Consider the following 56,955-nt stretch of genomic DNA (forward strand, 5'->3'; position numbering starts at 1 on the left):
CAGAATATCGCGCACCACTTCCGCCTGTAGCGGGCGTTGTTTCTCGATATTGAAATGACCGACTTCCTTCACGCCCGAGAAATCGCGATTGTCCAGTTTGCCCTTGAAACGGGGGCCGGGCACCAGCGGAAGCCCCCAACCGTTCTGGGAGAAATAGAAATTCACGACGCGGCGGATATTTCCGGGCAGGGGATCGGGCGCCGTTGCGGCAAACGACGCCATGTAATCCACGCGAATCCCTTTTTTCTCAAGGATTTCCGCGATGGAAATAATGGCATTGGCGCCCAGCGAATGGCCGACGAGAATGACCGGCTGCGGGCCGTATTTCTGCCGGTCGGCAATGATCCGGTTGGCGACGAGCCGCCACGCGGCATTGCCTTCAACATGGGCATCGACACCTGCGGCCTGCAAGTCTGCACCGATTTCATCGATGCCTGCTGAAAAGATGTTGGCGAAACCGCGCAGAAGATAGACATCCGGTCGTCCGGGCTGGGCAGCATTCCCCGGCTTGCTATTTGTATCGGGAGCGTTGGCAGATGGCGCGGCAGGTTTGGCTGGTTTGGCAAACGCCGCGAGCGGCATTCCAGCCAGCATAAGGCCCGTGGCTAGCCCCGAGGCCAGCAGAGAACGGCGGCTCACGAAATAATTGGCCGAAGTAACTGATTTGTTCGTCATGTAAATATACCAAGGTTATGGCCAAGGTTTCGGAATAATACGTCCGGTGCGCTTGGCATATTCATCATATGAAGCGCCGAATGCCTTGCGCATCATCGCTTCTTCATGACCCACGCGATAAAAATAGAGAATGCCGACACCCACGATGCCCGCCAGACCGGCGAACCAGTTGGGGAGCAGGCAAAACTGCGCTATCGCCCAAAGCCAGAACGATAAATACATCGGATGGCGGACATATTTATAGAGGCCGTCCGTCACGAGTTTGTGTTCCTTGCGGATTTCCAGCGAGACCGACCAGTTCTTGCCGAGCTGGCGGTGGCTCGCATGGAACAGCCAAAGAAAGGCGAGTTCGACCACAAGGCCGATCCAGCCAAGCCATGGCTGAAAGGTATAATCCGCAACGGCTGGAAAGCCCGTGGCGACATAGATGATCGGGATTAGCGACAGGCCGACGCTTGCTGCGCCCAGCGCAAGGCGGTCGGGTAGCGTCTTGGCATTGGTCGTGACCTTGATCTTGCGGGCACGACGCTGGTGCGGCACCCGAATGACTACCCAGGCGACAAGCCCGATTGCCCAAACGATCATTGCGAAGGTGGGCGTCATTCGGAAGCTACCTTTTCTGGCGATAAGCCGCCGACAATATGGTCATTCACGCGGTCTGACAGGAAGGTCGGACCGCAGCAGACCTGAAAGAAATCATACCAATAGGGCTTGGTATTGCCGAACACATATTGATAATGCACGCGAAAGAGATTGCGCTTAATCCGCTTATAAGTCTCGGCTTGCAGCATATCTCGAATGCGTACCCGACGCACGAAAGGGAAATTTCTGCTCTCTGCACGCTTGAGCTTCATTTCCGCCACCGGGTCGGTCTTGTAAAAATTGATGGCGTCGGTGAGGCACTGGATTTCAACCCATTCAAGCGTACCATCATCGGTAAGTCTTTGCACACCTTCACGAAATTTCGTGGCGGCGGGGTGATAGCCGGCCTTGAGCGCGGTGGAGCCAAGCGTCAGAATGGCGACTTTTGACGCACGCTTAGAAAACGCGGTGTCGATGGCCAGACAGCGGGCCGCGACGTCCAGCATCAGCATGCCGCCGGTACTGTGGCCGATCAGGATAACCTCGTCATATTTGCCTGCTGCAACGCGCTCCACGATGCCTTCTGCGAAACGCTGCATCAGCGTTTCGGCATCCGGTCGTCTGCCGCGAAAGAAGTTCAACGAGAAGGACCAAAGGTCCATCAGGTGGTTCGTGGACCAGCGTTTGCCCAGCACCGTCAGCGTGACGGAGAATACGGCAAGTCCGATGATCCAGCTCAGTGCGCCCAGCCAATGCGCCGTGAGACGAGCGGCGGCATAACCCAACAGAGCAAACAGGACGATTGCGAGAAAAGGATAGAGAAAATAAAGCCCGAAGCGCCACGCTTTGGCAAAAAAATGGAGCGCCGTGCCGGAAAAGACGAAGTCGGCAAAGGCACGCAGATATTTGCCAAGCCGCACGGGCAGGGGGCGGGCGAAATCCGTGAGCACGATCGAATCGAGGGCGAGGAAATTAAAGTCGGTTGTCGTCGACCAGTCTTCGCGCGCAGCGCGGGTTTCAATCGTCGCAAGCCCGATCTCGTGGTCAGGCGTGACATCGACGGTAGATACCGTCGATTGGTAACTCCAGAGTGTATCGAAACGGACAATTTCCTTACGCAGCCGCTTGAAAAAAGCGTCCGGCGTTTTTGGATCATACCCGCCAATGAAGAATACGGCACGCCGCTGGACCGACTGATTCATGAGAAAAAGCGTAATTTGCATCTCGGGCATTGTCGAGATCAAACCGCGCTGTATTTTAGCGAAATTCTTTGATGCCTTTTTTGTGAAGCGCGACTTTTTGGGAAGAAAAGGTTGCGGAGCCATTTCAGTAAATCTGCATAACAGCTTTGTCTCAGAAGTTTTTTGGAACAATTGGTTAAACGGTTTTCTTAAGTTGCAATATTGAAGCGTAGAGGTCATGCGACCCTAAATCGGTCGCTTTGCAACGAACGAAAACGTGATATGGCGAAGGCAGGGCGATCCGGGGAGGACGCTGTCAGTTACGCATGTCGTTGCAAGTTCTGGATCGCATAGTATGAGCCGCACAATTCTCTGCCTGGGCGCTTTGACGCTCGACACAATCCTTCGACTTGACGCATTGCCGGAAAAAGCCGGGAAATATCTCCCCAGCGAAGCGGTGCAGATCGCAGCCGGTATGGCCTCGAGTGCCGCGGCCGCCATCGCGCGCCTCGGCGGCGATGTGGCGCTTTGGGCCTCCACGGGCGACGACGCCACCGGTGAGCGTGTGATTGCGGAACTGCGCGCAGAAGGAATCGATTGCAGCCATATTCGCAGGCTGGCGGGTGCCCGCACCGCCTTTTCGTCCATTCTGGTCGATCCATCGGGTGAGCGCGTTATTATGCCGTTTTACGATCCGCAGCTGGGCAGCCCGGCTTCCGTCGTGCCGCCTGTCGAGGCGGGTGCGTTTGCGGCAGTGATGGCGGATGTCCGCTGGGCATGGGCTGCCGAAACTGGTCTTAAGGCCGCGCGTCGCGCTGGTATTCCGGCGATTCTCGACGCCGATACGGCCCCGGTCGAACTCCTCGAAAGATTGCTGCCGCTTGCAACGCATATCGTCGCGTCTGAGCCCGCTGCAATCAGTCTGACGGGTACGGCGAATTTGAGCGAATGCGTCGAGATACTGGCGAGCCGGTACGATGTTTTCACAGCGGTGACCGCCGGTGCGCACGGATGTTTCTGGACCGAACGGGCTGGGCGTTCGGTGCAGCATGTCGCCGGGTTTCCGGTAAAAGCGGTCGATACGCTCGCTGCTGGCGATGTGTTCCATGGCGCTTTCACACTCGGTCTCGTCGAAGGTTGGCCGATGCACGACATCATTCATTTTGCCCACGCCGCCGCTGCCATCAAATGCGCGCGCTTTGGTGGGCGCTCGGGTTCGCCAAGCCGGGCAGAAGTGCAGGCATTTATCGATAGCGGACAGCTTCCGGTTTAAATCCCCAATCCCAAATCTGCATAAATGCACAGTGATCCCGAATTGACTATTTACTAACATGTTAGTATGTGCCAGCTTATAGTTCAATTTGGGAGGACACGGCTTTGCCAATAGATTCTGGGCCGCAACATAATTCTGCGCGGAAGCGCTTCGGGCTTTCAGCAGCGCTCACCACGCCATTCGATGCGGATGGCAAAATCGATGTCAGCCGTGCGCTCAAGCACGCCCATGCCCGCCTCGATCATGGCTGTTCCAGCGTCACTTTGTTCGGCACCACGGGCGAAGGATCTTCGATTGGCGATGCGGAGCGTGCCGCGCTTCTCGATGCATTCATCGCGCAGGGCTTTCCGGCAGCCAACATCGTTGTCGGCGTCATGGAAAATTCGGTTGCCGATGCGGTGCTTCAGGCTGGCGACGCGCTGCGTCGCGGCTGCAAGGCCATTCTTCTGGCGCCGCCGTCCTATTTCAAGAACCTCTCCGACGATGGCCTTTTCAACTGGTTCTCCGCCGTGTTGAAGGGTCTTGGTTCGGATGCGCGCGATATTATTCTCTACAACATCCCATCGGTGACGGCGGTTGAGCTTTCAGTCGATTTGATCGGTCGTCTGCGTGCAGCTTTTGGCGCGGTCATTTCCGGTGTGAAGGATTCATCGGGCAACTGGGCTTATACCGAGAAGCTTCTCGCCGCGCATAAGGACATTGCCATCCTGATCGGTGACGAGCGCGATCTCGCAGCCGGTGTTCGCCTCGGCGGGCAGGGCGCGATTTCAGGCATGGCCAATCTGTTCCCGGATCGTCTCCTACGCATGATCAATGACGGGCAGGACGATGCCGAACTGGTCGATGCCGTGCGCAAGCTTCTCAACTATCCGGTAACGCCTGCGGTGAAGGCGCTGGTGGCGCGTCATACCGGCGATATGGAATGGCGCCGTGTCCGAGCACCTCTGGTTGCGCTGAATGATGCGGATTTCGATGCAATTGGCAGTGTATTTGACGGATTGCATATGGCAAAGGCCGCCTGAGCCGGGCATAAGCCTGGAAGGATAGAGGGGGAACGGATTTGGCGGAAGATCACAACGAGCCGGTGAAATTGCGGGACAAGGCCTATCAGAGCTTTACCCAGCATTTGCTGGCGCGTGATTTCCATCCGGGCCAGTTTGTCTCGCAGCGCCAGCTGGTGACCATGACGGGTCTGCCGCTTGGTGCTATCCGTGAATTGATCCCTCGCCTTGAGGCGGAAGGCCTGATCAAGACCGTGCCGCAGCGCGGGCTTCAGATCGCCCATATCGATCTCAATCTCATCCGCGAGGCATTCCAGTTTCGCCTGTTCATCGAGAAGGAGTCGGTCGCGATTTTCTGCCAGTCGGCTTCCGATGAACTGCTTCGTTCGCTGCGGGCCGAGCATGAAGACACGCTGAACCGGGCCATGAGCGAAGGCGAGACGCCGGAGCTTGAGCAACAGGCGCAGAATATCGACTGGAGCCTGCATGATACCATTGTCGCCTCGCTCGACAACGAAATCATCTGGCGCGCTTACCAGACGAATACGATCAAGATGCGCCTGATCAATCAGGAGCGTTTCCGGATCACCGGGCGCGTCATTCCGGTCATGCAGGAACATCTCGCGGTTCTTTCGGCGATTGAAACCCGCAACCCGCAAATTGCCATGGATGCGATTGCCGTTCACATCAACAATGCGCGGGCGCTGGCATTGCAAATTTAGATAAATGGAATCAGGAGCTTGGCGAGAGGAGTTGCCAGGTTTGGAACATAGGGGAGGAGAAGCATGAAACTATTTCATCCAACACGCCGCCAGTTTCTGGCGGGTTCTGCGGCAATCGCCGCATCAGGCGTGACAGGTATCAGCCCGTCTTTCGCCGCGTCCACGGTTGACTGGAAGAAATATGCGGGCACCACGCTTGAGGTGAACCTCATCAAGAGCCCGCGCGGCGAAATCCTTCAGAAACATCAGAAGGAATTCGAAGAGCTGACGGGCATCAAGGTTCATTCCGAACAGATGCCGGAGCAGCAGCAGCGCCAGAAGGCGGTCATCGAGCTGACCTCGGGTCGCCCGAGCTTCGACGTCATTCACATCAGCTATCATGTTCAGAAGCGTCAGTTCGAAAAGGGCGGCTGGCTTGCCGATCTCAACCCGTTCCTGAAAAACCCGACGCTGACCGACGCCTCGCTGACGGAAAACGATTTCGCAAGCGCTGGTCTGACCTTTGCCAAGGATGCCAATGGCCGTTTCGGCGCGCTGCCGTTCTCGGTCGATTACTGGATCATCTACTGGAACAAGGACCTGTTCGCTGCCAAGGGTATCGAATATCCGAAGACCTTCGAAGAGTTGGTCAAGGCTGCGGAAGCGCTGACCGATCCGTCTTCGAACACCTACGGCTTCGTGGCCCGCGGCATGAAGAACGCCAATGTTCCGGTCTGGACGAGCCTGATGCTCGGCTATGGCCAGAGCGCGGTCGATGCCGACGGCAATCTGAAGACGGATTCGGCAGAAGCCATCGAAGCCGCCAAGCTCTATCAGCGCCTGATGACCAAAGCCGCACCTCCCGGTGTTGCCGGTTTCAACTGGGCGGAATGCCAGTCGAGCTTCCTTCAGGGCAAGGTCGGCATGTGGCTCGACGGTATCGGCTTTGCGCCGCCGCTCGAAGATCCGAACAAGTCGCGCGTTGTCGGCAAGGTCGGCTATGGCGTCATCCCGGCTGGACCAAAGGCCCAGGCCGCACCGACGACCGGCGATGGTATTGGCGTAACCGAAGCCTCGACCAAGAAGGAAGCCGCTTATCTTTACTGCCAGTGGGCTATTTCGAAGGAAATGGGCGCACGTCTGCTGCAGACGGGTTCGGGCGTTCCATTCCGCAAGTCGGTCATCGATGACGCGGACGTACGGAAGGGCGTGACCATGCCGGAAGGCTGGGTCGAAGCTCTGTCAAAATCCGCACCGATCAGCCAGCTCTGCCTGCCGGTTATCGTCCCGGTCACGGAGTTCCGCGACATCATGGGCGTTGGCCTCACCAATCTTCTGAATGGTGCCGAAGCGGAAGCTGAAATGAAGCGCGCGACGGAAGAATTCCGTCCGGTCCTCGCACGGAGCGAAGGAAAATGACATCTGCCGCCCCGACAGGAGCAAGAAAGAGCATGAATGGGGAGGCCGCCACAAAGGCGGCTTCCGCTACCAGCACCGGTGGCAAGTCTGGCAAAAGTCGCCTGAAACCGAGTTACTGGCCGTTTGTGCTTCCCGCCTTGATCACCGTCGGGGCGGTGATCGTCTTCCCTTGGCTTTTCACCCTCTGGATGAGCGCCAATCAATGGCAGCTCGGCGGAGGTATCAGCTTTGTCGGCTTCGACAATTACATTCGTCTGGCAGGCGACGCCCGCTTCTGGGATTCCATGTGGCACACGGCCGTCTATACGGTTCTGTCCGTGGTGGCACCCATGGTGCTCGGCACCATTGCCGCTCTCATTTTCGACAGCAAGCTGCCGATGCGGGGCCTGCTGCGCGGTATCTTCGTCATGCCGATGATGGCGACGCCGGTGGCGGTCGCGCTGGTCTGGACGATGATGTATCACCCGCAGCTCGGCGTGCTGAATTATCTCCTGTCGCTGGTCGGCATCGGCCCGCAGGAATGGATTTTCAATCAGAACACCGTCATTCCGTCCTTGGTTGCGGTGGAGACGTGGCAATGGACGCCGCTGGTCATGCTGATCGTGCTGGGCGGCCTTGCCTCCATGCCGCGCGATCCGTTTGAAAGTGCTGAAATCGATGGCGCAAACGGCTGGCAGAAATTTCGTTACATCACGCTTCCGATGATCCTGCCTTTCATCATGGTGGCCGTCATCATCCGCTCGATCGATGCGCTGAAAAGCTTCGATATCATCTATGCGATGACGCAGGGCGGCCCCGGCACGGCATCGGAAACCATCAACATCTATCTCTATAATGTGGCGTTTTCCTATTACGACATCGGATATGCTTCGGCGATTGCCGTTGTGTTCTTCATCGTGATCATCGCCATGTCCATGATCCTGCTGGCGCTTCGCCAGCGGACCAAATGGAACGCTTGAGGACCGGCTCATGGCACGCAAGTCAATTCTGTCGAAGCTCGGCACTGCGCTTCTTGTTTTCATCATCGTTTCGCCGGCGCTCTTCTTTTTCATCTGGATGCTGTCGCTTTCGCTTAAATACGAAATCGACAACGGCGCTTATCCGCCGATCCTGATCCCGGAGCGTTTCGCCTGGTCGAACTACACGCAGATTTTCGAAGCCAATGATTTTCTGCTGTATTTCTGGAACAGCCTTCTGGTGACCGGCATGGCGACGCTGCTCGCCCTTCTGGTCGGTGTTCCGGCAGGGTACGGCATTGCCCGGCTCAAGGCGCATAAATCGGCGATTGTCATCATGATCGCCCGCATGACGCCGGGTCTGTCCTATCTGATCCCGCTGTTCCTTCTATTCCAGACGTTGGGCCTGCTTGGCACGCTCTGGCCACAGATCATCATCCATCTGGTCGTCACCGTTCCTATCGTGATCTGGATCATGATCGGCTATTTCGAAACGACGCCGATGGAACTGGAAGAGGCGGCGATAATCGACGGCGCGTCCTCGTTGCAGGTGTTTCTCAAGGTGGCGCTGCCCATTGCCAAGCCCGGCATTGTGGTGTCGCTCATCCTGGCGGTGATCTTCTCGTGGAACAATTTCGTGTTCGGGATCGTGCTGGCAAGTCGCGAGACGCGCACGCTGCCGGTCGCTGTCTACAACATGCTTTCCTTCGAACAGGTGAGCTGGGGGCCGCTTGCTGCCGCCGCACTAGTGGTCACGCTGCCTGTTTTGTTGCTTACCGTCTTCGCACAGCGCCAGATCGTTGCAGGTCTGACCGCAGGCGCCGTCAAATAAGAGTTGAGGTTCAAGATGGCATCTGTATCCATCCGTAATGCAGTCAAGAAATATGGCAATGTCGGCGTTCTGCACGGCGTGTCGGTCGATATCGAAGACGGCGAATTCGTCGTGCTCGTCGGCCCTTCCGGCTGCGGCAAGTCCACGCTTCTGCGTATGATCGCAGGGCTTGAGGAAATCAGCGACGGCGAAATCGCCATCGGGCCGCGCGTGGTCAACGACCTGCGCGCCAAGGAACGCGATATCGCGATGGTGTTCCAGAACTATGCGCTTTATCCGCATATGACGGTTGCCGACAATATGGGCTTCGCGCTGATGCTCAAGAACGCGCCGAAGGAAGAGCGTGAAAACCGTGTTGCGCGCGCGGCGGAAATTCTCGGTCTCAACAAGCTGCTCGACCGTTTTCCGCGCCAGCTTTCCGGGGGTCAGCGCCAGCGCGTGGCCATGGGCCGCGCCATTGTTCGCGATCCGCAGGTCTTCCTGTTCGATGAACCGCTTTCCAACCTCGATGCCAAGCTGCGCGTGCAGATGCGCGGCGAGATCAAGGGCCTGCATCAGCGCCTGAAAACCACGACCATCTATGTGACCCACGACCAGATCGAGGCCATGACCATGGCCGATAAGATTGTGGTGATGCGCGATGGCCTGGTGGAACAGATCGGCGCGCCGCTCGATCTTTATGATCGTCCGGCCAATATGTTCGTTGCGGGCTTCATCGGCTCCCCGTCGATGAATTTCATCAATGGCAAGATCGAGGAAGGTTCGTTCGTGGCCGATGGCGGCTTCCGTCTGTCACTACCGCAGGGCGACTATTCCAGCCTGTCCGGTAAGGCTGTCTATGGCGTGCGTCCCGAGCATATGAAGATCGCCAAAGGCGGCGTCCCGGTCACGGCTGAAATCGTCGAGCCGACGGGTTCGGAAATCATGGTCATGGGCAAGCTCGGCACACAGCCGATTACTTGCCTGTTCCGCGAACGTCTGACCGTGCGTCCGGGTGACGTGCTGCCGATTGCCATTGATCCGGCGACGAGCCACATCTTTGAACCGGAAAAGGGGATGCGCGTCAGCGCCTGACCCACACGATACGGATTATCTCAAAGAACGGTTTTGGCAGCTATGTCGAAGCCGCTCTTTGTTTTTGTTCGGGCATTTTTCTGGTATTTCCTTTTAACGCCGAATTGCACTAACACTTTCTCTGAAATTCAGGAATGTGGAGGGCTTCATGCAGCCAATCTGGGCCGTGGGTCTGATGACCGGCACCGTTCTCGATGGAAATATCGACGTCGCGCTTTTGAAAACGGACGGCGAGACGGTCGATATATTCGGCACCTATGCGCTGAAGCCTTATCCAGACGGTATCCTCGCACTTCTGCAGCAGGCCCAGTCCGAGGCGCGTGTCTGGAATTTCGAAGGTCCGGAACCGGCGATTTTTGCCAAGGCGGAAGATGCCCTGACCCGGGCACAATCTGCCGCCGTGCGCGAGCTGGTGGAAGAAAGCGGGCTGATCATGGCCGATATCGGCGTCGTCGGCTTTCATGGTCAGACCGTGCTGCATCGTGCGCCACAGCCGGGACGGCTTGGCGATACGCGCCAGCTTGGCGACGGTGCGCTGATGAGCGAGCTGCTTGGCACCAGGGTCGTCTATGATTTTCGAACCGCCGATATCCGTGCTGGCGGGCAGGGCGCACCATTGGCCGCAATCTATCATGCGGCTTTGCTGCGCAGCGCCGATGCCAGTGGCGATACGGCAATTCTCAATCTCGGCGGTGTCGGCAATATTACCTGGTGGGACGGTGGCGACACACTGGTCGCCTTCGATACCGGCCCGGCCAACGCGCCGATCAATGATTTCATGAAAGCGCGTGGTCTGGGTGAGATGGATCGCGACGGTGCGCTGGCCGCCCGGGGGCATGTGGATGAAGCGCGTCTCGCCAAACTGCTTGAACATCCCTATATGACCGCGCCTTTTCCGAAATCGCTCGACCGGTTTGATTTTACCGCCGCTATGGCTGACGGCCTCGGCGATGAAGATGGCGCGGCGACGCTCACCGCCTTCACAACATCGGCTGTGGCCAAGGCGCTTGATATTCTGCCACATCGACCGAAACGGCTGGCCGTGTCCGGTGGCGGGCGTCATAACCCGACGATGATGCGTATGCTGGTCGAGCGCGCCAGTGTCGAGCTTGTGCCGGTCGAGACCTTGGGCTGGCGGGGCGATGCCGTCGAGGCGGAATGCTTTGCGTTTCTCGCCGTGCGGGCCTTGCGGGGCCTGCCGATCAGCTTCCCAAGCACTACGGGCGTGCCTGCGCCTATGACAGGCGGAAAGATCGCTGGTTGAAAAGTTCGTAAAGGGAAATCTGTATAGCAAAACGCCCGCAGCAATATGGGAGGAGGAGTTGCTGCGGGCGGATTGGTAAAGCGCGATTGGGAGGAGGAGTATCGCGCTTCAGGTTCGGTTTTTGGGAGGAGGAGTAAAACCGAACAAGGCCAAAATAGAACCGTGGGTCGCCCCTTACAACAACCGATCCTGCAACCGAGATATGCGTATTTTGCAAGGCGTTAAACTGCGCCCCAAAACGAAACCGCCCCAGCCGCGAATAAACGCGCTAGGGCGGTGAATCTCCGCCAAAGCCCCCAATGGCGAGACACGAGATTAATAGCATGAGTCGCGTCCGGGTAAACGTTGTCAAGGGGCGCCGATGATAGAAAGAAGCGCACTATGTCAAAATGGCAACAATGGGGCAAAGGGTGGGCTCCAGTTGCGCTGACATCCAGAAGGAAAGCTTTGAGAACAAATGGAAATGGCGGCAAATCTGCTGCCATTCCAAATCCGTCATAACGGTGGCGATTGCTCAATGCGCAATCATGATATGGCGCACGGCAGTATAGTCCTCCAGCGCATAGATCGACATGTCCTTGCCATAGCCGGATTGTTTCAATCCGCCATGCGGCATTTCATTGGTCAGCATGAAATGGGTGTTGATCCAGGTGCAGCCATATTGCAGGCGGGCGGCGGCCTGCATGCCTTTGCTGACATCCTTGGTCCACACCGACGAGGCAAGACCGTAATCGCTGTCGTTCGCCCATTGCACGGCTTCATCGACATCGCTGAAGCGTGTGACCGAGACAACGGGGCCGAAGACTTCGCGGCGCACGATTTCATCATCCTGTGTCGCACCGGCAATAACCGTCGGCTCGAAGAAGAAGCCGTTGGCCCCGGCTGTTTTTCCGCCGGTCGTCACCTCGATATGCTTATGCTCGCGGGCGCGGGCGACAAAACTCTCAACACGATCACGCTGACGGCGGGAGATGAGCGGTCCTATCTCGTTCTGGCTGTCGTCTTCCAGATTGTAGCGGATGCTGGATACGGCGGAGGACAGATCTGCGACGAAACGGTCGTAGATACGTGCGTCGGCATAGATACGGCAGGCGGCGGTGCAGTCCTGACCGGCATTATAGTAGCCGAAAGTGCGAATACCGTTGACGACAGCTTCAATGTCCGCATCGTCGAAGACAAGGACAGGCGCTTTGCCGCCAAGCTCCAGATGGGTGCGCTTCACGCTCTTGGCCGCCGCCTGCAAGACCTTCTTGCCGGTTGCGACATCGCCGGTGATCGACACCATGTCGATACGTGGATGATTGATCAGCGCGTTGCCGACGGTTTCGCCGCGTCCCAGCACGATATTGACGACGCCCTCCGGCAGAATATCCGCCAGCAGTCTGGCCATTTTCAGTGCGGTGAGCGGCGTTTGTTCGGATGGTTTGAAAACCACCGTATTGCCGCCCGCAATGGCTGGCGCCAGCTTCCACGCCATCATCATCAGCGGATAGTTCCACGGAGCGATGGAGCCGATAATACCAACCGGATCGCGGCGGATCATCGATGTATGGTTCGGAATATATTCCGCGGCAATGGGCCCATGAAGATTGCGCACTGCGCCAGCAAAGAAGCGATAGCAATCGACGATGGCGGGAATTTCATCATTGATGACGGCATTGATCGGTTTGCCGCAATTGAGCGCCTCCAGCGTAGCAAAAGCTTCTGCATCGCGCTCAATGGCATCGGCGATCTTCAGAAGATAGTTGGAGCGCTCGCCGGGCGTGGTGCGCGACCAGCTTTTGAATGCCTTGTCGGCAGCGGCCACGGCGGCGTCGATCTGGCCGAGCGAAGCTTCCGGCAGCTTGAGAACGGTTTCGCCGGTCTTGGGATTGAGGACGTTTTCCTCGGTCTCCGTGCCAGCTTCAAAGCGTGAGCCAATCAGCATTTCGGTGTTCATGTCGTTCTCCCTTGTGTCATTTCCCGTGACCGGCGACCTGATCGCCATCGCGGGTGAGATAGTAGGCGGCGAGGATGGGCAGGAAGGTCACCAGAACCACCACCATGGCCACCACATTGGTGACGGGGCGCTGGCGGGGCCGGATCAGTTCCTGCAGCATCCAGATCGGCAGGGTCATCTGCTGGCCGCCGGTAAATGTGGTGACGATCACCTCGTCGAAAGACAATGCGAAGGCGAGCATGCCACCTGCGAGCAAGGCTGTTCCGATATTGGGCAGGATCACATAGCGGAAGGTCTGAAACCCGTTTGCGCCAAGGTCCATCGAGGCTTCGATCAGCGAGCCGGAGGTGCGCCGGAAGCGGGCCACGGCATTATTGTAGACGACCACCACGCAGAAGGTCGCGTGACCGAGCACGATGGTCCACATCGAAAACGGAATGTCGAACAGCGAGAAAGCCGAGCGCAGGGCGATGCCGGTGACAACGCCGGGCAGAGCGATAGGCAGGATGACCAGCAGTGAAATGCTTTCGCGTCCGAAGAAGTGGGTCCGGCTGACAGCCGCCGCGCAAAGCGTTCCCAGCACGAGCGCGATCACGGTCGCAATCGTGGCCACCTGCACGGAGAGCGCAAGCGACGACCATACATCGGCGCGGTTCCACGTCACGGCGAACCACTGCAGCGTGAAGCCCGGCGGCGGCCATTGATAGCTCTTCTCTTCCGTCGTGAAGGCATAGACGAAGATCAACAGGATCGGCAGATGCAGGAAGGCGAGGCCCAGTCCGGCAGCAAGCTTCAATCCGATGGAAGCGCGGTTGTTGCGATCAGAGCGCATCGAAAGCCCCCTGTTTCTTGGCGATCCAGAGATAGATGGCCATGATGACGATCGGCACGACGGAGAAGGCGGCGGCAAGCGGCACATTGCCCGCCGTTCCCTGCTGGGTGTAGACGGCCTGCCCGATGAACAGGCGCGACGAGCCAATGATCTGCGGAATGATGTAATCGCCGAGCGTCAGCGAAAAGGTGAAGATGGAGCCGGCGATGATGCCCGGCATGGCGAGCGGCATCAGCACAGTTCGGAAGGTTTGTGCCGGTGTTGCGCCGAGGTCGGACGAGGCTTCCACCAGATTGCCCGGTACGCGCTCAAGTGCTGCCTGTGTCGGCAGGATCATATAAGGCAGCCAGATATAGACGAAGACGATAAAGGTGCCGAGATAGCTGACCGACAGCGAATTGCCGCCAACGATTGGCAGGGACAGAACGCCGTCGAGCAACCAGGACAGATGCAGTTTCGCGAAGATCCAGGTCAGGATGCCTTCCTTGGCGAGGATCAGCTTCCAGGCATAGACCTTGACCAGATAGCTCGACCAGAGCGGCAGCATGATGCCGAGATAGAACAGCGCCTTCCAGCGGCCGCGTGCATAGCGGGCGGCATAATAGGCGATGGGGAAGGCGACGAAGGCAGATGCAACCGTCACAAGCGCCGCCATCAGCACCGTGCGGATGATGATGTCGAGATTGGCGGAATTTAAAAGCTGCGCATAGGTGGCGAGCGTGAAATTATAGTCGATCAGCCCGGAAAAATCGTCGACCGAGAAGAAGCTCTGCAAGAGCAGAGCGATCAGCGAACCGATATAGATGATGCCCAGCCACAAAAGCGGCGGCGTGAGCATGAGAAACAAGAGCAGTCCCGGACGACGCCAGAACAGGTCGGAGAGGCGACCGAGCGTCCCGCCGCGCTGCGGCATGATGGAGGTCGGGTTTGCTCCGGAATTTCCGAGTGTGGAAGCCTGCGCGCCGTTCATGCTGCCTGATCCATGTAATGAACATCAATCGGATTCCAGACGATTCGGATATCTGATCCGGTCTCCGGGACGCTTGCGCCAGCGGGCAGCATGACATGCAGTCTTGTGCCTTCGGCTTCCACACCGAGACGCGTGGCGGAACCCAGAAAACTGGCGGTTGCGATCCGCGCTGCAACGCCCACCTTATCGCCCTTGTCTGCAAGGCGAATGGATTCCGGTCGGAGGCTGGCCCAGCGCCGTTCGCCGCCAAATGCGGCCATGATTTCGGGTGCGACGACATTGGACGAACCGACGAAATCCGCAACGAAGCGGTTTTGTGGGCGGTTATAGATTTCCTGCGGTGTTCCGGCCTGAACGATACGCCCATTGTTGAAGACCGCGATGCGGTCGGCCATGGACAAGGCCTCGCCCTGATCATGGGTCACAAAAACGAAGGTGATGCCGAGCGCTTTTTGCAGGCTCTTCAGCTCTTCCTGCATCTGCTCGCGTAATTTGAGGTCGAGCGCGCCAAGCGGCTCGTCGAGAAGCAGCACTTTCGGCTTGTTGACGAGGGCACGCGCCAGCGCGACGCGCTGCCGCTGCCCGCCGGAAAGCTGGCTTGGCTTGCGCGCGCCATAGCCGGGCAGTTTGACCAGCTCCAGCATGTCCTCGGCGGCGCGGTGGCGTTCGGCCTTGCCAGTGCCGCGCACCATCAGCCCATAGGCCACATTGTCCAGAATGCTGAGATGCGGGAACAGCGCATAATCCTGAAACACCGTGTTGACGTTGCGACGATAGGGCGGCACGCCGCCAGCGCTTTCGCCAAAAATCTCTATTCTGCCATCGGTCGGCTGTTCGAAGCCTGCGATCAACCGCAGGCAGGTCGTCTTGCCGGAACCGGAAGGGCCGAGCATGGCAAAGAATTCGCCGGGCGCGATGGTCAGGTTGACGTGATCGACGGCGCGTACTTCGCCGAAGTGCCGGCTCACATTTTCAAAACGAACTGCTGCTGTCATGGTTCTATCCATCGTGGAGAGCGCCTGCATTTGTTTGCCATGCGGTCGCATCTGTCCGTTCCCTTCCTTCAGCTGAAGGAAGGGGAATGATCTTCGTGCTTATGATAGTCGATGTCAGCGACCGCCAATGACGCCGATATAATCCGACACCCAGCGATGATAGGGCACGCATTCGCCCTGGCTTTCGCATTTGGCTGTCGGTGTGCGCCAGAAGCTGATCTTGGCAAAATTGTCGTAACCGTTGGTGGCACAGCCTTCGTCGGTCAGGAGCGCATTGCCCTTACAGGCCGCCGGAACAGATGGCACCGCCCCGAACCATGCGGCGGCGTCGCCCTGAACTTTCGGTTTCAGCGAATGCTCGAACCACTTGTAGGCGCAATTGGGGTGCTCGCTATCCACGTGGAGCATAGTGGTGTCGGCCCAGCCGGTCGCGCCTTCCTCCGGGAAGGTCGAGCCGACCTTGGCATTTTCCGACTTCAGCAGATTGACCTGGAACGGCCAGGAACCGGAAGCCACGACGCCTTCATTCTTGAAGTCATCGATCTGGATCATGGCGTCATGCCAGTAGCGGCTGACGAGCTTGCGCTGCCCGCGCAGAAGATCGAGCGCTGCCTTGTATTGGTCTTCGTTGAGTTCGTACGGGTTCTTGATGCCGAGTTCCGGCTTGTGCTTCATGAGGTAAAGCGCGGCGTCGGCGATATAGATTGGCCCGTCATAGGCCTGCACGCGGCCCTTGTTGGACTTGCCGTCCGGCAGGGTCTGTTCTTCGAATACGACGTTCCAGCTCTTCGGCGCTTCGCCCTTGAAGACGTCGGTATTATACATCAGCACGTTCGGTCCCCAGAGATAGGGCACGCCGTAATGCACGTCCTTGACGGTGAACCAAGGCGCATTCTGCAGCCGTTCGTCCACGGTTTTCCAGCTGGGGATGAGGTCGGTATTGATTGGCTGCACGCGCTTGCCAGCCACGAGGCGCAGCGAGGCGTCGCCGGAAGCGGTGACGAGGTCGAAGCCGCCTTCATTCATCAGCGCCACCATTTCGTCGGAGGTGGCAGCGGTTTTCACGCTGACCTTGCAGCCGGTTTCCTTCTCGAAATCGGTGACCCAGTCGTAATTCTTGTCGGTTTCGCCGCGTTCGATATAGCCCGCCCAGGCCACGATGCTCAGCGCGCCTTCCCCTTCGCCAATTGCTTTCAGCGGTTCGGCGGCAATGGCCTGCGTGGCAAAGCTCGCGACGGCCATCAAAGCGGTACAGGATTGCAGAAATTTTCTCATCGACCACTCCCGTTTTATTCACATTCAGTGATTTTGTTCCCGGAACGGATGGTGTGCTGAAACCCTGCCTTTCGCAAATTCATTTATCGGAAAGCTGGTATCGATTTTTCCGATATCGGAGGTTAACGCAGTCGGCCAGAGCGGGCGGCTTCAGCAATGCCGATAAAGTCCCGTGCGGATTGCGGCAGGCTGGACCCCTTGCGCCAGGCCATGCCGATCTGCACGACGGGCAACGATCCCGAAACATCGCGGCTTTCGATCCGGTCGCCTTCCAGCGACCATGGGCGATAGACAAGATCGGGGAGGAGGGCTATGCCCGCGCCCGTGGCGACGAGGCTGCGCACGGCTTCCACCGAACGGGTGCGAAAGGCCACATGCGGGCGCGCGCCAAGAGCGGCCAGAAGCTTGCCGGTGTTTTCCTCGATTTCATCCACCGTCAGCATAATCAGCGGTTCTCTTGCGATATCGCTCACCGAAATGCTGTCGATGGAGACGAGTTCATGGCCGAGGGGTAACCACAGCCGATAGGGCGAGGTTTCGAGAATTTCCGCATGCAGCGCCATGCGGTCGCGCAGGTTGGAAATCACCATCACCGCCACATCCAGTTCACCACCGACCAGCAAATGTTCCAGATAGGAGCCGTTGTCTTCAATGGCGCTGATTTCGACGCCCGGAAAAGCCCGACGATAGCGCGCGAGCAGGTCGGACAGCACATAGCCCGCAACCAGCGATGTCACGCCCAGATTGAGCTTGCCCTTCTCCTGAATGCGCTGGTCGGCGAAAGAGCGGCGGGCGTCCGACACGCCGGTCAAAATCTTGGTGGCATGGCGCAGAAACTGATGGCCGTTGTGAGTCACTGTCAGGCCACGCGGATGGCGCTCGAAAAGCTCGACATTGAGGTCGGTTTCCAGCTCCTTGATCGCTTCCGTGACAGAAGACTGTGAAATCGACAGCTTTTGCGCCGCACGGGTGACGGACCCTTGCTCCGCAACTGCAACGAAATACTGTAACTGCCTTAATGTAAACGCCATTTCGGCAGTTAACCGTGACCAGAGAAGGATTGCAAGAGTGGTGGATAGGGAACTAAAAGCGGGTGAATTGGCTAGCGTTGTATGCTAGTTTTGCAACACTGATGGATGAACAGCTAAAATAAAAATAAATTCACTTTCTTATTTCAACCAGTTTGAGTAGTGGCCTGCGCCAATAGCGGTCTTCTTCACCCGCAGTGAACGGTTCGACGACAGATAATGCCTCATTGCAGGCAAGCGTGCCGCCTAACGCGTATAATTGCCCGTTGATGCTCGACCTTTGGTCAGTGAGTGTTAAAAATGAACTATGAAAATCGTGGCGCTGGTCACGGCGAAGCCGCAGCGACGACAAGCGATAAGGGGCTGCCCATCGACAATGCGCAGGTAAAAAGGGCGCAGGCCGAGGCGGATCATCTCCCCGCTCGCAGACAGATTCTGACCGGTGCCGATTTTGCCGAGCCGGGAAAGCCGGGCGAGCGGCTGGACCTGTTTTTTGAGCAGTTGGCCGACAAGTTTTCGGATTCGGTCGCCGTTGTTTCCGACGGGCGCAACTGGACCTATCAGGAACTCGACAACCGTGCCAACCAGTTTGCGCGTCTGCTGATCGAACGCGGCGTTCGTCCGGGCGACCGCATCGGCCTGCTGCTGGACCGCTCCGCCGACACTTACATTGCGCTGCTCGCTGTCATGAAGGCGGGCGCGGCCTATGTGCCGCTGGCAACCGCTTTTCCGGAAGATCGCATGGCCCTCATCATCGAGGATGCCAATGTAAAACTCGTCATTTCGCTTGAAGCCTATACGGCCCGCGTCGCACAGATGCCCGTGCCGCATGTGCTCATTGATGGGGCGGGCGCGGAAATTTCAAAACAGTCGGTTGCGCCGCTGGACAAGGATGCGAGAGCGGCAAATCCGGATCAGATCTGCTATATCCTCTATACATCTGGAACGACGGGCAGGCCGAAAGGCGTCGCGATCCTGCATCAGAGCTTCTGCAACTTCCTGCGCGTCGCGGCGATGTCTTATGGCTACAAGCCGGGAGACCGTGTCTATCACGGCATGACCATCGCCTTCGACTTCTCGGCGGAAGAATATTGGGTGCCGTTTACCGCTGGCGCGACCGTGGTGCCCGCACCGGGCCCGATGACGCTGGTGGGTGAAGAGCTCGCCGATTTTCTGCGGGCGAATGACATCAACTGCATAGCGTGCAGCCCGACGCTGCTGTCTTCCATTGAAACCGATGTGCCGAAGCTGCGCCTGCTGATGGTGGGCGGCGAAGCCTGCCCGCTCAATCTGGTAACGCGCTGGACAAAGCCGGGGCGTCTGCTTCTCAACACCTATGGTCCGACGGAAGCGACCGTCACGGCCACCATGGGTGTTCTGACGCCTGATAAGCCGGTGACTATCGGCGCGCCTCTGCCGACCTATTCGATTGTCATCATCGAGCCGACAGAGCCGAAGCTGACCGACCCGGATGAGCTGGGCGAAATCGGTATCGCCGGTATCGGGCTTGCGGTCGGGTATCTCAACCGGCAGGATCTGACCGATCAGAAATTCATCCCCGATTTCATCGGCCTGCCCAACAACCCGTCCGCCCGCATCTACCGCACGGGTGATCTGGGACGCATCAATGCCGCGGGCGAGATCGAGTATCACGGGCGTATCGATACGCAGGTGAAAATCCGTGGCTACCGCATCGAGCTTGGCGAGATCGAAGCCGTTCTGCTTGATCAGCCGGGCGTTGCACAGGCCGCGGTCACCACCTGGGAAATCGAGCCGGGCCGCGTGGAACTGGTCGCCTATTATGCGCCGAAGTCTGGCGTGCCCCCGCTGCAGCGCGCAGATATTGCGCGCGAGCTGAAGCGCCGCCTGCCGTCCTACATGGTTCCCGCCTATCTCGAAGAGCTGGCGGCCATTCCGATGACGGTTTCCAACAAGGCCGATCTAAAGCGCCTGCCGAAGCCCACCAATGTGCGTCTGTCGGCGGAGCGGGAAATCGTGCCGCCGAGCAATGACGATCAACGCTTCATGGCGGACGCGCTGGCGGAAGTGCTCAATCTGGATGAGGTATCGGTCGAGGATCATTTCTTCGACGATCTGGGCGCGAATTCCCTGCTCATGGCGCGTTTCTGCGCCCGCGTGCGCACTGCGCAGGGCTGGGAAACAGCGTCGATGCGGGATATCTACCTGCATCCGACCATTGCAAGCCTCGCCACGCATCTCCATGCGCCGCAGCAGAAAACGGCGGCGACCGTCGAGCGCCAGCTCACCCACAAGGCTTCCAATTTCGCTTACTGGGCCTGCGGCTTGGCACAGCTCGCTTTCTATGGGGTCTACGCCTATATCGCGCTGGTCTTCTTCGATGGCGGTCTCGACTGGGTTTACGATGCGCTCGACAACCCGCTTCAGCTCTATTTCCGATGCGTCGTGCTGGCGGCGGCAAGCTTCTTCGCGACGACGGGTTTTGCCATTGTTGCAAAATGGGTGCTGATCGGGCGGTGGAAGACGGAAAGCTTCCCGATCTGGGGCTTGCGTTACTACCGCTTCTGGGTGGTGAAGACGTTGATCCGCACTGCGCCGGTGGTCCTGTTTCGCGGCAATCCGCTCTATAGCCTTTATCTGCGGCTTCTCGGCGCGAAGCTTGGCCGCAACACGGCCATTGAATGCCGGGCGATTCCGGTTTGTACCGACCTGATTTCCATCGGTGAGAATTCCATTTTGCGTCGCGAATCCAATATTCTCGGTTTCAAAGCGGAAAGCGGCTATATCCACACCGGCTCGATCACCATCGGCGACGGCGCTTTTGTGGGCGTCGGCTCCACCATCGATATTGACACCAAAATCGGTAATGGCGCGCAGCTTGGCCATGCGTCGTCCTTGCAGCGCGGTCAAAGCATTCCCGATGGCGAACATTGGCATGGCTCGCCCGCCGCACCGACCACGGCGGATTATTGCAAGGTGCGCAGCATCACCCTGTCCAAAACCCGGCGCATCATCTTCGAGATCGTGCAGCTGGTCGGGCTGTTCATGCTGGTCACGCCGTTCCCGTTCCTGTTTCACAGCTACTGGCAGAATGTCGGCGACGACTATCAGGAAACCATCGGCATCGTGGCGATTGGCACGACCGTCACACTGTTTGGCCTGCTCGCGGCCTCGTTCATTGCAGCGGTTGCAGTTCCTCGTCTGGCCAGCCTGTTCTTGAAGCCGAACCGCACCTATACGCTTTACGGTTTTCACTATTGGCTCCAGTCGATGGTGGAACTGGCCAGCAATTCACGCCTTCTCAATCTGCTGTTCGGCGATAGCTCGGCGGTGGTGCATTATATGCGTGCCATTGGCTGGAACCTGAACAAGGTGGTACAGACCGGGTCCAATTTCGGCACCAATCAGCAGCATGAAAACCCGCTTCTGTGCGAAATCGGCAGCCAGACCATGGTGTCGGATGGTCTGTTCATGATCAACACGCACAAATCGGCGGCCACGTTCCGGCTGGAACATACAAAGGTCGGCGAGCGGAATTATTTCGGCAATAACATCTTCTATCCATCCGATGGGCGGACCGGCGATAACTGCTTGCTCGGCACCAAGGTTATGGTTCCGATTGAGGGGCCTGTGCGCGAGAATGTGGGGCTTCTGGGGTCGCCTTGCTTCGAAATCCCACGCATGGTCAATCGCGACAAGGAGCTGATCGCCAATATCGAGGAAGATGACCGCCTGCGCCGTTTGCGCCGCAAGAACTTCCATAATTTCCGCACCGGCCTGATGTTCCTGGCGGAACAATGGTTGATGCTGTTTGCAACGCTGGCGATCTGGGATCGTGCTCTTAACTATTATGACGACTGGAAGTACAACGCGCTTTTTGTCGCCGTGGTGCTGACGGCGGGCATTGCGATACCGTTCTATATCTTCATCGAACGCCTTTCGCTGGGCTTCGGCAGGCTGAAGCCGCGCATGACGACGATTTATGATGAAGCCTTCTGGCGGCATGAGCGCCATTGGAAACTGTCGGATTCGCCGATCACGCAGCTTTTCGCCGGAACGCCGTTCCGCCCGATGATCCTGCGCTGCCTCGGCGTGAAGGTCGGTCGCCGCGTTTATGACGGTGGCGCGAATCTGACCGAACGTTCGCTGGTCGAAATCGGCGACGATGCGACCCTGAATGAAGGTTGCGTGATCCAGCCGCACTCGCTGGAGGAGGGCGCTTTCAAGTCCGACTTCATCCGTATCGGCAATGGCTGCACGCTCGGACCATCGGCATTCGTGCATTACGGTGTGGTGATGGGCGATGGCTCCATCGTGGATGTCGATTCCTTCGTGATGAAGGGTGAGGTGCTTGAGCCTTATTCCGTCTGGCGTGGCAATCCGGCCAAGCTCAACCGTTTCGTCGTCCCGGTGACGAAGGACGGAACGGTGCTGGCCAATGTCAAACAGGCGGCAGGTTCTGCCGCTCTTCGCCCGGCGGAGGCAGCCACTTGACCGATCCTGTCACAAGCGCTGGCGCTGTGCGGCTCCAATCCGTAACCGACGAGTTGCGGTCACGGATTGCCGCGCTGGAGCTTGCGCCTGGACAGGAAAATCTTGTCGCGGATAATGCATGCTCGCTGGACGAGGCCGACGAGGATGAAGATGCCCGGCCACGCGCTGTTTTTGCAGATGGCGAGCTGGTCGGATTCCTCATGTATGATGCGACGAGCGATGACGACAATGCGCAGATTTATCGCTTCATGATTGACCGCGCTTTTCAGGGGCGCGGCTATGGAAAGGCCGCATTGCAGCTGGTGCTGGCCGAGATCAAGGCGCTCGATCACATACGTCGCGTTTCCATCTGCTACGAGCCGGAAAACGAAGGCGCACGCCAGCTTTATGCCAAGGCAGGCTTTGTTGAAGATGGTATCGATGAAGATGGCGAGATGATCGCTCATCTCGACCTTCGGGACTGATGAAACGGTTATGGCGCGCATCGATCCGTTGGAAATTGCGCTGAACCAGGCCATGCAGGCGATAGCGCCGCAGGGCGTTTCAATCGCTTGTCGGATCATTCAGCCTGGGGATGAAACACACCTGCTTGCCGATGAGAACGCAGCGCTTCCGACACGAAATCCCGGTCAGCGTCGTGCCAGCGGGACGGCACGCATTGCAGCGCGTGAATTGCTTGAAATACATGGCAAAGGTGATCTTGCGATTTTGCGCGGTGCTTCCGGTGAGCCGATCTGGCCAGCGGGCATTGTTGGCTCCCTCGCTCATGACGACGATATGGCCGTCGCGGCTGTGGCAAGCAGTGCCGATTTTCTCTTGGTCGGGATTGATGTGGAACCGGCTGTTCCCCTGCCGGAGGATATTGCCGCGCTGGTGAAGCAGCCGGGTGACCGCTTGCCTGAAGGCGCAGCCGATGCAGATCGTATTTTGTTTTGCGCCAAGGAAGCGGTCTACAAGGCGGTCTATCCGCTAGATCGCGTAGTACTGAACTATGACGACATTATCGTCGATCTTCTGCAAGGTCATGCACATACCACGACGGGCAGAACGGTCCGGGTCGCCTTTTGCCGCATGCCGAAAATTGTGGCGCTAGCTTATCTCTAAAAAGCATCGAAGGCCGGAACCTGGCGGGCTTCCGGCCTTCGACATGTGTGGAGACGTATCAGGAATGAGCTGATACGAACTCCGACATTCTGACGATCAGGAAGGTGCCGACGGTCGCACCCGCATCCTGAAGACCGATGGTCTTTTCCTGGAAAGCTGCTGCCTTGCCGTGCTGGGCAACCAGAGACTTGGTTGCTTCCAGCGCGTCTTCGGCCGCCTTGGCCGTCGCAGCCAGCGCGTCGGGCAGGGAAGCACCGGCGGCAGCCTGTGCTTCAAGCGTGACAGCAATCGGGTCGAGGACGTCGAGCAAGGTCTTGTCGCCGACCTTGGCTTTGCCGCGTTCTGCAACGCCGTCGCGATAAGCGCGCCAGAAGGCGGCGACTTCCGCTGTGCCCAGTTCTTCGGCGCCTTCGGTCGCCTTGCTTGCGCGCAGGAAGCCCGTTGCCGTCAGCGTTCCCATGGTGGACGGGGCGACGCGCGCCATCGTGGCGCCAGCGAGACGCAGCAGCTTCGCAATGCCGGCAGCTTCGCCTTCTGCGGCGGTTGCTTCTGCAGCAGCTGCGAAAGCCTTGCTCATGGTGATGCCCAGATCGCTATCGCCGACCTTGCCGTCGAGCGAGATCAGGAAGTCGCGCTGTTCCGCGAAAAGCTGCTTCCAGCTGTCGAACAGATTGATGAGATCGGAAGCCTTGATGGAGTTCATGGCGTCACCTCAACCGGCAATGTGCTTGAAGAACGGCGTGTTCGCCGAAGCAGCGATCAGCGGCTCCAGTTCATCGTCCAGATGCAGCACGGAGATCGATGCACCGGCCATTTCCATGGCGGTGGCGAATTCGCCGATCCAGATGTGCTTTACCTTGACGCCACGCTCGTCGAAGAGCTGCGCCACGCGGCGGAACATGATGTAGAGTTCTTCCAGCGGCGTGCCGCCGAGACCGTTCAGAAGAACGGCAACTTCATCGCCCTTGGCATAATCCTGCTCGGCGAAGATGCGGCCCAGAAGCTGGTCGACAACGGAGTCAGCCGGGGCAAGCTTGGTGCGGCTGATGCCCGGTTCGCCATGGATACCCATGCCGATCTCCATTTCATCGTCGCCGATGGAGAAGGTCGCATGGCCGATTTCCGGCACAACGCAGCTCGACAGGGCAACCCCCATCGTGCGGGTGCGCAGGCGGGCCTTGTCTGCGAGGCGCGTTACTTCATCGAGCGACAGGCCGTTGGCTGCTGCCGCACCGGCTGCCTTGTAGATGAAGAAAATGCCCGCAACGCCGCGGCGCTTGTGCTCCTCACCGACGACCGACGAGGCAACGTCGTCATTGCCGACAACCTGCTTGACGGTGATGCCGTCGAGATCTGCGAGTTCCGCAGCCATGTCGAAATTGATGATGTCGCCCGTGTAATTGCCATAGATGTAGAGCACGCCTGCGCCCTGATCGATGGCTTTGGTGACCTGATACATCTGTTCAGCACTTGGCGACTGGAACACACCGCCGACAGCTGCGCCGTCGATCATGTTTTCGCCGATATAGCCGAGGAAGGTCGGCAGATGGCCCGAGCCGCCGCCGGTTGCGATGCCAACCTTGCCAGCCTTTGGCTTGGCTGTGACCATGCAGCGCTTGTCGTCATTGACAAAGGTCAGTTCGGGATGCGCCCGATAGATGCCTTCCAGCATCTCATCAACGAAATTGACTGGATCGTTCAGGAATTTCTTCATGATTTCCTCTTGAGATTATCGGGTTATTTCTTGCGCTGCTGGGTGACGAAGAAGGCGGCGGCCAGAAGAATGAAGCAGCCGACGACGAGACGCTGCCACGTGCTGGGGATACCGACCAGGACCAGAACGCTGTTGATGACGGTGATAAGCAGGACACCCAGAATGGTGCCGAAAACGCTGCCCGTGCCGCCAGTAATCCGTGCGCCGCCCAGAACCACAGCGGCAATGACGCTGATTTCGGTTCCGACAAAGTCGAACGGGCTCGATTGACGGTTGGCGCAAACATGGATGATGCCCGCAAGACCAGCGAGACCACCGGCATATCCGAACAGGAACAGATGAATGGTGCGCAGATTATAGCCAAGGCGGCTTGCGATCTGGCTATTGCCACCCATGGCGAATATGGCGCGGCCCATCAATGTGCGGTTCAAGATCCACCAGGTCAGGATCGCTGCCGCGGGCAGGATCAGGAAGTAGAACGGCATGGTGATGGTTGCGCCATTGGCAGATTCGAACTGGAACAAAGGCAGGCGGCCAAAAGCGCCCATCGTCGGCGGCAGTGACATGATCCAGACCGTGCCGACGAATGCGAGCAAAAAGCCACGGAACAGATATTGCGTGCCGATGGTGACGATCAGCGACGGAACTTTCAGACTATGCACCAGAACGCCGTTGATCAGGCCGAGAACGACACCGCCGGCAATCGCCATCAGGATGACGAAGACGATAGGAAGCGTCGGCATATAGGCCTGCACCAGAAGCGTCAGCGAATAGACCGTGCAGGCGGCAATGGCCGTGAACGACACATCGATGCCGCCAGCTGCGAGAATGATGAAGACGCCAAGCGCGAACAGGCCCATCACGACGCTGGCGCGACCGATATCGATCAGCGTCGAAGCCTGCAGGAATGCAGGATTGACAATCGACACGATCACGCAGATCGCGACCAGAAGAAAGAAGGTGATGGATTCAGGGCGCCTGCGAATGAAGTCACCCAGCTTGAAGGAACGGGTCTGGCCCAGTTCCTGCTGATATTGCGACGCGCTCATTGCGGTAGCTCCTTTTGCGACGACATCATGGCTTGGTAGAGCTGGTCTTCCGTCGCCTCGGCGGCGTCAAATTCCTTGACGATGCTTCCCGCATTCATGACGAGAATGCGGTCGGCGTTTTGCAGCAGTTCCGGCAGGTCATCGCTGACGATGATGAGGCCCATGCCCGCTTCGGCCAGTGTCTGGATGGCGCGGTAGATCGTATCCTTCGATCCGACATCGACGCCGACGGTCGGTCCGTGCAGCACAAGTAGCTTCGGACCGATGCTGAGCCAGCGCCCGATGAGAACGCGCTGCTGGTTGCCGCCCGAAAGAGCGCCGACCGGCAAATCCAGGTTCTTGGTGTTGAGGCGCATCTGCTCCATCAGCGAGGCGGCGATTTCGCGGCCCTTCTTCTGGTTGATGACGCCGAGGCTGTTGCTGAGACGGGTCAGGATCAGCGCGATTTCGTTCTCGAAAATCGACTTGTCGAGGAAAAGCCCCTCGGCCAGACGATCTTCCGGCACATAGCCGATGCCAAGTTCAATGGCTTCGGCAGGGCTCTTGACGTTGATCTTGCGGCCTTCGAGCGTGATTGCGCCGTTGGATGCGGGATCGACGCCGGTGATCGCCATCGCCAGCTCGTTGCGGCCTGAATCGGCCAGACCCGTAATGCCGAGCACTTCACCCTTGCGAAGCGTCAGGTTGATATTCTTGAAATCCGGCGACGACAGGCCGTCCAGCTTTAGCAGTTCTTCTTTGCCCTGCGTGCCGGTCCGATAGCGTTCGGCGTCGATTTCGCGACCGATCATCAGCTCGGAAAGCTGCTTCTTTGTGTAGTTTTCAATCGGGCCTTGCGCCACGCACTGGCCATCCCGGAACACCACGGCATTGCCGCCGATGCGATAGCATTCGTCGAGCTTATGGGTCACGAAGAGGACGGCGACATTGTCGGCGCGCAGACGATTGACGACTTCGATGAGGTTATCGACTTCGCGGCGCGTCAGCGACGTGGTCGGCTCGTCCATGATGACCAGCTTGGCGCTGGTAGCGATCGCGCGCGAAATGGCAACCAGCTGGCGCATGGCAAGCGGCAGTTCGGAAACGATAGTGTTCAGAAAGGCGCGGTCTGTCGGCAGGCCGACTGTACTCAGCGCGCGCTCCGCTGTCTGGCGCAGCTTGGTGCGGTCGAAACGGCGTAAGAGCTTGCCATTGCCTTCGACGAGCTGCTGATTAAGCGCTACGTTTTCCGCAACCGTGAGGTTCGGGATCAGCGAAAGGTCCTGATAGACGGTTTCGATGCCCGCCGCCAGCGACTGGATCGGATCGAGTTCTTTATAGGTCTTGCCATTGAGAACAATTTCACCCTCGCTCGGACCATGCGCGCCGGACATGATCTTGATGACGGTGCTCTTGCCGCATCCGTTCTCGCCGAGAAGGTGATAGGCCTCTCCGAGATTGAGCGTGAGGTCGATGCCGCGCAATGCGTGCACGCCGCCAAACCGCTTGTGGATGTTGCGCAATTCGAGAAAGCGCTCCGGTGTCCGGCCGTTTTCCGTCTTATTGTTCATCGTCGTTGACACGTTAATTCCTCTGCCACAGTGCATCATTGCGCTTGCGCGCAACGGTTCCGCTGTCGGCTGGCTGGCGGCAAAATCAACCGGGGTTGGTTGCCCGGATGCTTTCCATTCGCGGAAAGCACCCGAGGCTTTGACGCTATATGGCGGGGGTGAACGGAATCCACGCCACTAGCAGTCGGATCTTCCAAGGCTTCTTAGAACAGGTGTTCCTTGTAGGAATCCTTGTCGGCGATAACCATGCCGTTACCGATGACGAGGAGGCCTTCGCCTGCACCCTTCTTCACGGAAACCTTGTTGTAGCCTTCAACGCCGAGGTCGATGCCGTCCTTGACTTCCTTCTTTTCCAGAAGAAGCTTGGCGACGGCATTCATCGCCATACCAGCCTTCTGCGGATCCCAGAAGCCGATAGCCGTGATGGCGCCGGATTCCAGAAGGTCAGCCGATGGGTTCGGTAGGCCGGTGCCGACGAGGCAGACCTTGCCGCTCAGACCAGCTTCATCGATCGCGCGGCCAATGCCGAGAACGTCATTGCCAGCCGAGCTCTGGAAGCCCTTCAGGTCAGGATGCTTGCGCAGGATTTCCTTGGCCTTTTCGTAGGTGCCGTTGGCATCGTCGAAGGATTCGTTGTTCGGGTCGACGAGCTGCATGTCCGGATACTGCTTGGCGTTTTCTTCAGCCGAGCCAACCCACTGCATATGCGTGCGGCTGCCGAGCGAGCCGACGAAGGTCGTCCACTTGCCGCTCTTGCCCATGCACTGTGCCAGACGTTCGTTCAGAGCTTTGCCATAGTCGGCATTGTCGAATGCTTCGACGTCGGCCATGGTGTTGACCTGGTTGTCGGCTTCGTGGGTCACGACAACAATGCCGCGTTCGATGGCGCGCTTGAACGTGCCTTCGAGAACGGCCGGGTCCATCGGAACGACAGCCAGAGCATTGACGCCCTTGGCGACCAGATCCTGAACGATCTGAAGCTGCTGTGCTGCGTCGGCAGTTGCCGGGCCGCTCTGGGTCGCAACCACATCCGGGTTGGCCTTCTGATAGGCTTCAACGCCGGTGTTCATGCGGTCGAACCACGGAATACCGCTGATCTTGACGACGGTTGCGATGACCGGCTTTTCCTGCGCGACCAGAGTGCCTGCGCCGCCTGCGAGTGCAGTGGCAGCAATGAGCGCACCAGTGAGCAGCTTCTTCGTCTTAGCTTTCATGACTTCCTCCTCAGAAAGGTCCCTCAATATTACGGTTTGGTGCCAGAGGGTTGAGCACCAATGGGTGCCTTGGTGCGATTGCCCAAGGTAAAGAAACTGGCGACGTCGTAGCGTCCGACAGCGAGGAATGCGAGCAGCAGCAGGCCCCAGGCAAAGTCGCGAACAAAGTTGGACAGTCCACCGAAGTTGAGCAGGCTCGACATGAGCTGCAAGGCGATGGCGCTCAGCACCACGCAGATGATGCGACCATAACCACCTTCTGGCTTCACGCCTGCCATCACGACGATGAGAATGGCGACTAGCAGATAGGAGCTGCCGTAATCATATTTCACGTTGACGTTGCGGGCGGCGATGATGACGCCTGCAATGCCAGCCAGCAGGCCGCTCGTCGCGTAGGTGGCGATCAGAACGCGGGCGCGTGGGAAGCCGGCAAAGACTGCCGCCTTCGGATTGGTGCCCATCAGCATCAGCCAGGCGCCGAAAGGTGTGAAGCGGACCACGGCGCCGATGAAAAGGGCAATCGCCAGGAAAATCAGGAAGCTGATCGGCACGGCCAGGAACATGTCATTGCCGATGCGCGACAGGAGGTCCGGGCTGCCGACCATTACAGCGCGGCCTTCCGAGACCACCACGGCCAGACCCATGAAGGCCATCTGCGTGCCGAGCGTACAGAGAATGGGCGTGATATTGAAACGCGCGATCAGGATGCCGTTGATGATGCCGCCTGCAAGGCCGATGAGCAGTGCAAGCACGATGAATGCAAGACTGAAGCCCAGCGGGTTCGCAGAGGCTGACACGAAGGACGATACGACAACCGCTGAGAGCACGCCTGCCAGATTGGCGAGCGCGATGCCCGACAGATCGATGCCGCCGTTACCGGCGCACATGGCCAGCATCACGCCGATGGCGAGAAGGCCGATTTCAGGCACCTGGCCAGCCATGGACTGCAAGTTGAACAGGGAGAGAAAAGACCCGCCGGAGATGTACGCGCCAAGCGCGAGCAATCCCACATTAATGACAACAAGCATGGCAAGCGGGTTGCTTGTCCTCTGCATGGTCTCCTCCTGCATCGTTTACTAAACAAAATCTTATTTCACTAAACCTATTGCCTGGATAACAGCGATGTCAAGCGCATGCTGCTCAAAATTCCGTTGATTTGCGTCGGTTATCAGCTTAATCGTTTTAAAACACGACTGTTGTGTTTACTAAACAAATTGTGTTTTATCGTTGTGCTTTCTGAGTAGCATGATGCGGATTTCCGAATAAGATGCGCATTGAAGAGGATTCCAGCCCGTCATTCTGGCTCTGCCAGAGGGGGCAGTGGGGCCGAATGGGCAAAGAGGGGAATGACGTGCTGAAGACGGCAGCCGTGCGGAGCGTATGAAAAAAAAGAAATCTTTTACGATCAGAGATATTGCCGAGAATGCGGGTGTTTCCCCCGCCACGGTCTCGCTTGTACTCAACGGTAAGGGAGAAATCTCTGGCGAGACCCGTACGCGTGTTCTTGAAGCTGTGTCACGGCTGAATTACGTGCCGCGCGTCGCCAAGACCGGCAATGGCGCCACGGGGCCGGGCGAGACGATTCGCTTCCTGAAAATTTCCAAACATGGCGGCACGGTCAATCGCGACCACAGCGTGTTCGTTTCGGATTATATCGACGGCATGTCGTCGGAAGCGTCCCGCCGCAATTACACGCTGGAGGTGGCGAGCTTCGAGGGGCAGCCGGTCAGCGCCGTGGCGGAGTCGCTGGCAGGCGCACCCGTTCGTGGCGTCATCGCGCTCGGCACCGAATTGTCGGCGGTCGATATCCATATGATTCAGGGCATGGGTCTGCCCACGGTTTTCATCGATACGTTCTACGATGTCGTTGAGGCTAACTTTGTCGACATGAACAATGAAGACGCGGTCTTCAAGGTGCTGTCGCACTTCAAGCAGTCCGGCTTTTCCCGCATCGGCTTTGTCGCCAGCCCCACCGAGACGATGAATTTCCGTCTGCGCCGCGACGCTTATTTGAAGAATATGCAGCGTTTGAACCTCAAGGTTCAGGCCGAGGATATTCTGTCGGTCGAATCGACCTATGAAGGCGCTTACCGCGACACGCGCGAATTGCTGCAGGCGGGGCACGAGCTTGCCGAATGCTATTTCTGCACCAACGACATCATCGCCTATGGTTTCATCCGGGCGCTGAAGGAAAGCGGTGTGCGTATTCCGGAAGATGTTTCGGTGATCGGCTTCGACAATCTGCCGCAAAGCGCCACCATGGAACCGATGCTGACGACGGTTGACGTGTCCAAGCGCAAGATCGGCAATCTGGCGGTGTCGATACTGGACGATCTGATCAATGCGGCGGAAAAACAGCCTGCGGTCAAGGTGCTTGTCGGCGCTGACCTTGTGGTCAGGCAGAGCGATTCGGTTCTGTCATCGCGTAAGAAGAAGAGTCCGCAGATGGAAAAAGCTGGCGAGTGACTGCATTATTCCTCGGCAGCCCGGATTTTCTTGAAAACGGTTTTCGTTCTCGTTGCGCGGAAGATTATTTGTTTATAGCTTCGATCCTAACGACAAGTGGTTTTCCGCATCTCGGGCGCTGGCAGGATAATATTGCCGTTGAAGCGGCTATGGATGCGTTAAAGCTGCTCTGATCGGTTTTAAAAGGGGAATTCGAATGACCAGACAGCCCAATTCCGTTGAAGCTCGCGATATCGCTTATCATTTCCATTCAAACACCAATGCGCGCCGTCATGAAGAAATCGGCCCGGTGGTGATTGAGAAGGGCGATGGCATTTACGTCGAAGACAATAACGGCAAGCGCTACATTGAGGCGATGGCTGGGCTTTGGAGCGTCGGCGTCGGCTTTTCGGAAAAGCGTCTGGCCGATGCAGCACATAAGCAGATGCTGAAGCTGCCTTATTCGCACACGTTCACGCATCGGTCGCATCAGCCCGTCATCGAACTGGCCGAAAAGCTGATCAGCATCGCGCCGGTGCCGATGAGCAAGGTCTATTTCACCAATTCCGGCTCGGAAGCCAACGACACCATTATCAAGATGCTGTGGTACCGCGCCAATGCCATGGGGCAGCCGCAACGCACCAAGATCATCGGTCGCAAGCGCGGTTATCATGGCGTGACGATTGCATCGGCCAGCGCCACCGGCCTGCCGGTCAATCACAACTCGTTCAATCTGCCGCTGCCGGGCTTCCTGCACACGACCTGCCCGCATTATTACCGCGATGCGCTGCCGGGCGAGACGGTGGATGAATTCACCACGCGTCTGGCTACGGAATTGGAGGATATGATCCTCGCCGAAGGACCGGAAACGGTTGCGGCTTTCATCGGCGAGCCGGTGATGGGCGCTGGCGGCGTTGTCGTGCCGCCCGAAGGCTACTGGGAAAAGATCCAGGCCGTGCTGCAGAAATACGATATTCTGCTGATCGCCGACGAAGTGATCTGCGGTTTTGGTCGTACCGGCAATATGTTCGGTTCGCAGACCTTCAACATGAAGCCGGATGTCATGACGCTGTCGAAGCAGATTTCGTCGTCTTATCTGCCGATTTCGGCTTTCATGTTCAATGATCGTGTCTATCAGCCGGTGGCGGATGAAAGCGCGCGTCTTGGCGTGTTCGGTCACGGTTATACGGGTTCGGGCCACCCGGTTGCAGCTGCGGTTGCGGTCGAAAACCTCAAGATCATCGAAGAGCGCGATCTGGTCACCAATGCGCGTGAAACGGGCGCCTATATGCAAAAGCGCCTGCGCGAACTGGCCGATCATCCGCTGGTCGGCGAAGTGCGCGGCGTTGGTCTCATTGCGGCACTTGAGCTGGTTGGCGACAAGGCCACCAAAGCGCCGCATGAGAAGGTCGGTGCGCTCGGCGGTCTTGCCAATGCGGCGATGTTCAGCAACGGCGTCATCACGCGCAACATGGGAGACGCGATTGCATTCTGCCCGCCGATGATCATCACGCCTGCGCAGGTCGATGATGTTGTTGCGGCAACGAAGAAGGCGCTGGATGAAGTCGCCGCCTCGATCGGTCGCGGCTGATACGGAGCTTTTTCAAAGGACAAACAAAAACCCGCATCAGTGATGATGCGGGTTTACTTTTATGATGGTGGAAAACGCCTGTTCAATTGCCTGTTTGCAAGCGTTGAAAGATCAGATTTCCGATGGGTAGGGCCGATGTGGCTGCTGGAGACGGCGCATTGCAGACATGAAGCACACGTTTCGTCTGATGGAACTTGAAGTCGTGAATGAGCTTGCCGTCTCGTGAAACGGCCTGCGCCCTGATCCCCGCCCGGTAAGGCCGAAGGTCACTTTCTTGCAAGGAAGGGCAATATTTCCGGCATTTTTCCAGATAGCTCTTCTTGAACAGACTATCCTTCATTTCTTCGAAACCGGACGATAGATGGGCGGTTATCACCTTCCAGAAGCCGGGAAAGGCGGCATAGGTCGCCATATCGCGCAGACTGGCCGAGAATTTGGGATAGCCCTCGCGAGAAAGACCCAGAACGGCATTGGGCCCGACAGTGAGACTGCCATCGATCATCGGCGTCAGATGAATGCCGAGAAACGGCATTGAAGGGTCCGGCACCGGATAGATCATGCGCTCGACAAGTTTGTTCAGTTCGGGTCGCAAGGCGTAATATTCGCCGCGAAAGGGCACGATCTGGAAGTCGATATCGACACCGGACCGGCGGGCAAGGCGGTCGGCCTGCAACCCGGCGCAAGCGATGACCTGCCTGCTTTCCCCGACTTTTCCACCCGCATGGATGCGCGCGTCGTCCGCCCGTTCTTCAATACGGTCCACACTGACATTGAACTCGATATCGCCGCCAGCGGCGCGAATGAGATCGGCCATGGCGCGGCACACCGCGCGATAATCGACAATCCCGCTTTGCTCGACGAGCAAAGCGGCAAGTCCTGTCACAGCGGGTTCGAATTCGCGCAATTCGCTACCGCTGAGACGGCGGCAGGTGATGCCGTTTGCGGCGGCGTTGGTTTCCAGCGCTGCGAGGCGCTGTACTTCCATATCGTTCGTCGCCACGACAAGCTTGCCGGGAACGCGATAGGCAATGTTGTTTTCGTCGCAAAACTGCTTCGTCATGCGCTCGCCAGCGCGGCAGAGTTCCGCCTTGAAGCTGCCGGGCTGATAATAGATGCCCGCATGAATCACACCGCTATTATGGCCGGTCTGATGCATCGCAACGGCGTTTTCCTTTTCCAGCACCAGAATGCGGGCTGAAGGTTCCTGCCGGACAATGGTAAGCGCCGTGGCAAGGCCGACAATACCGCCCCCGACGAGACAATAATCATACATGATGATGCCCGATATTTGCTGTCTGATGCATCAAAAACACCTCCCATAACGTCCCCCATGCGTCAATCGCAATGTAGCTCCTGTTGCGCGGACGAATAGTCCTCTTTTGGGTGCATAGTCGCTTATTGTCAGCGATGAGAATATTTTTTCTTTGCACGCAAAATTGGTATCCCGTTCCTCTACAACTGCTGCGCGTTGCTCGATCATTGTCGGTATTGGAAGCGCTTGGGGCCGAGGGATAAGGCTGGCGCTTTCGGGGTGATCAACAGCTCGAACGAGGCGTGAGATGACAATACTGACGAGACGTATTTTTCTGGCCGCTTCCACGGCTGTGATTGGGGTGGTGGCCGCGGGGGCAAGCTTGGCCGCCGATGTAAAAATCAATATCGGTTATCAGACGGTGGTCGAGCCCTCGAAGGTTCCGCAGGCCGATGGCGAATATGAAAAGGCGGCTAAGGCCGACATCAATTGGCGTAAGTTCGATTCAGGCGCGGATGTGATTGCGGCTGTGGCTTCAGGCGATATCGATATCGGTTATGTCGGCTCCAGCCCGCTGGCTGCCGCTGCCAGCCGCGAACTGCCGATTGAGACATTTTTCATCGTGGGCTTGATCGGTGAATCCGAGGCGCTGGTCGCCCGGGATGCCGCCTCGGTCAAGGATCTCGCCGGCAAGAAGGTTGCCGTGCCGTTTGTCTCGACCACGCATTACAGCCTGCTTGCCGCGCTCAAGCATGAGGGCGTGGATAGCAAGTCGGTCGAAATCCTCAATCTGCGCCCGCCGGAAATCGCTGCCGCCTTTGAGCGCGGCGACATTGACGCCGCTTATGTCTGGGACCCGGCATTGGGCCAGATCAAGACCAAGGGCAAAGTCATTCTGGATTCGGCCAAGGTTGCCGAATGGGGTGCGCCAACCTTTGACGCATGGATCGTCCGCAAGGATTTTGCTAGCGCGCATCCGGCAGCAGTCCGGGATTTCGTGAAAGTCACCGGCAAGGCTTATGAAGCTTATAATTCCAAGCCGGATGCCTGGGATGCGAAATCACCGCAAGCGGAAAAGATCGCCCGTCTGACCGGCGCCAAGCAGGAGGAAGTTCCAGCACTCCTGAAAGGCTATGTCTATCCATCGCTGAAGGATCAGGCTTCTGCCGACTATCTGGGCGGCGCAACCGTGAAGGCGATTGCCAACACGTCGGCCTTCCTGAAGGAGCAGGGCAAGATCGATAACGCGCTGCCGGATTATGCGCCTTACGTCACCACGAAATTTGTGACGGATGCGCTCGCCAGCAACTGATTGCGCGGGTTTCAGATCGAACAGACCCCTGTCCGCCGGGCAATCCGGTGGGCAGGGGCGTTTGCGGTAACAGGTAGGCAAATGAGCCAGCTCAAACTCAGTCAGATCAGCCTGCACTATGGCGGCACTGCGATACCGGCGCTCGACAATGTATCGCTCGACCTTTCGGCTGGCGAATTCGTCGTGCTCACCGGGCGTTCAGGCTGCGGAAAAACCTCCTTGCTCAATGTCGCTGCCGGGTTGTTGCAGCCGCAAAGCGGCGCGGTGACGCGCAACGGTGTTCGTCTGCGGGGCGCCGGACAGGGACGCGCGGTGGTGTTTCAGCACGATGCGCTGTTTCCGTGGTTCAACACCCGCGACAATGTCGCCTTTGCCTTGCGCCTGAAGGGCAGTCCCCAGAGCGAGCGACACCGTATCGCCGATGAATTGCTGGCGCAGGTCCGGTTGGAAGGTGCTGGTGACAAGGCGGTCTGGGAATTGTCGGGCGGTATGCGCCAGCGCGTTGGACTGGCGCGGGCGCTGGCATCGCAACCGGATTTTCTGTTGATGGACGAGCCGCTCGGCGCGCTCGACGCGCTGACGCGAGAACGCATGCAGACGCTGCTGCTCGACATATGGGGCAAAAACGCGGCGGGCGTTCTCATGGTGACGCACGGCATTGAGGAAGCATTGCTGCTCGCAACCAGAATTGTCGTGATGCTGCCGCATCCGGGCCGGATCGAGCGCGTGTTCGATGTGAATTTCGGCAGGCGTTATCTGGCGGGCGAGCCGGTGCGGTCCATCAAGACCGACCCGGCATTCCTGCAAGCGCGGGGCGAACTGGCCGATGCCATATTCCAGGGAGAGACGGCATGAGTGTTTCGACAGAAACGCGCAGCTATGACGATATTGCGCAAAGCAAACCGGTGAGTTCCACCGATACGCCCCGTCTTGGTTCGCGGCCTTGGGCGTCGCTGTTTTCCGGCACACGTGCAATCAGTGCGGCGACGATTGTTGCTCTCATTGTTGTCTGGTGGCTGGCGGCAAGCCTGAAACTGGTTTCGCCGGTCTTCCTGCCATCGCCCGCACAGGTTCTGGCCAAGTTTTTCAGCGTGGCGCAAAACGGCTTTGTCGATGCGACGCTGGCGCAGCATCTGGCCGCGAGCCTTGCTCGCGTTTTTGCGGCACTGGTCGTTTCGATTGTCATTGCGGTGCCGGTCGGCCTTGCCATCGGTCTCAGCCCGGTCGGGCGGGGTATTCTCGACCCTATTCTGGAATTTCTGCGCCCGATCCCGCCGCTTGCCTATCTGCCGCTGGTGGTGATCTGGTTCGGCATCGGCGAAACGTCGAAAGTGCTGGTCATCTTTTTGGCGATGCTGGCGCCGATTGCGCTTTCGACTGCATCCGGTGTGCGCAGTGTTTCGCAGGAGCGTTTGAATGCGGCCCGCGCCTTCGATGCAAGCCGCTGGCAACTGGTGCGTTTCGTTGTGCTGCCGCATACGCTGCCTTCGATCTTCACAGGGGTGCGCATTGCACTCGGCGCAGGCTGGACCACGCTGGTCGCCGCAGAACTGGTTGCAGCCACCAGAGGCCTTGGTTTCATGATCCAGTCGGCTGCGCAGTTCCTTGTGACCGACGTGGTCATCATGGGCATTATCGTGATTGCGCTGATCGCTTTCGCGTTTGAACTGTCGCTGCGCAAGCTTGAATCCGTGCTGGTGCCCTGGGCGGGGCGCGATTGATGCAGCAGGCTTTGCGATATACGCCGTGCACCGTCTTGCACCGCAATGGCGTTCGAGAAGTAAAGAATTTCTCCTGGACCGCGTGAGGTTAGACGTTCGTTCCTGTGGCTGCGCCTTTTTGCCTTTAACATAAGAAGAAGAGGCAACCGGTCTGTTCAGGAGCAGTATTGATGCGCATTACAAGACGTAAATTTGCAGGTCTTCTCGCCGGTTCGGCTGCATTACCACTGATTGGCAGTGTGCCTGCTTTCGCGCAGGAAAAAGTGCTTCGCATCGGCTACCAGAAATATGGCACGCTGGTTCTGCTGAAGGCGCGCGGTATCCTGGAAGAGAAGCTGAAGAAAATCGGCTTTGACGTGCGCTGGACCGAGTTTCCGGCTGGGCCGCAGCTTTTGGAAGCGCTGAATGTTGGTGCGGTTGATTTTGGCACCACCGGCGAAACGCCGCCGATCTTCGCGCAGGCAGCGGGTGCGCCACTTGTCTATATTGCGCATGAGCCGCCGGCGCCGACCGGCGAGGCAATATTGGTGCCGAAAGACAGCCCCATCAAGACGGTTGCAGAGCTGAAGGGCAAGAACGTCGCGCTCAACAAGGGCTCGAATGTTCACTATCTGCTGGTCAAGGCGCTGGAAGAGGCGGGCCTTGCCTACACCGACATCAAAACGACCTTTTTGCCGCCAGCGGATGCGCGCGCCGCTTTCGAACGTGGCGCTGTCGATGCCTGGGTGATCTGGGACCCGTTCCAGGCAGCTGCGGAAATTGCCATTGAAGCGCGCGAACTGCGCAATGGCGAAGGGCTCGTTCCCAATCACCAGTTCTATCTCGGTGCAAAACCATTCGTGGACGCGAGCCCGCAAGCCATCGATATCGTGGTCGACGCGATTGCCGAGCTTGATGCCTGGATCAAGAACAATACGGCGGCAGTCGCGGCAGAACTCGCGCCTTCGGTCGGCATTGCGGAGAATGTTCTTGTCCGCGCCGTCGAACGCCAGTCCTACGGCGTCAAGCCGCTGGATGCAGCGGTTATTACCCAGCAGCAGGCAATTGCAGACACCTTCTTCAAGCTCGGCCTCATTCCGAAGGAAATTTCCATTGCCGAGGTGACGCGCAAGGGAGCGGCCTGATGGCGGATTCAAGCATTTCCGGCATTTCCCGCTTTGCTGGAAAGAGCAACACAAGCACTGTCCCGTGGTTCAAATCGCTTGGAAAGGCGCTCGCACCATGGGCGCTACCGATCGTTCTTTTGATCGTCTGGGAGATTGCCGCACGCACGGGCCTGATCACGGCGCGACTGATGCCAGCACCCAGCACGGTGGCGGCGGCGTTCTGGAAATCGCTGCTGGATGGAACGCTGGTCTATCATACCTATATTTCGACGCAGCGCGCCCTGATCGGTCTCGTTATCGGCGGCGGGCTGGGCTTTATCGCCGGTATCGTCAACGGTCTGTGGAAGCCAGCCGAAACACTGCTCGATAGCACCTTGCAGATGCTGCGCAACATTCCGCATCTGGCGCTTATTCCGCTCGTTATCCTGTGGTTCGGCATTGACGAAACCGCCAAGATATTTCTCGTCGCCATCGGCGTGTTCTTCCCGATTTACATCAACACGTTCTACGGCGTGCGCACCATCGACCCGCAATTGATCGAAATGGCGCACGTTTACGGACTGGATCGAAAGGCTTTGATCCAGCGCATTATCTTGCCCGGCGCACTGCCGTCTATTCTCGTTGGTCTGCGTTATGCTTTGGGCTTCATGTGGCTGACGCTGATCGTTGCGGAGACAATTTCCGCCACCAGCGGCATCGGCTATATGACCATGAATGCGCGCGAGTTTCTGATGACCGACGTGGTGTTGCTCGGCATCATCATCTATGCGCTTCTCGGCAAAGTGGCCGACACAGCCACCCGTCTCATCGAAAAGCGTGTGCTCGTCTGGCATCCGGCCTATCAGCCGGAGAAAGGCAAAAGCTGATGGCGGCGGTTCAGGGCACATATGATGTTGAAACGACCGCTCGCGGTGCGGCAGTTGATGGCGGATTGCCCATTTCGCTTTCCCATGTCGACCGCACATTCGGCAGCCTGAAAGTGCTGCGGCACTTCAATCTGGAGGTGCCATCCGGGCAGTTTCTGGCGGTCGTCGGGCGTTCCGGCGGTGGTAAGTCCACGCTTTTGCGCCTGATTTCGGGTCTCGACCTGCCCGATGGCGGTCGTGTGGCCGTTGGTGGTGAAACGCTGTGGGGCATCAGCCCGTCAGTGCGTCTGCTTTTTCAGGAAGCGCGGCTGGTGCCGTGGCAACGCGTGACCGAAAATGTCGGCATAGCGCGCGGCGAGAACTGGCGCGAGGCCGCCCTGTCGGTTTTATCCGATGTCGGGCTGGAAGGGCGCGGCAATGACTGGCCTTCCGTTCTGTCCGGCGGCCAGCGCCAGCGCGTGGCGCTCGCAAGAGCGCTGGTCAGCGATCCGAAAATTCTGCTGCTGGACGAACCCTTTGGCGCACTTGATGCGCTGACACGCATCGAGATGCACCGTCTTCTGGAGCGCATCTGGACGAACCGCAGCTTTACGACGGTTCTGATTACCCACGATGTGTCGGAAGCCGTTGCCCTCGCAGACCGCGTTATCGTGTTGCGCGAAGGGTCCATCGCGCTCGATATCGACATCGATCTGGAGCGCCCGCGACGCGAACTCGCTGACGCCCGTGCGATTGATCTGCAGAAGCAGATTCTGGACGCAGTGTAAGAGCCTGTTCCAAAAGTCGCGCTGTGCGGCTGCAAATGGCAATTTGAGATTTGCATTCGCATAATCTGAACCGAAAAGTCTGCAATTTTTCGGGATTATGCGAGGCTTGCCTAGGCTCACGTACCCAAAACTACGCTCCGCCCCGATACTCGAAATCACCATTTTCGCACACACATGCCGCTTTTTGATTCAGGCTCTAAGCGGCTTTTTCCACAAAAAACGATTTGGTGTCGCTGCGACCTGAACTGATCGCGGCGCGAACCCTCGTGAGCTCTTGACAGCAACTGCGATATCGATAAATTCCAACTGGACTAGTGGAAAGACCAGTGGGTCAGTGGGAACTGCGTTGATCGTCGCACATAATCTTCTGCTCGATAAGAATACGGGGCTGGGACGAAATCTTGAGCGGCGCACCATCAAGGATGTGATTGCCGACAAGATTGCAGCTCTCATCGCTTCCGGTTTGCTCGCGGTAGGGGACGAACTGCCGGGCGAGCGCGAACTGTCAGCAGCTCTTTCGGTCAGCCGGCAGACTGTGCGCAGCGCCATTCAGACACTCGCTGCCCGTGGCGTGCTGGAAGTCTCGCACGGGTCGCGCACGCGTGTTGCCAAGGCCGATCTGTCCGGCATGGCGGTTGGCATTACTTCGCGGCTCAATGTCGATCTTTATGATGTTGATGCCGTGCATGCAGCGCGGCTTCTGGTTGAGCAGCAGATTGTCGGCGATGCCGCCGAGCGCATTTCCGACGAAGCGCTGGACATCTTGCGTCGCTCACTGAAGGCGCAGCTCGATTGCCTGAGCGACCCCGTCCGCTTTCTGATCTGCGACCGCGAGTTTCACGTCACCATCTATCGCGAATGCGGAAATCCGCTTCTCGCCGACATCGTCACCGATCTATACACCTATATGCTTGAGCATCGCCGGCGCGCCGTTGCGCAGCCCGGCGCGATTGATGGCAGTTTTGCCGACCATCAGGCGATCTTGCAGGCGCTGGAAAAGCGCGACCGCGAGGCGGCCATGGCGGCCTTTGCCGCGCATGAAGAGCGGATCTACGTTTCAACGAAAAACTTGCTTGCCAAGGTGCGCGAGAAGCGCAGCTGAGGGCGTTGGATGCGGGCTGCATCCATGAATAAGAAAGGCAAAATCGCATGCATGTTTTGATTATCGGCGCAGCAGGAATGGTTGGCCGCAAGCTTTCCGAAGCAATCGCCCGTGAGGGCGGCATTGACGGAAAGCCCGTCCATGAGCTGACGCTGGTGGATGTGATCGCGCCGACCCCGCCCGAGGGCTTTACTGGTACGATCCATGCGAGCGCTGGGGATATTTCCGATCCTGCCGTCACGCGCGCGCTGATTGTCAAGCGTCCGGACCTTATCTTTCATCTCGCGGCCATCGTTTCCGGCGAAGCGGAACTCGATTTCGACAAGGGCTATGCGATCAATCTCGACGGGACGCGCTATCTGCTCGAAGCGATCCGCAAGGAAGGCGAAAAAGCGCCCTATAAGCCGCGCGTTGTCTTCACCTCCTCGATCGCCGTGTTCGGCGCACCGTTCCCGGAAAAGATCGACGACGAGTTTTTCCTGACGCCCCGCACCAGCTATGGCGCGCAGAAAGCCATCGGCGAATTGCTGCTGGCGGATTATGCCCGCAAGGGCTTTCTGGACGGCATCGGCATTCGCCTGCCGACGGTCTGCATTCGCCCCGGCAAGCCGAACAAGGCGGCATCGGGCTTCTTCTCCAATATCCTCCGTGAACCTCTGGTCGGACAAGAAGCGATCTTGCCGGTCGATGAATCGGTGCGCCATTGGCATGTGAGCCCGCGTCGCGCGGTCGGCTTCCTTCGTCATGCCGCAACCATCGATCTGGCTAAAGTCGGGCATCGTTGCATTCTCAATATGCCGGGTTTGTCGGCGACTGTCGGCGAACAGATCGAAGCCCTGCGCCGTGTTGCTGGCGACAAGGCGGTGGCGCTTATTCGCCGGGAGTCCGATCCGTTGATCGAAGGCATCGTCGCCGGATGGGCGCAGGATTTCGATGCAAGCCGCGCCATTGCGCTCGGCTTTGTCGGTGACAAATCTTTCGATGAAATCATCCGTATCCATATCGAGGATGAGCTGGAAAAAGCCTGAACGGCATCGGTATCGATAAGCGGTAACGCAAAGAAATAACGGGAGGTTTCGCATGGCGCCGGGCAATACGGCAACCGTGATCGGTCTTGGCTCGATGGGGTGGGGCGCTGCCCTATCCCTGCTGCGCGCGGGCTTTCACGTCAAGGGCGTGGATATCCGGGACGACGTGCTGAAGCGGTTTGCGGCGGAAGGCGGCGAAGCTTTTTCAGCGCCTGTTGATGCGGGCAAAAGCGATGTCGTCTTTGTCTTCGTGGTCAATTCCGATCAGGCCAAGGACGTGCTGTTTGGCCCGAAAGGCGCAGTGCACACCGCCACGCCCGGCACGGTGTTTCTCCTATGCGTGACGATGGCGCCAAGCGTGACGGTTGAGATCGCAGCCAAACTTGAGGCGGCTGGCATGGCGGTCATCGATGCGCCGGTTTCCGGCGGTTTTCAAAAGGCCCTGACCGGCGAAATAACCGTCATGGGTTCTGGCGCGGATGCGGCTTTCGCCAAAGCTGCCACAGCACTGGACGCCGTTGCGGCCAAAGTGTTCCGGCTTGGCGAAGAGCCGGGCCTTGGCTCAAAAGTCAAGATGATCAATCAGTTGCTGGCAGGTGTTCACATCGCTGCCGCTGCGGAAGCGCTGACGCTCGCCGCCAAACTTGGCCTTGATCTGCAAACTGTGTTCGATGTCATCCGCGTTTCGGCCGGTTCTTCCTGGATGTTCGAAAATCGCGGGCCGCATATCGTTGATGGCGATTATACGCCGCGTTCAGCGGTCAATATTTTCGTCAAGGATATGGGCATCGTGACCGGCGAAGCGTCTGATGCAGGCGGCTCCACGCCGCTCAGCGAAGCAGCGCTGGCTCTGTTCAGACAAGCATCCGAGGCCGGTTTCGGCCTCGAAGACGATGCTGCCGTGGCCAAGATACTGGCCGCCCGTAGCGGCATTGCCCTGCCGGGTATGGAGAAATAACTGATGGCTATCGTATTGGGTGCTATTGCCGATGACTTCACCGGAGCCACGGACCTTGCCGGATTGCTGGCCCGTAGCGGTTATCCGGTTTCCCTGCGTTTCGGGCTGCCCGACGAAACCGAGGCCGCGAATATCGAGACGAGCGCACCTTTCGAGATCATTGCCCTAAAATGCCGGACAATTCCTGTTGATGAGGCCGTCGCTCAGGTGCGCGCTGCATATGCGTGGCTGAAAGCAGCCGGTGCACAGCGGTTCTACTGGAAATATTGCTCGACCTTCGACAGCACTGCCGAGGGCAATATCGGGCCGGTCTCGCAAGCTCTGATGGCCGATATCGGCACGTCGCAGACGATCTATTGTCCGGCATTTCCCGAAAACGGCCGCAGCATTTTCATGGGGCATCTCTTCGTCGGCGAACAGCCGCTGGATGAAAGCCCGATGAAGGATCACCCGCTCACACCTATGCGCGATTCCAGTTTGGTGCGTTTGCTGCAACCGCAGGTCAAAGGCAAGGTCGGGCTGGCCAATCGGCTTGTCGTGGCGCGCGGTTCCGATGCCTTGAAGGCGCGCCTTGCGGAACTGGCCGGGCAGGGGGTGGCGCATGTCATCATCGATGCGGTTGCCGATGGAGATCTCGGAATCATCGCCGAGGCGACGCTGGATCTGCCGCTGCTTACCGGTGGCAGCGCGCTTGCCATGCCATTGCCGCGCCTTCTGGCGGAAGCAGGGCAGTTGGAGAAAGGACGACAAGAGGCGCTAGCGCCTGTGGTTGGGGAAGGCAAGATCGTTCTTTCCGGCAGTTGTTCGGCCATGACGCTGAAACAGGTTGCGCATTATAAGGATAAGGCGGCGAGCTATCGTCTCGATCCGCTGGAGCTGGCGGAACATGGCGCAGGCGAGGCCATGACTTGGCTCCGGCAGCGCGCATTGAACGAGCCGAAGCTGATCTATGCCAGCGCCGATCCGGCTTCGGTTCGGGGCGCACAGGAAAAGCTGGGCGTGGAGCGCGCAGGCCAGATTGTGGAAGAGACGCTTGCTGCGCTGGCGCGCGAGGCTTTCAGTCTCGGCATTCGCCGTTTTGTGGTGGCCGGCGGTGAAACATCCGGCGCTGTCGCGCAAGCGCTTGGTGTTTCCCGCGTGATGGTGGGGCAGGAGATCGCCCCCGGCGTCCCGTGGACTTTCGCCACGGTGGAAGGCGGTGCAGTCGCCCTTGCGCTCAAATCGGGCAATTTTGGCTCTGAAACCTTCTTTGAAACAGCGCTGCGCAAGCTGGAGGCTGCATGAGCGAAGAAGCCAAACTCCGCGAAAGCGTATGCCTGATGGCAAAGTCCATCTTCGACCGAGGGCTAACCGGCGGGTCGTCGGGCAATATCTCGGCCCGCTTGTCGGACGGGCGGCTGCTCGTCACCCCAACCGGCAGTTCTTTCGGTGGGCTCGATCCGGCAAGGCTGTCTTTGTTCGACAGTGAAGGCAACTTCATCAGTGGCGACAAGCCGACCAAGGAAATGCCGCTGCATGCAGCTTTCTACGAAACACGGGCGGCCAAGACGGGCGCGGTCGTGCATCTCCATTCCTGCCATTCCGTCGCGCTGTCCATGCTGCCGGATGTAGACCCCGACAATATGCTGCCGCCGCTGACCGCCTATTCGATCATGAAACTCGGCAAGGTGAAGCTGCTTCCCTATTTCATCCCCGGCGATCCCGCCATGGGCGACGCGATCCGCGGTCTGGCTGGCAAACGAAGCGCCGTAATGCTGGCCAATCACGGGCCGGTTGTTGCGGCCAAGGATCTGGAAGCGGCTGTCTATGCCGTTGAAGAACTTGAGGAAACGGCAAAGCTCGCCATGCTCACGCGCGGCTTGAAACCGAACATGCTGACGGAGGCGCAAATTCGCCAGATCGTCGATAGATTTGATGTGGAGTGGGATTGATGGCCGGTTTTTCAGCCAATCTCGGCTTTCTCTGGCAGGAACTGCCGCTGCCTGATGCTATTCGCGCGGCAAAGGCCGCTGGTTTCGATGCCGTGGAATGCCATTGGCCCTATAAATTCGAGCCCGCCGATGTCGCTGCCGCCTTGCGCGAAACCGGACTGACCATGCTCGGGCTCAACACAAGTCGCGGCAATGTCGAGGCTGGCGATAACGGTCTGGCGGCGATTGCGGGACGGGAAGACGAGTCGCAGGCAGCAATTCGGCAGGCAGTCGATTACGCCGTCGCCATCGGGGCGCTTAATATCCATGTCATGGCAGGAAAGGCGGAAGGCGAGACGGCGCGTCGCACATTTATCGCCAATCTCGCTTATGCCTGCCAACAGGCCGCCGCACATGGCATAACGATCCTGATCGAGCCGCTGAACCACCGCGATGCGCCGGGATATTTTCTGAAGACATCAGAACAAGCCATTGCGATCATTCAAGAAGTGGCTGCAAGCAATCTGAAACTGATGTTCGATTGCTACCACCTTCAGATTATGGAAGGCGATATCAGCAAGCGGCTGGAAGCGTTGCAGCCGCATATCGGACATGTCCAGATTGCCGCCGTGCCGGACAGGGCAGAGCCCGACCATGGCGAGCTGGATTACCGGCATATCGTACAGTTGCTCGATAGTCTCGGCTATGCAAAGCCGCTTGGCGCCGAATATCGCCCGAAAACCACGACCGATGCGGGGCTGTCATGGCTGTCTGGCTTGAAGGCTTTGTGATGAGGTCAGGGGCGCGCACTACGTCTTTAGCTAATGTTTCGGGATTGCGGCAAAACGCGATTGACTCACGGCCTTTGACCGGCCAACAATGGACAAGTGGTCCGCTCACCTTACCAGTTGGATCGATCAAATGCGGTTTTGAATGGGTGGCAGGCACAAAGCACGGAGGAACGCTTTGATGAGTGAAGCAGCGGTTGCGAAAAGTGGGGCCATTGCGCTTGTCACCGGCGGCGGTACAGGTGTGGGACGCTCTATCGCCAAGGCCCTCGGCGCACAAGGTTATCATGTTGTCATTTCCGGTCGTCGTTTTGATGTGCTGGAAAAGGCGGCGTCCGATCTTGCGTCGCAAACCGGCGGAAGCTTCCACCCAATTGCAGCAGATGTGGGTGATCCGGTCGCCGTTCGTAAACTGTTCGACGCGATTGTCGAAAAATTTGGGCGGCTTGATCTCCTTGTCAATAATGCGGGCGTTCTTGTTCCGGGCGTACCGCTTGAGGAGGTCACATTCGAGGATTGGAATGCGATTGTCGGCGCCAATCTGACGGGCGCATTTCTGTGCACGCAGCAGGCTTTCCGGGTGATGAAAGCGCAAAACCCGCGCGGAGGCCGCATCATCAATAATGGGTCCATTTCGGCCACCACCCCACGCCCCAATTCAGCACCTTATACGGCGACGAAACATGCCATTACCGGGTTGACCAAGTCGACCGCTCTCGATGGTCGCAACTTCGATATTGCCTGCGGCCAGATCGATATCGGCAATGCCGCCAGCGATATGACGCAGAAGATTTCCACCGGCGTCATTCAGGCCAATGGGACCATAGCCGCAGAGCCGACCATTGATCCGGCGCATGTCGCCAATGCGGTTGTTTACATGGCAAGCTTGCCGCTCGACGCCAATGTGCTGACCATGACCGTCATGGCAACCAAGATGCCCTATGTGGGCCGGGGTTAAATAAAACAGGAATGCGCGCCGGAAGAGGAATCCGGTGCGGAGAGCATGAAAAGCAAGGAGAATATTCGCGAAAGATCTGGGCGTCGGAAGTGAGGAGCCGGCATTCACATCTTCTGAAAATACAGAATGCAGTCTGGGAGGAGATGCATGGCCACTGTTCAGTTCGCCGAAGTGAAAAAGTCTTTCGGCAATTTCCCCGTCATCAAAGGCGTCAATATCGATATTGAAGACGGCGAGTTCGTCATTCTCGTCGGCCCTTCGGGCTGCGGAAAATCGACCCTGCTGCGGATGCTTGCCGGGCTGGAGAATATCTCCGGCGGCGAAATCCGCATCGGCGGCCGGCCGGTCAATAATCTGCCGCCCAAGGAACGCGATATTGCCATGGTGTTCCAGAATTATGCGCTCTATCCGCATATGACCGTCGCCAAGAACATGGCGTTCTCGCTGATGCTGAATTCGGCACCGCAGGCGGAAATCGACAAGCGTGTGAATTATGCTGCTGGGATTCTGGGCCTGACCAATCTGCTTGACCGCTATCCACGTCAGCTTTCCGGCGGTCAGCGCCAGCGCGTGGCCATGGGCCGCGCCATCGTTCGCGATCCACAGGTCTTTCTGTTCGATGAGCCTTTGTCGAACCTTGACGCCAAATTGCGCGTGGCGATGCGCGCCGAGATCAAGGAACTGCACCACCGATTGAAAACGACCACTGTCTACGTGACACACGACCAGATTGAGGCCATGACCATGGCCGACAAGATCGTCGTCATGCATGACGGCATTGTGGAGCAGGTCGGTTCACCCCTGGAGCTTTATGACAATCCGAACAATCTGTTTGTAGCTGGCTTTATCGGTTCCCCAGCCATGAACATGATCAAGGGCGCGCTCGATCCGCAAAACCCGCAGGTGTTCGTGGCTACCGACGGCACAAGGCTGCCATTGTCGCGCAGTTATCCGCAGGCGGCGGGACGAGACCTCGTTTACGGTCTGCGCCCGGAATATATCCGGCTTGACGGTGCGGGTCTGGCGGCGCCGGTGGTGGTGATCGAACCAACCGGTTACGAAACGCAGATGGTGGTGAATTTCGGCGGTACCGAAGTCACCTGTGTTTTCCGCGAGCGCGTCGATGTGCGCCCCGGCGAGGCGATTAATATTTCGATCGATCCCGGCAATGTTCACCTCTTCGACCAAGAGAGCGGCATTCGCCTTATTGCTTGAATTTATACAAGGCACGCTGAAGGAGGGGAGAGCCCGAAGCGTGCCTTTTCTGGGGAATTGAATTTCGCCAGATACCCGTTTTCGCCTGCAGGGATAGCGAATGCGGCGTAACCAAGTCCCATTTTTGGAGGAGGAGCATAATGACTATCAGAAGAAGAACATTCCTGACGGGAACGGCAAGTCTTGTTGGCGCGGCGGGTTTGTCGGGCCTTGGCATTCGTCCGTCTTTTGCAGCCGAACCGGACTATAAGCCGGAAGCGGGCGCGAGCCTGCGCGTGTTGCGCTGGACGCCTTTCGTGAAGGGCGATGAAGACAGCTGGCTCGCCAATACCAAGAAGTTCACCGAAGCAACCGGCGTCGAAGTGCGCATCGACAAGGAAAGCTGGGAAGATATTCGTCCGAAGGCTGCGGTTGCCGCCAATGTGGGCTCCGGCCCCGATATCGTGATGTGCTGGTTCGACGATGCCCATCAATATCCCGACAAGCTGGTCGATCTGACCGAGCTTGGCACCTATCTCGACGGCAAATATGGCGGTTTCTATGACGGCCTCAAGGGCTATGCGACCCGCGACGGCAAATTCATCGCCATGCCGCTGACGGCAATCGGCAACGCGATTGTCTATCGCGACAGCCATATGAAAGCGGCGGGCTTCAGCGAATTCCCTCAGGACACGAAAGGCTTCCTTGAGCTGTGCAAGGCCATGAAGGCCAAGGGAACGCCTGCTGGTTTCCCGCATGGCAAGGCTGTCGGCGACGGCAACAACTATGCGCATTGGCTGCTCTGGAGCCATGGCGCGCAGATGGTGGATGAAAGCGGCAAGGTGACGATCAACTCGCCGGAAACCATTGCTGCCATCAACTATGCGAAGGAGCTTTACAAGACCTTCATTCCGGGCACGGAAAGCTGGCTCGACATTAACAACAACCGTGCGTTCCTCGCCGGTCAGGTGTCGCTGACGGCCAACGGCGTTTCCATCTATTACGCCGCGAAGAACGATCCGAAACTGGCGGAATTCGCCGCTGACATGCGCAGCACGAACTTCCCGATCGGTCCGGTCGGCAAGAGCGTCGAACTGCACCAGACCAGCTCGCTTTTGCTGTTCAAGCATTCGAAATATCCCGAAGCGGCCAAGGCTTACATCAAATTTATGATGGAAGCCGACCAGATGAATGCTTGGCTCGAAGGCTCCAGCGCCTATTGCTGCCAGCCGCTCAAGGCGTTTGCGGATAATCCGGTGTGGAAGTCAAATCCGATCCACGCGCCTTATGCTCGCGCATCGGAAACGCTGCGTCCCAACGGCTATGCCGGTCCGCTCGGCTATGCTTCGGCAGCCGTCATGGCCGACTATGTCCTGGTCGATATGTTTGCCTCGGCGGTGACCGGCGCTGCTACACCGGAAGAGGCTGTCGCGAGCGCCGAAAAACGCGCCAACCGCTATTATCGCGTCTAGTCGATAGAGTTGAGGCGGGAGGGTTACCTTCACGCCTCATTTCTTTTGGGTTCTGGAGATGTGTATCCATGACGATGACCAATTCACCCGGAGCCGGAGCATCCGGTGACCCCGGTACGATAAAACGGCCTGTCCTGTCTCGCCTGGCGAATAATCACAACATGCTAGGCTTTCTGTTCATGCTGCCCGCAGCGGTCTTTCTGGTCTGCTTTCTGACCTATCCGCTCGGTCTCGGCGTCTGGCTCGGCTTTACCGACACGAAGATTGGCCGCGATGGCATTTTCATCGGCTTGGAAAATTACGAGTTCCTTTGGGATGACAGCGTCTTCTGGCTCTCGGTGTTCAATACGGTTCTCTACACGACCGTCGCGTCCGTGCTGAAATTCGGTCTCGGCCTCTGGCTTGCGCTGTTGCTGAACGAAAATCTGCCATGCAAATCGTTCTTCCGCGCCATCGTGCTTCTGCCGTGGGTGGTGCCGACCGTGCTTTCTGCGCTGGCATTCTGGTGGATCTACGATTCCCAGTTCTCGATCATTTCATGGTCGCTGATCAAAATGGGCATTATCGATCAACCGATCAATTTCCTTGGCGATCCCACCAATGCGCGGCTTTCCGTCATCGCGGCCAATGTCTGGCGCGGCATTCCCTTTGTGGCGATTTCGCTTCTCGCCGGTTTGCAGACCATTCCGGCTTCGTTGCAGGAAGCGGCATCGCTTGACGGTGCATCGAGCTGGCAGCGCTTCCGCCATGTGACCTTGCCGATGCTGACCCCGATCATCGCGGTGGTGATGACATTCTCCGTGCTGTTCACCTTCACGGATTTCCAGCTGATCTACGTTCTGACCAAGGGTGGCCCGGTCAACGCAACCCATCTGATGGCGACGCTCTCTTTCCAGCGCGCCATTCCCGGTGGCCAATTGGGTGAGGGCGCGGCGATTGCGGTCGCGATGATCCCGTTCCTGCTTGCCGCCATCATGTTTTCTTTCTTCGGCTTGCAACGTCGCAAATGGCAGCAGGGCAGGAGCGACTGACAATGGAGATGACCATGAAGTCCAAGGCACCTTCCAATGAAGCCGCTTTGAAGGACGATAGCCAGGGCATGTCCTATCTCAATCGCCTGCCGCGGCGGGTGGTGACGATTTACATACCCATGGCGCTGTTCGTCTTCGTGCTGCTGTTTCCGTTTTACTGGATGGCGATCACTGCCGTAAAACCGAACGCGCAGCTGACGGATTATGACAATTTCAGTCCCTTCTGGGTGGTGGGACCGACATTGGCTCACATCAAATATCTGCTGTTCGAAACCTCTTACCCCGGCTGGTTGTGGAACACGATGCTCGTGGCGACGGCTTCCACTTTCCTGTCGCTGATTGCTTCGGTTTTGGGGGCTTATGCAATTGAACGCATCCGGTTTACGGGCTCGCGCTCTGTTGGCCTGTTCATCTTTCTGGCCTATCTGGTGCCGCCGTCGATCCTGTTCATTCCGCTGGCCTTCATCGTGTTCAAGCTTGGCATCTATGATTCGCGTCTGGCGCTGATTTTCACCTATCCCACCTTCCTCATTCCTTTCTGCACATGGCTGCTGATGGGATATTTCCGCTCGATCCCCTTCGAGCTAGAGGAAAGTGCGCTGGTGGATGGCGCCAATCGCTGGCAGATTCTGCTCAAGATCATCCTGCCGCTGGCAGTGCCGGGATTGATTTCGGCAGGCATCTTCGCCTTCACGCTTTCCTGGAACGAATTCATTTATGCGCTGACATTCATTCAGTCTTCCGAGAACAAGACCGTTCCCGTGGGCGTGCTGACGGAACTGGTGCGCGGCGATATTTTCGAGTGGGGCGCGCTGATGGCAGGGGCCTTGTTCGGTTCTCTGCCGGTGGTGATCCTCTATTCCTTCTTCGTTGACTACTACGTGTCGTCGATGACGGGCGCAGTGAAGGAGTAGAGGCTAATACCACGCCGGTCTGAAATTGAGCGCTCCGCATCTGGCCTGAGGGTCGGCTGCGGGGCGCAACTGTATAGTGTACGGAAACAAAGCTCACTTTCTCACTGGAGCGGCTTTGATTGACGCATCAAGATTCCTGGCTAAATAATTGTTTTAACGTGCACCTGTCTCAAAATTCGATTCATGCTTTTTGATATGCACGCAAGTTGCTAGAAATTTTAGCAATTCCTTATTGCAATTCATTTGCAATTGCAGAATAGATAATAACGAGGATTCCATTTCAGTTTGCAGCAATCGGATATGAAGGCCGTCGCCTACGGTTCAGTTGCAAATAATTCTTAAGAGCAAGAGTGAGGAATAGATGTTCAACAGAGTGAGACGATTGATCCTGACCGGAATGGCGGGAGCGGTGCTGGCGGCTGTGTTCGCTGTCGGACCTTCCGTTGCGCAAGAAAAACTCAAGGCTGTGACGACCTTCACCGTCATTGCGGATATTGCTCGCAATGTTGCAGGGGATGCGGCAGTGGTTGAATCGATCACCAAGCCGGGCGCGGAAATCCATAACTATCAGCCCACACCTGGTGACATAAAGCGGGCGCAAGGCGCGCAGCTTGTTCTGTGGAACGGGCTTAACCTCGAACTCTGGTTTGAAAAATTCTTTCACCATCTGAAGAACGTGCCGAGCGTTGTGGTGTCTGACGGCGTCGCGCCGATGGGTATTACCGAAGGGCCTTATAGCGGCAAGCCGAACCCTCATGCCTGGATGTCGCCGACGGTCGCTCTGATCTATGTCGATAATATCCGCGATGCCTTCGTTAAATATGACCCGGCCAACGCCGATACCTATAAGGCGAATGCTGAGGCCTACAAGCAGAAGATCCGTGCCGCAATCGAGCCGATAAGGGCGAAACTCGCCGCTGTTCCGGAAGACAAGCGCTGGCTCGTCTCGAGCGAAGGGGCGTTTTCCTATCTCGCGCGCGATTTCGGTCTGAAAGAGCTTTATCTGTGGCCGATCAATGCCGACCAGCAGGGTACGCCGCAGCAGGTGCGCAAGGTCATCGATGCGGTGCGCAAGAATGGCATCACCGTTGTCTTCTCTGAAAGCACGATCTCGTCCGCTCCTGCTGAACAGGTGGCCCGCGAAACCGGCGCTCGCTATGGCGGCGTGCTGTACGTGGACTCCCTGACCGACAAGGACGGCCCGGTGCCAACCTATATCGACCTCCTGCGTGTCACGTCCGACACAATCGTCAAGGGACTGGCCGATCCGTCCTGATCTTCGCAAATCCGGTGTCCGCCATCGCGGCGGGCATGCATGCGATACTTATGAAAGAGATATCCAATGAATGCTCAACCCGACTGGCAGAGCCATTTCGGTTCCGGTTCTGAAGATGGCGGCATTTCCGTCGATGGCGCCACCGTCACTTATCGCAACGGTCTGATGGCCTTACGCGATGCGAGTTTTCGCATCCCAACCGGCACAATTGCCGCTCTTGTCGGTGTCAACGGGTCGGGCAAATCAACTTTGTTCAAGGCGATCATGGGGTTTGTGCGTCTTGCGCGCGGCTCAATCCGGGTGCTTGGCATGACGGTTGAGGAGGCCTTGCGCAAGAACCTCGTCGCCTATGTTCCACAATCGGAAGAGGTGGATTGGAATTTTCCGGTTCTGGTTGAGGATGTGGTGATGATGGGCCGCTATGGCCATATGGGCATGATGCGGATACCGAAAGCCGCCGATCATGAAGCGGTGGCCAATGCGCTTGCCCGCGTCAATATGAGCGAGTTTCGCAAGCGGCAGATCGGGGAGCTTTCGGGCGGACAGAAAAAGCGCGTGTTTCTTGCGCGTGCACTGGCGCAGGACGGTTGCGTCATTCTGCTGGACGAGCCGTTTACGGGCGTCGACGTGAAGACGGAAGAGCAAATCATCACGCTGTTGCGCGAGCTGCGCGACGAAGGCCGCGTGATGCTGGTCTCGACGCATAATCTGGGCTCTGTGCCGGAGTTCTGCGACCGCACGATCCTGATTAAAGGCACTGTGCTGGCCTATGGTCTGACCGCCGACACATTCACCCAGAAAAATCTGGAAAAGACCTTTGGCGGTGTTCTGCGTCATTTCGTTTTGAACGAAACGCAAGCCAGAGCTTCCGCCTCCATCGGTGTGATTACCGACGATGAGCGTCCGCTGATCCTCCAGGGCGGCAAAGCGGCCATTCGCAACGCTGGCGACACAGAGGGCGAGCGGGAATGATGGGAACACTTCTCGAACCTTTTACATATGGCTATATGCTTGATGCGATGTGGGTGTCGGCGCTGGTTGGCGGTGTCTGCGCTTTCCTGTCCTGTTATCTGATGCTGAAAGGTTGGTCGCTGATCGGCGATGCCCTGTCCCATTCCATCGTTCCCGGCGTTGCCGGGGCCTATATGCTGGGACTGCCGTTTTCCATTGGCGCGTTCTTTTCGGGCGGGCTGGCGGCGGCGGTCATGCTGTTTTTGAACCAGCGGACCAAGCTCAAGGAAGACGCCATTATCGGCCTGATCTTCTCCGGCTTTTTCGGGCTTGGCCTGTTCATGGTGTCGATTTCGCCAACGTCGGTCAACATCCAGACCATCGTGCTTGGCAATATTCTGGCGATTACGCCCGGTGACAAGCTGCAACTGGGGATCATCGGGTTCGTGTCGCTCGCCCTTCTGCTCGTCAAATGGAAAGACCTCATGGTCACATTCTTCGACGAGACGCACGCGCGTTCGATTGGCCTCAATCCGACCGCATTGAAGATCATGTTTTTCACGCTCCTCTCCGCATCGACCGTCGCGGCGCTCCAGACGGTTGGCGCTTTCCTTGTCATTTGCATGGTGGTGACACCGGGCGCCACGGCCTATCTGCTGACGGATCGTTTTCCGCGACTGCTGGTCATCGCTGTAATGATTGGCGCTGCCACCAGTTTTGTCGGGGCCTATGCAAGCTACTTCCTCGATGGGGCAACAGGTGGCATCATTGTCGTGTTGCAGACGGCCATTTTCCTGAGCGCATTCTTCTTCGCCCCGAAGCATGGCATGCTTGCGAGCCGCCGCCGCGCCGCTGAGACACAGGCGCAGGAGGCGTCGCAATGAGCATCATCGACACGCTTCTTTCGCCATTCGAATTTCCGTTCATGGTCAATGCGCTGGTGATCTCGGTTACAGTCTCTATCCCCATGGCGCTACTGTCCTGTTTCCTGGTTCTGAAAGGCTGGTCGCTGATGGGCGATGCGATCAGTCACGCGGTATTTCCGGGTGTGGTGATCGCCTATGTTGGGGGCTTTCCCTATGCCGTCGGTGCCTTCGTCGCGGGCATGCTTTGCGCTATCGCGACCGGCTTCTTGAAGGATAACAGCCGCATCAAGCAGGATACGGTCATGGGCGTTGTATTTTCCGGCATGTTCGGGCTGGGGCTGGTGCTCTATGTCAAGGTCCGGCCCGATGTGCATCTCGACCATATCCTGTTTGGCGATATGCTCGGTGTTTCGTGGTTCGATATCGGGCAGGCGGGGCTCATTGCACTCCTCACGGTAGCGATCATTGGCATCAAATGGAAAGACTTCCTTTTGCACGCCTTCGATCCTGCGCAGGCGAGGGCCGTAGGTCTTCGGGTCAACCTCCTGCATTACGGGCTGCTCAGCCTCATCTCGCTGACGATTGTGGGTGCATTGCAGGCGGTCGGCATCATCCTCGCTATTGCGATGCTGATCGCGCCGGGGGCCATTGCGTTTCTGCTGACACGCAAATTCAGCACCATGCTGGTTTTGGCTGCGGTCATCGCGGCGGTGGGTTCTTTCACGGGCGTCTATCTGTCGTTCTTCATCGACAGCGCGCCGGCGCCCACGATTGTGCTTTTGCTTTCAATGACTTTCGCCGCCGCCTTCATTTATGCGATGCGCAAGGCGGCACGAAACGAGGCATCGGAGATCGCTTGATAACAAGGGCTTCTTCGAATCTCCCAATTTCTGCATAGTGGCAAGATGAAGAAAGAAGCAGCGGCATTAACGGTCTATCTGAAGCGCGGATTATCAACTGTGGCCATGATGCTCGTGGCGGCGATGTCTTGTCCTGTTCATGCACAGGAAACGGGCAAGCCGGGCATCTGTGAGACAGATAGTTTCGAGGATACGAAATATATCATCTGTAAGCCCGCCAACGGCGTTGCGGGGCTGAGGCTGTTCTGGAAAGGACCCGATGACAAGCCCTATCGGACATTCTCCAGCGCAGCCAAGGCTCTCAGCGATGATGGCCATAGACTTGTTTTCGCGATGAATGCCGGAATGTATGGGCCGGATTTTGCGCCGATCGGCCTTTATGTCGAGAACGAACAGGAACTGCGTCCCGCCAACAGGCAGAAAGGCGAAAGCGCAGGCGGTCCTCTGCCCAATTTCTACAAGAAGCCGAATGGTGTTTTCTTCTGGGATGACAAGGCGGCGGGAATTCTCCCCACCGACACGTTCTTAGAACGCAAACCAAAGGTCAGTTTTGCCACCCAGTCCGGGCCGATGCTGGTCATCCGCAACAAATTGCACCCGGCTTTCATTTTTGGTTCGACGGATCGCACGCGCCGCAGCGGCGTCGGTGTTTGCGAGGACGGTGCCGTGCGTTTTGCGATCAGCGAAGACCCGGTGAATTTCCATGATTTCGCGCGCATGTTTCGGGATCATCTGAAATGTCCGAATGCGCTGTTTCTCGATGGCGGGAACGGCACTGGGATTTATAATCCTGCCATGGGTCGCAACGACATATCATGGCATGGTGGTTTTGGCCCGATTGTCGGCTTCGTGGAATAGCGCTTGCCGCCGCGTCAGCTGTTGTCGGGCGACTTGATCAGTTCCATGGCAAGTACTCGCGCCGTGTCGGAAATATCGGGATTGAAGACCAGCCAATAACCATTGTCGCTCGTCAAGGATATATCGCAGGCATGAATGAGCTGCCCGCGCTGCACCGCGCCGTCGATCAGCCCGGACCAGCCGAGCGCAACGCCCTGATCGGCAATCGCTGCCTCGATCACCAGATTATAGGTATTGAAGACGAGGCCGTAATTGCCGTCATCGATTTCCTCGCCGATGGCGTTCAGCCACGATTGCCAGGTGAACCAGCGGTCGCCCTGCAAGGTATCGAGATGCAGGAGCGAGGCAGCACCAAGCCCCTTGCCGGAGGGAAAACCGCCGGATTTTTCGAGAAAAGCGGGTGAGCAGACTGGCACCACCTTTTCACCGATGAAAGGGACAGAACCTTCAGGGAAATCGTTGCGCCCGCCGAAGAGGATTGCAATGTCAGCCTCGCGATAGTCCAGCGGCTGGAGCATGGAGGATGCCGTGATGCGCACATCCACCTCGGGATGCTTCGGCCTGAACTGCGCCACCCGCGGCATCAGCCAGAAAGTAGCAAAGCCGTAATCGGTTGCGATCCGCAAAC

General features: G+C 57.9%; 53 protein-coding genes (2 of these 53 cut by a window edge). 36 read left to right on the plus strand and 17 right to left on the minus strand.

Annotated features, from left to right (window positions below):
• The 3 genes in view from JAU75_RS09150 to JAU75_RS09160 are tightly spaced (at most 51 nt apart) and all read right to left on the minus strand, a layout consistent with a single transcriptional unit that may run on beyond the window.
• On the minus strand, positions 1-639 hold the 5' portion of the coding sequence (locus JAU75_RS09150) for a lipase (RefSeq protein WP_371836143.1). 15 nt of this gene lie to the left of the window's left edge; 639 of the gene's 654 nt are visible here — the first part of the coding sequence; it begins with the start codon at positions 637-639; the stop codon falls past the left edge of the window.
• Between the two features lie 51 nt (positions 640-690).
• Complete coding sequence (locus tag JAU75_RS09155; RefSeq protein WP_199056201.1) at positions 691-1,278, minus strand: protein-S-isoprenylcysteine O-methyltransferase; 588 nt, start codon at positions 1,276-1,278, stop codon at positions 691-693.
• Positions 1,275-2,459, minus strand: coding sequence for an alpha/beta fold hydrolase (locus JAU75_RS09160; protein WP_199056323.1), 1,185 nt, complete (start codon positions 2,457-2,459; stop codon positions 1,275-1,277). Before JAU75_RS09160 ends, JAU75_RS09155 begins: the two co-directional genes overlap by 4 nt.
• A 334-nt stretch (positions 2,460-2,793) precedes the next feature.
• Here JAU75_RS09160 and JAU75_RS09165 point away from each other — a divergent pair, with 334 nt between their 5' ends.
• The 8 genes from JAU75_RS09165 (at position 2,794) to JAU75_RS09200 (ending at position 10,958) form a co-directional block, all read left to right on the plus strand.
• A complete protein-coding gene (locus JAU75_RS09165) occupies positions 2,794-3,711 on the plus strand; it encodes a PfkB family carbohydrate kinase (RefSeq protein ID WP_199056202.1) in 918 nt (305 codons plus the stop codon).
• Between the two features lie 104 nt (positions 3,712-3,815).
• Positions 3,816-4,733, plus strand: a complete 918-nt coding sequence (locus tag JAU75_RS09170) for a dihydrodipicolinate synthase family protein (protein WP_210339248.1) — start codon at positions 3,816-3,818, stop codon at positions 4,731-4,733.
• Positions 4,734-4,771: 38 nt separating this feature from the next.
• The gene (locus JAU75_RS09175) at positions 4,772-5,434 is read left to right on the plus strand and encodes a GntR family transcriptional regulator (RefSeq protein WP_199056203.1); all 663 of its coding nucleotides are present in this window, start codon (positions 4,772-4,774) and stop codon (positions 5,432-5,434) included.
• Positions 5,435-5,497: 63 nt separating this feature from the next.
• The gene (locus JAU75_RS09180) at positions 5,498-6,832 is read left to right on the plus strand and encodes a sugar ABC transporter substrate-binding protein (RefSeq protein ID WP_199056204.1); all 1,335 of its coding nucleotides are present in this window, start codon (positions 5,498-5,500) and stop codon (positions 6,830-6,832) included.
• Positions 6,833-6,864: 32 nt separating this feature from the next.
• Positions 6,865-7,791 (plus strand): carbohydrate ABC transporter permease, encoded by a 927-nt coding sequence (locus tag JAU75_RS09185; RefSeq protein ID WP_371836144.1) that lies wholly within the window; start codon positions 6,865-6,867, stop codon positions 7,789-7,791.
• A gap of 10 nt (positions 7,792-7,801) precedes the next feature.
• The gene (locus JAU75_RS09190) at positions 7,802-8,620 is read left to right on the plus strand and encodes a carbohydrate ABC transporter permease (protein WP_199056206.1); all 819 of its coding nucleotides are present in this window, start codon (positions 7,802-7,804) and stop codon (positions 8,618-8,620) included.
• Positions 8,621-8,635: 15 nt separating this feature from the next.
• Positions 8,636-9,694, plus strand: coding sequence for a sn-glycerol-3-phosphate ABC transporter ATP-binding protein UgpC (locus JAU75_RS09195; protein WP_199056207.1), 1,059 nt, complete (start codon positions 8,636-8,638; stop codon positions 9,692-9,694).
• 148 nt (positions 9,695-9,842) lie between these two features.
• Entirely contained in the window at positions 9,843-10,958 is a 1,116-nt protein-coding gene (locus JAU75_RS09200; protein WP_199056208.1) for an anhydro-N-acetylmuramic acid kinase, read from the plus strand.
• A gap of 514 nt (positions 10,959-11,472) precedes the next feature.
• On the opposite strand, the gene JAU75_RS09205 is transcribed toward JAU75_RS09200, so the two are convergent.
• The 6 genes from JAU75_RS09205 to JAU75_RS09230 form a co-directional block, all read right to left on the minus strand.
• Entirely contained in the window at positions 11,473-12,897 is a 1,425-nt protein-coding gene (locus JAU75_RS09205; RefSeq protein WP_199056209.1) for a gamma-aminobutyraldehyde dehydrogenase, read from the minus strand.
• Positions 12,898-12,913: 16 nt separating this feature from the next.
• Positions 12,914-13,729, minus strand: coding sequence for an ABC transporter permease (locus JAU75_RS09210; RefSeq protein ID WP_199056210.1), 816 nt, complete (start codon positions 13,727-13,729; stop codon positions 12,914-12,916).
• A complete protein-coding gene (locus tag JAU75_RS09215; RefSeq protein WP_199056211.1) occupies positions 13,719-14,699 on the minus strand; it encodes an ABC transporter permease in 981 nt (326 codons plus the stop codon). The genes JAU75_RS09210 and JAU75_RS09215 overlap by 11 nt, the downstream gene beginning before the upstream one ends.
• On the minus strand, positions 14,696-15,694 hold the full coding sequence (locus JAU75_RS09220) for an ABC transporter ATP-binding protein (RefSeq protein ID WP_199056212.1): 999 nt from the start codon (positions 15,692-15,694) through the stop codon (positions 14,696-14,698). The genes JAU75_RS09215 and JAU75_RS09220 overlap by 4 nt, the downstream gene beginning before the upstream one ends.
• A gap of 114 nt (positions 15,695-15,808) precedes the next feature.
• The gene (locus JAU75_RS09225; protein ID WP_199056213.1) at positions 15,809-16,969 is read right to left on the minus strand and encodes an ABC transporter substrate-binding protein; all 1,161 of its coding nucleotides are present in this window, start codon (positions 16,967-16,969) and stop codon (positions 15,809-15,811) included.
• A gap of 122 nt (positions 16,970-17,091) precedes the next feature.
• Complete coding sequence (locus JAU75_RS09230; RefSeq protein ID WP_199056214.1) at positions 17,092-18,000, minus strand: LysR family transcriptional regulator; 909 nt, start codon at positions 17,998-18,000, stop codon at positions 17,092-17,094.
• A gap of 297 nt (positions 18,001-18,297) precedes the next feature.
• Here JAU75_RS09230 and JAU75_RS09235 point away from each other — a divergent pair, with 297 nt between their 5' ends.
• The 3 genes from JAU75_RS09235 to JAU75_RS09245 are packed head-to-tail and all read left to right on the plus strand — an operon-like array spanning position 18,298 to position 23,574.
• Complete coding sequence (locus JAU75_RS09235) at positions 18,298-22,470, plus strand: Pls/PosA family non-ribosomal peptide synthetase (protein ID WP_199056215.1); 4,173 nt, start codon at positions 18,298-18,300, stop codon at positions 22,468-22,470.
• A complete protein-coding gene (locus JAU75_RS09240) occupies positions 22,467-22,934 on the plus strand; it encodes a GNAT family N-acetyltransferase (protein ID WP_210339249.1) in 468 nt (155 codons plus the stop codon). Before JAU75_RS09235 ends, JAU75_RS09240 begins: the two co-directional genes overlap by 4 nt.
• 10 nt (positions 22,935-22,944) lie before the next feature.
• Positions 22,945-23,574 (plus strand): 4'-phosphopantetheinyl transferase superfamily protein, encoded by a 630-nt coding sequence (locus tag JAU75_RS09245; RefSeq protein WP_199056216.1) that lies wholly within the window; start codon positions 22,945-22,947, stop codon positions 23,572-23,574.
• Between the two features lie 58 nt (positions 23,575-23,632).
• Here the strand turns inward: JAU75_RS09245 and JAU75_RS09250 are convergent, their stop codons facing one another.
• The 6 genes from JAU75_RS09250 to JAU75_RS09275 form a co-directional block, all read right to left on the minus strand.
• Positions 23,633-24,277, minus strand: a complete 645-nt coding sequence (locus JAU75_RS09250; RefSeq protein WP_199056217.1) for a dihydroxyacetone kinase subunit L — start codon at positions 24,275-24,277, stop codon at positions 23,633-23,635.
• Positions 24,278-24,286: 9 nt separating this feature from the next.
• Complete coding sequence (locus JAU75_RS09255; RefSeq protein ID WP_199056218.1) at positions 24,287-25,288, minus strand: dihydroxyacetone kinase subunit DhaK; 1,002 nt, start codon at positions 25,286-25,288, stop codon at positions 24,287-24,289.
• A 23-nt stretch (positions 25,289-25,311) separates the two neighbouring features.
• Positions 25,312-26,337 carry an ABC transporter permease gene (locus JAU75_RS09260; RefSeq protein ID WP_199056219.1) on the minus strand — a complete coding sequence of 342 codons (1,026 nt, stop codon included), beginning with the start codon at positions 26,335-26,337 and terminating at the stop codon, positions 25,312-25,314.
• Entirely contained in the window at positions 26,334-27,899 is a 1,566-nt protein-coding gene (locus JAU75_RS09265) for a sugar ABC transporter ATP-binding protein (RefSeq protein ID WP_371836133.1), read from the minus strand. The genes JAU75_RS09260 and JAU75_RS09265 overlap by 4 nt, the downstream gene beginning before the upstream one ends.
• 191 nt (positions 27,900-28,090) lie before the next feature.
• Positions 28,091-29,101, minus strand: coding sequence for a substrate-binding domain-containing protein (locus JAU75_RS09270; RefSeq protein ID WP_109367647.1), 1,011 nt, complete (start codon positions 29,099-29,101; stop codon positions 28,091-28,093).
• A 29-nt stretch (positions 29,102-29,130) separates the two neighbouring features.
• A complete protein-coding gene (locus JAU75_RS09275) occupies positions 29,131-30,156 on the minus strand; it encodes an ABC transporter permease (RefSeq protein WP_199056220.1) in 1,026 nt (341 codons plus the stop codon).
• Positions 30,157-30,481: 325 nt separating this feature from the next.
• Here JAU75_RS09275 and JAU75_RS09280 point away from each other — a divergent pair, with 325 nt between their 5' ends.
• From JAU75_RS09280 to JAU75_RS09290, 3 genes are read left to right on the plus strand one after another with little or no spacing between them, the layout of a single operon-like run.
• Positions 30,482-31,567, plus strand: a complete 1,086-nt coding sequence (locus JAU75_RS09280; protein WP_199056221.1) for a LacI family DNA-binding transcriptional regulator — start codon at positions 30,482-30,484, stop codon at positions 31,565-31,567.
• Positions 31,564-31,740, plus strand: a complete 177-nt coding sequence (locus JAU75_RS09285) for a hypothetical protein (protein ID WP_199056222.1) — start codon at positions 31,564-31,566, stop codon at positions 31,738-31,740. Before JAU75_RS09280 ends, JAU75_RS09285 begins: the two co-directional genes overlap by 4 nt.
• 23 nt (positions 31,741-31,763) lie before the next feature.
• Positions 31,764-33,137, plus strand: a complete 1,374-nt coding sequence (locus JAU75_RS09290; protein ID WP_199056223.1) for an aspartate aminotransferase family protein — start codon at positions 31,764-31,766, stop codon at positions 33,135-33,137.
• A gap of 82 nt (positions 33,138-33,219) precedes the next feature.
• On the opposite strand, the gene lhgO is transcribed toward JAU75_RS09290, so the two are convergent.
• Positions 33,220-34,410 (minus strand): L-2-hydroxyglutarate oxidase, encoded by a 1,191-nt coding sequence (lhgO, locus tag JAU75_RS09295; RefSeq protein WP_199056224.1) that lies wholly within the window; start codon positions 34,408-34,410, stop codon positions 33,220-33,222.
• A gap of 286 nt (positions 34,411-34,696) precedes the next feature.
• Between lhgO and tauA the strand changes: the two genes are divergently transcribed.
• From tauA to JAU75_RS09405, 22 genes are all read left to right on the plus strand, one after another.
• On the plus strand, positions 34,697-35,701 hold the full coding sequence (gene tauA / locus JAU75_RS09300) for a taurine ABC transporter substrate-binding protein (protein ID WP_199056225.1): 1,005 nt from the start codon (positions 34,697-34,699) through the stop codon (positions 35,699-35,701).
• Positions 35,702-35,782: 81 nt separating this feature from the next.
• Positions 35,783-36,556 carry an ATP-binding cassette domain-containing protein gene (locus tag JAU75_RS09305; protein ID WP_199056226.1) on the plus strand — a complete coding sequence of 258 codons (774 nt, stop codon included), beginning with the start codon at positions 35,783-35,785 and terminating at the stop codon, positions 36,554-36,556.
• Entirely contained in the window at positions 36,553-37,422 is an 870-nt protein-coding gene (gene tauC / locus JAU75_RS09310) for a taurine ABC transporter permease TauC (protein WP_199056227.1), read from the plus strand. Before JAU75_RS09305 ends, tauC begins: the two co-directional genes overlap by 4 nt.
• A 170-nt stretch (positions 37,423-37,592) precedes the next feature.
• Positions 37,593-38,546, plus strand: coding sequence for a sulfonate ABC transporter substrate-binding protein (locus JAU75_RS09315; RefSeq protein ID WP_199056228.1), 954 nt, complete (start codon positions 37,593-37,595; stop codon positions 38,544-38,546).
• On the plus strand, positions 38,546-39,394 hold the full coding sequence (locus JAU75_RS09320; RefSeq protein ID WP_199056229.1) for an ABC transporter permease subunit: 849 nt from the start codon (positions 38,546-38,548) through the stop codon (positions 39,392-39,394). Before JAU75_RS09315 ends, JAU75_RS09320 begins: the two co-directional genes overlap by 1 nt.
• Positions 39,394-40,161, plus strand: coding sequence for an ATP-binding cassette domain-containing protein (locus JAU75_RS09325; protein ID WP_199056230.1), 768 nt, complete (start codon positions 39,394-39,396; stop codon positions 40,159-40,161). Before JAU75_RS09320 ends, JAU75_RS09325 begins: the two co-directional genes overlap by 1 nt.
• A 346-nt stretch (positions 40,162-40,507) precedes the next feature.
• Entirely contained in the window at positions 40,508-41,263 is a 756-nt protein-coding gene (locus tag JAU75_RS09330; protein ID WP_199056231.1) for an FCD domain-containing protein, read from the plus strand.
• 47 nt (positions 41,264-41,310) lie between these two features.
• A complete protein-coding gene (gene denD, locus JAU75_RS09335) occupies positions 41,311-42,291 on the plus strand; it encodes a D-erythronate dehydrogenase (protein WP_199056232.1) in 981 nt (326 codons plus the stop codon).
• A 52-nt stretch (positions 42,292-42,343) separates the two neighbouring features.
• Positions 42,344-43,249 carry an L-threonate dehydrogenase gene (gene ltnD / locus JAU75_RS09340; RefSeq protein ID WP_199056233.1) on the plus strand — a complete coding sequence of 302 codons (906 nt, stop codon included), beginning with the start codon at positions 42,344-42,346 and terminating at the stop codon, positions 43,247-43,249.
• Positions 43,250-43,252: 3 nt separating this feature from the next.
• On the plus strand, positions 43,253-44,533 hold the full coding sequence (gene otnK, locus JAU75_RS09345) for a 3-oxo-tetronate kinase (RefSeq protein ID WP_199056234.1): 1,281 nt from the start codon (positions 43,253-43,255) through the stop codon (positions 44,531-44,533).
• Entirely contained in the window at positions 44,530-45,180 is a 651-nt protein-coding gene (otnC, locus tag JAU75_RS09350; RefSeq protein ID WP_199056235.1) for a 3-oxo-tetronate 4-phosphate decarboxylase, read from the plus strand. Before otnK ends, otnC begins: the two co-directional genes overlap by 4 nt.
• Positions 45,180-45,950 (plus strand): TIM barrel protein, encoded by a 771-nt coding sequence (locus JAU75_RS09355; protein ID WP_199056236.1) that lies wholly within the window; start codon positions 45,180-45,182, stop codon positions 45,948-45,950. Before otnC ends, JAU75_RS09355 begins: the two co-directional genes overlap by 1 nt.
• Positions 45,951-46,128: 178 nt before the next feature.
• Positions 46,129-46,905, plus strand: coding sequence for an SDR family oxidoreductase (locus JAU75_RS09360; protein WP_199056237.1), 777 nt, complete (start codon positions 46,129-46,131; stop codon positions 46,903-46,905).
• 147 nt (positions 46,906-47,052) lie between these two features.
• Positions 47,053-48,120 (plus strand): sn-glycerol-3-phosphate ABC transporter ATP-binding protein UgpC, encoded by a 1,068-nt coding sequence (locus tag JAU75_RS09365; RefSeq protein ID WP_199056238.1) that lies wholly within the window; start codon positions 47,053-47,055, stop codon positions 48,118-48,120.
• 140 nt (positions 48,121-48,260) lie between these two features.
• A complete protein-coding gene (locus JAU75_RS09370) occupies positions 48,261-49,571 on the plus strand; it encodes an ABC transporter substrate-binding protein (protein WP_199056239.1) in 1,311 nt (436 codons plus the stop codon).
• A 68-nt stretch (positions 49,572-49,639) separates the two neighbouring features.
• A complete protein-coding gene (locus JAU75_RS09375; protein ID WP_371836134.1) occupies positions 49,640-50,602 on the plus strand; it encodes a carbohydrate ABC transporter permease in 963 nt (320 codons plus the stop codon).
• A 14-nt stretch (positions 50,603-50,616) separates the two neighbouring features.
• Positions 50,617-51,516: a carbohydrate ABC transporter permease gene (locus JAU75_RS09380; protein WP_199056240.1), complete on the plus strand. Its 900-nt coding sequence runs from the start codon at positions 50,617-50,619 to the stop codon at positions 51,514-51,516.
• 361 nt (positions 51,517-51,877) lie between these two features.
• Positions 51,878-52,792, plus strand: coding sequence for a metal ABC transporter substrate-binding protein (locus tag JAU75_RS09385; RefSeq protein ID WP_199056241.1), 915 nt, complete (start codon positions 51,878-51,880; stop codon positions 52,790-52,792).
• A 66-nt stretch (positions 52,793-52,858) separates the two neighbouring features.
• Positions 52,859-53,764 carry a manganese/iron ABC transporter ATP-binding protein gene (locus JAU75_RS09390; RefSeq protein WP_199056242.1) on the plus strand — a complete coding sequence of 302 codons (906 nt, stop codon included), beginning with the start codon at positions 52,859-52,861 and terminating at the stop codon, positions 53,762-53,764.
• Positions 53,761-54,627 carry a metal ABC transporter permease gene (locus JAU75_RS09395; RefSeq protein ID WP_371836135.1) on the plus strand — a complete coding sequence of 289 codons (867 nt, stop codon included), beginning with the start codon at positions 53,761-53,763 and terminating at the stop codon, positions 54,625-54,627. The genes JAU75_RS09390 and JAU75_RS09395 overlap by 4 nt, the downstream gene beginning before the upstream one ends.
• The gene (locus tag JAU75_RS09400; protein ID WP_199056243.1) at positions 54,624-55,469 is read left to right on the plus strand and encodes a metal ABC transporter permease; all 846 of its coding nucleotides are present in this window, start codon (positions 54,624-54,626) and stop codon (positions 55,467-55,469) included. The genes JAU75_RS09395 and JAU75_RS09400 overlap by 4 nt, the downstream gene beginning before the upstream one ends.
• A 45-nt stretch (positions 55,470-55,514) precedes the next feature.
• Complete coding sequence (locus tag JAU75_RS09405; protein ID WP_371836136.1) at positions 55,515-56,327, plus strand: phosphodiester glycosidase family protein; 813 nt, start codon at positions 55,515-55,517, stop codon at positions 56,325-56,327.
• A gap of 14 nt (positions 56,328-56,341) precedes the next feature.
• On the opposite strand, the gene JAU75_RS09410 is transcribed toward JAU75_RS09405, so the two are convergent.
• Positions 56,342-56,955, minus strand: the 3' portion of a protein-coding gene (locus tag JAU75_RS09410) for a LysR substrate-binding domain-containing protein (RefSeq protein ID WP_199056244.1). It continues 283 nt past the right edge of the window; only the last 614 of its 897 coding nucleotides appear in the window; its start codon lies beyond the right edge, outside the window; its stop codon occupies positions 56,342-56,344.

Source organism: Ochrobactrum sp. Q0168, from assembly GCF_016427605.1.
Lineage (GTDB): Bacteria > Pseudomonadota > Alphaproteobacteria > Rhizobiales > Rhizobiaceae > Brucella.

What these genes read in the sequence shown, in the direction of transcription:
- lhgO (WP_199056224.1), bottom strand. Translation starts at nt 34,410, where the DNA reads ATGTATGATTATTGTCTCGTCGGGGGCGGTATTGTCGGCCTTGCCACG.
- JAU75_RS09195 (WP_199056207.1), top strand. Translation starts at nt 8,636, where the DNA reads ATGGCATCTGTATCCATCCGTAATGCAGTCAAGAAATATGGCAATGTC.
- JAU75_RS09290 (WP_199056223.1), top strand. Translation starts at nt 31,764, where the DNA reads ATGACCAGACAGCCCAATTCCGTTGAAGCTCGCGATATCGCTTATCAT.
- JAU75_RS09385 (WP_199056241.1), top strand. Translation starts at nt 51,878, where the DNA reads ATGTTCAACAGAGTGAGACGATTGATCCTGACCGGAATGGCGGGAGCG.
- JAU75_RS09220 (WP_199056212.1), bottom strand. Translation starts at nt 15,694, where the DNA reads ATGACAGCAGCAGTTCGTTTTGAAAATGTGAGCCGGCACTTCGGCGAA.
- tauC (WP_199056227.1), top strand. Translation starts at nt 36,553, where the DNA reads ATGAGTGTTTCGACAGAAACGCGCAGCTATGACGATATTGCGCAAAGC.
- JAU75_RS09280 (WP_199056221.1), top strand. Translation starts at nt 30,482, where the DNA reads ATGAAAAAAAAGAAATCTTTTACGATCAGAGATATTGCCGAGAATGCG.
- JAU75_RS09245 (WP_199056216.1), top strand. Translation starts at nt 22,945, where the DNA reads ATGGCGCGCATCGATCCGTTGGAAATTGCGCTGAACCAGGCCATGCAG.
- ltnD (WP_199056233.1), top strand. Translation starts at nt 42,344, where the DNA reads ATGGCGCCGGGCAATACGGCAACCGTGATCGGTCTTGGCTCGATGGGG.
- JAU75_RS09200 (WP_199056208.1), top strand. Translation starts at nt 9,843, where the DNA reads ATGCAGCCAATCTGGGCCGTGGGTCTGATGACCGGCACCGTTCTCGAT.
- JAU75_RS09325 (WP_199056230.1), top strand. Translation starts at nt 39,394, where the DNA reads ATGGCGGCGGTTCAGGGCACATATGATGTTGAAACGACCGCTCGCGGT.
- JAU75_RS09215 (WP_199056211.1), bottom strand. Translation starts at nt 14,699, where the DNA reads ATGAACGGCGCGCAGGCTTCCACACTCGGAAATTCCGGAGCAAACCCG.
- JAU75_RS09260 (WP_199056219.1), bottom strand. Translation starts at nt 26,337, where the DNA reads ATGAGCGCGTCGCAATATCAGCAGGAACTGGGCCAGACCCGTTCCTTC.
- JAU75_RS09365 (WP_199056238.1), top strand. Translation starts at nt 47,053, where the DNA reads ATGGCCACTGTTCAGTTCGCCGAAGTGAAAAAGTCTTTCGGCAATTTC.
- JAU75_RS09165 (WP_199056202.1), top strand. Translation starts at nt 2,794, where the DNA reads ATGAGCCGCACAATTCTCTGCCTGGGCGCTTTGACGCTCGACACAATC.
- JAU75_RS09180 (WP_199056204.1), top strand. Translation starts at nt 5,498, where the DNA reads ATGAAACTATTTCATCCAACACGCCGCCAGTTTCTGGCGGGTTCTGCG.
- JAU75_RS09390 (WP_199056242.1), top strand. Translation starts at nt 52,859, where the DNA reads ATGAATGCTCAACCCGACTGGCAGAGCCATTTCGGTTCCGGTTCTGAA.
- JAU75_RS09185 (WP_371836144.1), top strand. Translation starts at nt 6,865, where the DNA reads ATGAATGGGGAGGCCGCCACAAAGGCGGCTTCCGCTACCAGCACCGGT.
- JAU75_RS09305 (WP_199056226.1), top strand. Translation starts at nt 35,783, where the DNA reads ATGAGCCAGCTCAAACTCAGTCAGATCAGCCTGCACTATGGCGGCACT.
- JAU75_RS09190 (WP_199056206.1), top strand. Translation starts at nt 7,802, where the DNA reads ATGGCACGCAAGTCAATTCTGTCGAAGCTCGGCACTGCGCTTCTTGTT.
- JAU75_RS09155 (WP_199056201.1), bottom strand. Translation starts at nt 1,278, where the DNA reads ATGACGCCCACCTTCGCAATGATCGTTTGGGCAATCGGGCTTGTCGCC.
- JAU75_RS09275 (WP_199056220.1), bottom strand. Translation starts at nt 30,156, where the DNA reads ATGCAGAGGACAAGCAACCCGCTTGCCATGCTTGTTGTCATTAATGTG.
- JAU75_RS09380 (WP_199056240.1), top strand. Translation starts at nt 50,617, where the DNA reads ATGAAGTCCAAGGCACCTTCCAATGAAGCCGCTTTGAAGGACGATAGC.
- JAU75_RS09370 (WP_199056239.1), top strand. Translation starts at nt 48,261, where the DNA reads ATGACTATCAGAAGAAGAACATTCCTGACGGGAACGGCAAGTCTTGTT.
- JAU75_RS09205 (WP_199056209.1), bottom strand. Translation starts at nt 12,897, where the DNA reads ATGAACACCGAAATGCTGATTGGCTCACGCTTTGAAGCTGGCACGGAG.
- JAU75_RS09235 (WP_199056215.1), top strand. Translation starts at nt 18,298, where the DNA reads ATGAACTATGAAAATCGTGGCGCTGGTCACGGCGAAGCCGCAGCGACG.
- JAU75_RS09375 (WP_371836134.1), top strand. Translation starts at nt 49,640, where the DNA reads ATGACGATGACCAATTCACCCGGAGCCGGAGCATCCGGTGACCCCGGT.
- otnC (WP_199056235.1), top strand. Translation starts at nt 44,530, where the DNA reads ATGAGCGAAGAAGCCAAACTCCGCGAAAGCGTATGCCTGATGGCAAAG.
- JAU75_RS09400 (WP_199056243.1), top strand. Translation starts at nt 54,624, where the DNA reads ATGAGCATCATCGACACGCTTCTTTCGCCATTCGAATTTCCGTTCATG.
- JAU75_RS09250 (WP_199056217.1), bottom strand. Translation starts at nt 24,277, where the DNA reads ATGAACTCCATCAAGGCTTCCGATCTCATCAATCTGTTCGACAGCTGG.
- tauA (WP_199056225.1), top strand. Translation starts at nt 34,697, where the DNA reads ATGACAATACTGACGAGACGTATTTTTCTGGCCGCTTCCACGGCTGTG.
- JAU75_RS09315 (WP_199056228.1), top strand. Translation starts at nt 37,593, where the DNA reads ATGCGCATTACAAGACGTAAATTTGCAGGTCTTCTCGCCGGTTCGGCT.
- JAU75_RS09160 (WP_199056323.1), bottom strand. Translation starts at nt 2,459, where the DNA reads ATGAATCAGTCGGTCCAGCGGCGTGCCGTATTCTTCATTGGCGGGTAT.
- JAU75_RS09270 (WP_109367647.1), bottom strand. Translation starts at nt 29,101, where the DNA reads ATGAAAGCTAAGACGAAGAAGCTGCTCACTGGTGCGCTCATTGCTGCC.
- JAU75_RS09405 (WP_371836136.1), top strand. Translation starts at nt 55,515, where the DNA reads ATGAAGAAAGAAGCAGCGGCATTAACGGTCTATCTGAAGCGCGGATTA.
- otnK (WP_199056234.1), top strand. Translation starts at nt 43,253, where the DNA reads ATGGCTATCGTATTGGGTGCTATTGCCGATGACTTCACCGGAGCCACG.
- JAU75_RS09360 (WP_199056237.1), top strand. Translation starts at nt 46,129, where the DNA reads ATGAGTGAAGCAGCGGTTGCGAAAAGTGGGGCCATTGCGCTTGTCACC.
- JAU75_RS09255 (WP_199056218.1), bottom strand. Translation starts at nt 25,288, where the DNA reads ATGAAGAAATTCCTGAACGATCCAGTCAATTTCGTTGATGAGATGCTG.
- JAU75_RS09395 (WP_371836135.1), top strand. Translation starts at nt 53,761, where the DNA reads ATGATGGGAACACTTCTCGAACCTTTTACATATGGCTATATGCTTGAT.
- JAU75_RS09225 (WP_199056213.1), bottom strand. Translation starts at nt 16,969, where the DNA reads ATGAGAAAATTTCTGCAATCCTGTACCGCTTTGATGGCCGTCGCGAGC.
- denD (WP_199056232.1), top strand. Translation starts at nt 41,311, where the DNA reads ATGCATGTTTTGATTATCGGCGCAGCAGGAATGGTTGGCCGCAAGCTT.
- JAU75_RS09210 (WP_199056210.1), bottom strand. Translation starts at nt 13,729, where the DNA reads ATGCGCTCTGATCGCAACAACCGCGCTTCCATCGGATTGAAGCTTGCT.
- JAU75_RS09230 (WP_199056214.1), bottom strand. Translation starts at nt 18,000, where the DNA reads ATGGCGTTTACATTAAGGCAGTTACAGTATTTCGTTGCAGTTGCGGAG.
- JAU75_RS09355 (WP_199056236.1), top strand. Translation starts at nt 45,180, where the DNA reads ATGGCCGGTTTTTCAGCCAATCTCGGCTTTCTCTGGCAGGAACTGCCG.
- JAU75_RS09320 (WP_199056229.1), top strand. Translation starts at nt 38,546, where the DNA reads ATGGCGGATTCAAGCATTTCCGGCATTTCCCGCTTTGCTGGAAAGAGC.